This is a genomic window from Thermoanaerobacterium sp. CMT5567-10 (assembly GCF_030534315.2).
Lineage (GTDB): Bacteria > Bacillota > Thermoanaerobacteria > Thermoanaerobacterales > Thermoanaerobacteraceae > Thermoanaerobacterium.
The window spans coordinates 985,687-1,039,735 of the sequence record NZ_CP130558.2 but is presented as its reverse complement, the minus strand read 5'-3'; the positions used below and the strand labels follow the sequence as shown (position 1 = coordinate 1,039,735).

Annotated in this window: 77 protein-coding genes, 1 tRNA gene, 1 pseudogene and 1 riboswitch (2 of these 80 running past the window's edge); of the genes and pseudogenes, 63 read left to right on the top strand and 16 right to left on the bottom strand. The window is 34.9% G+C overall.

The window, feature by feature from the left end:
* From Q2T46_RS05420 to Q2T46_RS05380, 8 genes and pseudogenes are all read right to left on the bottom strand, one after another.
* A protein-coding gene (locus Q2T46_RS05420; protein ID WP_303263932.1) for an ABC transporter ATP-binding protein crosses the window boundary here: on the bottom strand, positions 1–782 show its 5' portion. 202 nt of this gene lie to the left of the window's left edge; the window shows 782 of its 984 coding nt (coding positions 1–782); the start codon lies at positions 780–782; the stop codon falls past the left edge of the window.
* 117 nt (positions 783–899) lie between these two features.
* The gene (locus Q2T46_RS05415; RefSeq protein WP_303263933.1) at positions 900–1,256 is read right to left on the bottom strand and encodes a hypothetical protein; all 357 of its coding nucleotides are present in this window, start codon (positions 1,254–1,256) and stop codon (positions 900–902) included.
* Positions 1,257–1,598: 342 nt separating this feature from the next.
* Positions 1,599–2,774 (bottom strand): annotated as a pseudogene (locus Q2T46_RS15530) (tyrosine-type recombinase/integrase).
* Positions 2,775–2,841: 67 nt separating this feature from the next.
* Positions 2,842–3,039 (bottom strand): DUF3006 domain-containing protein, encoded by a 198-nt coding sequence (locus Q2T46_RS05400; protein WP_303263935.1) that lies wholly within the window; start codon positions 3,037–3,039, stop codon positions 2,842–2,844.
* An 18-nt stretch (positions 3,040–3,057) separates the two neighbouring features.
* On the bottom strand, positions 3,058–4,572 hold the full coding sequence (locus Q2T46_RS15525) for a ComEC/Rec2 family competence protein (RefSeq protein ID WP_303263936.1): 1,515 nt from the start codon (positions 4,570–4,572) through the stop codon (positions 3,058–3,060).
* Positions 4,573–4,717: 145 nt separating this feature from the next.
* Positions 4,718–5,146, bottom strand: a complete 429-nt coding sequence (locus Q2T46_RS05390) for an ImmA/IrrE family metallo-endopeptidase (protein ID WP_303263937.1) — start codon at positions 5,144–5,146, stop codon at positions 4,718–4,720.
* A gap of 202 nt (positions 5,147–5,348) precedes the next feature.
* Entirely contained in the window at positions 5,349–5,555 is a 207-nt protein-coding gene (locus Q2T46_RS05385; protein ID WP_311062354.1) for a hypothetical protein, read from the bottom strand.
* Between the two features lie 74 nt (positions 5,556–5,629).
* Positions 5,630–6,064, bottom strand: coding sequence for a helix-turn-helix domain-containing protein (locus tag Q2T46_RS05380; protein WP_303263938.1), 435 nt, complete (start codon positions 6,062–6,064; stop codon positions 5,630–5,632).
* 154 nt (positions 6,065–6,218) lie between these two features.
* On the opposite strand from Q2T46_RS05380, the gene Q2T46_RS05375 reads away from it, so the two are divergent.
* Positions 6,219–6,467: a helix-turn-helix transcriptional regulator gene (locus tag Q2T46_RS05375; protein ID WP_303263939.1), complete on the top strand. Its 249-nt coding sequence runs from the start codon at positions 6,219–6,221 to the stop codon at positions 6,465–6,467.
* A 15-nt stretch (positions 6,468–6,482) separates the two neighbouring features.
* A complete protein-coding gene (locus Q2T46_RS05370; protein ID WP_303263940.1) occupies positions 6,483–6,668 on the top strand; it encodes a hypothetical protein in 186 nt (61 codons plus the stop codon).
* On the opposite strand, the gene Q2T46_RS05365 is transcribed toward Q2T46_RS05370, so the two are convergent.
* A complete protein-coding gene (locus Q2T46_RS05365; protein WP_303263941.1) occupies positions 6,644–6,853 on the bottom strand; it encodes a hypothetical protein in 210 nt (69 codons plus the stop codon). The genes Q2T46_RS05370 and Q2T46_RS05365 overlap by 25 nt on opposite strands.
* A gap of 66 nt (positions 6,854–6,919) precedes the next feature.
* Between Q2T46_RS05365 and Q2T46_RS05360 the strand changes: the two genes are divergently transcribed.
* The 53 genes from Q2T46_RS05360 (at position 6,920) to Q2T46_RS05100 (ending at position 39,428) form a co-directional block, all read left to right on the top strand.
* On the top strand, positions 6,920–7,711 hold the full coding sequence (locus Q2T46_RS05360) for a phage antirepressor (RefSeq protein ID WP_303263942.1): 792 nt from the start codon (positions 6,920–6,922) through the stop codon (positions 7,709–7,711).
* A gap of 12 nt (positions 7,712–7,723) precedes the next feature.
* A complete protein-coding gene (locus Q2T46_RS05355; RefSeq protein WP_303263943.1) occupies positions 7,724–7,990 on the top strand; it encodes an excisionase in 267 nt (88 codons plus the stop codon).
* Between the two features lie 17 nt (positions 7,991–8,007).
* Positions 8,008–8,175 (top strand): hypothetical protein, encoded by a 168-nt coding sequence (locus Q2T46_RS05350; RefSeq protein ID WP_303263944.1) that lies wholly within the window; start codon positions 8,008–8,010, stop codon positions 8,173–8,175.
* Positions 8,175–8,408 (top strand): hypothetical protein, encoded by a 234-nt coding sequence (locus tag Q2T46_RS05345; protein WP_303263945.1) that lies wholly within the window; start codon positions 8,175–8,177, stop codon positions 8,406–8,408. Before Q2T46_RS05350 ends, Q2T46_RS05345 begins: the two co-directional genes overlap by 1 nt.
* A gap of 64 nt (positions 8,409–8,472) precedes the next feature.
* Positions 8,473–8,907 (top strand): helix-turn-helix transcriptional regulator, encoded by a 435-nt coding sequence (locus Q2T46_RS05340; protein WP_303263946.1) that lies wholly within the window; start codon positions 8,473–8,475, stop codon positions 8,905–8,907.
* A 193-nt stretch (positions 8,908–9,100) separates the two neighbouring features.
* Positions 9,101–9,295, top strand: a complete 195-nt coding sequence (locus Q2T46_RS05335; protein ID WP_311062353.1) for a hypothetical protein — start codon at positions 9,101–9,103, stop codon at positions 9,293–9,295.
* Positions 9,288–9,479, top strand: coding sequence for a hypothetical protein (locus Q2T46_RS05330; RefSeq protein ID WP_303263948.1), 192 nt, complete (start codon positions 9,288–9,290; stop codon positions 9,477–9,479). The genes Q2T46_RS05335 and Q2T46_RS05330 overlap by 8 nt, the downstream gene beginning before the upstream one ends.
* Positions 9,476–10,369, top strand: a complete 894-nt coding sequence (locus tag Q2T46_RS05325; protein ID WP_303263949.1) for a recombinase RecT — start codon at positions 9,476–9,478, stop codon at positions 10,367–10,369. Before Q2T46_RS05330 ends, Q2T46_RS05325 begins: the two co-directional genes overlap by 4 nt.
* Positions 10,366–10,575 carry a hypothetical protein gene (locus Q2T46_RS05320; RefSeq protein WP_303263950.1) on the top strand — a complete coding sequence of 70 codons (210 nt, stop codon included), beginning with the start codon at positions 10,366–10,368 and terminating at the stop codon, positions 10,573–10,575. The genes Q2T46_RS05325 and Q2T46_RS05320 overlap by 4 nt, the downstream gene beginning before the upstream one ends.
* 69 nt (positions 10,576–10,644) lie before the next feature.
* Positions 10,645–11,160, top strand: coding sequence for an endonuclease domain-containing protein (locus Q2T46_RS05315; protein ID WP_303263951.1), 516 nt, complete (start codon positions 10,645–10,647; stop codon positions 11,158–11,160).
* A gap of 19 nt (positions 11,161–11,179) precedes the next feature.
* Positions 11,180–12,214 (top strand): hypothetical protein, encoded by a 1,035-nt coding sequence (locus Q2T46_RS05310; RefSeq protein ID WP_303263952.1) that lies wholly within the window; start codon positions 11,180–11,182, stop codon positions 12,212–12,214.
* A complete protein-coding gene (locus Q2T46_RS05305; RefSeq protein ID WP_303263953.1) occupies positions 12,208–12,738 on the top strand; it encodes a replicative helicase loader/inhibitor in 531 nt (176 codons plus the stop codon). The genes Q2T46_RS05310 and Q2T46_RS05305 overlap by 7 nt, the downstream gene beginning before the upstream one ends.
* Entirely contained in the window at positions 12,735–12,986 is a 252-nt protein-coding gene (locus tag Q2T46_RS05300) for an acyl carrier protein (protein ID WP_303263954.1), read from the top strand. The genes Q2T46_RS05305 and Q2T46_RS05300 overlap by 4 nt, the downstream gene beginning before the upstream one ends.
* Complete coding sequence (locus Q2T46_RS05295; RefSeq protein ID WP_303263955.1) at positions 12,983–13,186, top strand: hypothetical protein; 204 nt, start codon at positions 12,983–12,985, stop codon at positions 13,184–13,186. The genes Q2T46_RS05300 and Q2T46_RS05295 overlap by 4 nt, the downstream gene beginning before the upstream one ends.
* A 3-nt stretch (positions 13,187–13,189) precedes the next feature.
* Positions 13,190–14,149, top strand: coding sequence for a phage Gp37/Gp68 family protein (locus Q2T46_RS05290; protein WP_303263956.1), 960 nt, complete (start codon positions 13,190–13,192; stop codon positions 14,147–14,149).
* Between the two features lie 26 nt (positions 14,150–14,175).
* Positions 14,176–14,340 (top strand): hypothetical protein, encoded by a 165-nt coding sequence (locus Q2T46_RS05285; protein WP_303263957.1) that lies wholly within the window; start codon positions 14,176–14,178, stop codon positions 14,338–14,340.
* Between the two features lie 12 nt (positions 14,341–14,352).
* Positions 14,353–14,538: a hypothetical protein gene (locus Q2T46_RS05280; protein WP_303263958.1), complete on the top strand. Its 186-nt coding sequence runs from the start codon at positions 14,353–14,355 to the stop codon at positions 14,536–14,538.
* 1 nt (position 14,539) lies between these two features.
* Complete coding sequence (locus tag Q2T46_RS05275; protein WP_303263959.1) at positions 14,540–14,884, top strand: RusA family crossover junction endodeoxyribonuclease; 345 nt, start codon at positions 14,540–14,542, stop codon at positions 14,882–14,884.
* Positions 14,884–15,060: a hypothetical protein gene (locus Q2T46_RS05270; RefSeq protein WP_303263960.1), complete on the top strand. Its 177-nt coding sequence runs from the start codon at positions 14,884–14,886 to the stop codon at positions 15,058–15,060. The genes Q2T46_RS05275 and Q2T46_RS05270 overlap by 1 nt, the downstream gene beginning before the upstream one ends.
* Positions 15,061–15,097: 37 nt before the next feature.
* The gene (locus Q2T46_RS05265) at positions 15,098–15,226 is read left to right on the top strand and encodes a hypothetical protein (protein ID WP_303263961.1); all 129 of its coding nucleotides are present in this window, start codon (positions 15,098–15,100) and stop codon (positions 15,224–15,226) included.
* Entirely contained in the window at positions 15,226–15,705 is a 480-nt protein-coding gene (locus tag Q2T46_RS05260; RefSeq protein WP_311062352.1) for a hypothetical protein, read from the top strand. Before Q2T46_RS05265 ends, Q2T46_RS05260 begins: the two co-directional genes overlap by 1 nt.
* A 165-nt stretch (positions 15,706–15,870) precedes the next feature.
* Positions 15,871–16,134, top strand: a complete 264-nt coding sequence (locus Q2T46_RS05255; protein ID WP_303263963.1) for a hypothetical protein — start codon at positions 15,871–15,873, stop codon at positions 16,132–16,134.
* An 81-nt stretch (positions 16,135–16,215) separates the two neighbouring features.
* Positions 16,216–16,923, top strand: coding sequence for a phage terminase small subunit (gene terS, locus Q2T46_RS05250; protein WP_303263964.1), 708 nt, complete (start codon positions 16,216–16,218; stop codon positions 16,921–16,923).
* Entirely contained in the window at positions 16,898–18,136 is a 1,239-nt protein-coding gene (locus tag Q2T46_RS05245; protein ID WP_303263965.1) for a PBSX family phage terminase large subunit, read from the top strand. The genes terS and Q2T46_RS05245 overlap by 26 nt, the downstream gene beginning before the upstream one ends.
* Positions 18,133–19,569, top strand: coding sequence for a phage portal protein (locus Q2T46_RS05240; RefSeq protein ID WP_303263966.1), 1,437 nt, complete (start codon positions 18,133–18,135; stop codon positions 19,567–19,569). Before Q2T46_RS05245 ends, Q2T46_RS05240 begins: the two co-directional genes overlap by 4 nt.
* A 15-nt stretch (positions 19,570–19,584) precedes the next feature.
* Positions 19,585–20,562 (top strand): hypothetical protein, encoded by a 978-nt coding sequence (locus Q2T46_RS05235; RefSeq protein ID WP_303263967.1) that lies wholly within the window; start codon positions 19,585–19,587, stop codon positions 20,560–20,562.
* A gap of 4 nt (positions 20,563–20,566) precedes the next feature.
* The gene (locus tag Q2T46_RS05230) at positions 20,567–20,830 is read left to right on the top strand and encodes a hypothetical protein (RefSeq protein ID WP_303263968.1); all 264 of its coding nucleotides are present in this window, start codon (positions 20,567–20,569) and stop codon (positions 20,828–20,830) included.
* 115 nt (positions 20,831–20,945) lie between these two features.
* The gene (locus Q2T46_RS05225) at positions 20,946–21,509 is read left to right on the top strand and encodes a phage scaffolding protein (protein WP_303263969.1); all 564 of its coding nucleotides are present in this window, start codon (positions 20,946–20,948) and stop codon (positions 21,507–21,509) included.
* 19 nt (positions 21,510–21,528) lie between these two features.
* Positions 21,529–22,521: a major capsid protein gene (locus Q2T46_RS05220; RefSeq protein WP_303263970.1), complete on the top strand. Its 993-nt coding sequence runs from the start codon at positions 21,529–21,531 to the stop codon at positions 22,519–22,521.
* A gap of 10 nt (positions 22,522–22,531) precedes the next feature.
* Positions 22,532–22,702, top strand: a complete 171-nt coding sequence (locus tag Q2T46_RS05215; protein ID WP_303263971.1) for a hypothetical protein — start codon at positions 22,532–22,534, stop codon at positions 22,700–22,702.
* The gene (locus Q2T46_RS05210) at positions 22,674–22,934 is read left to right on the top strand and encodes a hypothetical protein (RefSeq protein ID WP_303263972.1); all 261 of its coding nucleotides are present in this window, start codon (positions 22,674–22,676) and stop codon (positions 22,932–22,934) included. The genes Q2T46_RS05215 and Q2T46_RS05210 overlap by 29 nt, the downstream gene beginning before the upstream one ends.
* Positions 22,931–23,302 (top strand): hypothetical protein, encoded by a 372-nt coding sequence (locus tag Q2T46_RS05205; protein ID WP_303263973.1) that lies wholly within the window; start codon positions 22,931–22,933, stop codon positions 23,300–23,302. Before Q2T46_RS05210 ends, Q2T46_RS05205 begins: the two co-directional genes overlap by 4 nt.
* Positions 23,303–23,737, top strand: a complete 435-nt coding sequence (locus Q2T46_RS05200) for a hypothetical protein (RefSeq protein WP_303263974.1) — start codon at positions 23,303–23,305, stop codon at positions 23,735–23,737. It abuts the gene before it with no gap.
* Positions 23,734–24,582: a hypothetical protein gene (locus tag Q2T46_RS05195; RefSeq protein ID WP_303263975.1), complete on the top strand. Its 849-nt coding sequence runs from the start codon at positions 23,734–23,736 to the stop codon at positions 24,580–24,582. Before Q2T46_RS05200 ends, Q2T46_RS05195 begins: the two co-directional genes overlap by 4 nt.
* Entirely contained in the window at positions 24,582–24,767 is a 186-nt protein-coding gene (locus tag Q2T46_RS05190; RefSeq protein ID WP_303263976.1) for a hypothetical protein, read from the top strand. The genes Q2T46_RS05195 and Q2T46_RS05190 overlap by 1 nt, the downstream gene beginning before the upstream one ends.
* Positions 24,767–26,227 carry a phage tail sheath family protein gene (locus Q2T46_RS05185; RefSeq protein WP_303263977.1) on the top strand — a complete coding sequence of 487 codons (1,461 nt, stop codon included), beginning with the start codon at positions 24,767–24,769 and terminating at the stop codon, positions 26,225–26,227. The genes Q2T46_RS05190 and Q2T46_RS05185 overlap by 1 nt, the downstream gene beginning before the upstream one ends.
* A gap of 15 nt (positions 26,228–26,242) precedes the next feature.
* Positions 26,243–26,668: a phage tail tube protein gene (locus Q2T46_RS05180; RefSeq protein WP_303263978.1), complete on the top strand. Its 426-nt coding sequence runs from the start codon at positions 26,243–26,245 to the stop codon at positions 26,666–26,668.
* A gap of 13 nt (positions 26,669–26,681) precedes the next feature.
* Entirely contained in the window at positions 26,682–27,095 is a 414-nt protein-coding gene (locus Q2T46_RS05175; protein ID WP_303263979.1) for a phage tail assembly chaperone, read from the top strand.
* Positions 27,096–27,257: 162 nt separating this feature from the next.
* Positions 27,258–29,153 carry a tape measure protein gene (locus Q2T46_RS05170; protein ID WP_303263980.1) on the top strand — a complete coding sequence of 632 codons (1,896 nt, stop codon included), beginning with the start codon at positions 27,258–27,260 and terminating at the stop codon, positions 29,151–29,153.
* Positions 29,154–29,204: 51 nt separating this feature from the next.
* Entirely contained in the window at positions 29,205–30,032 is an 828-nt protein-coding gene (locus tag Q2T46_RS05165; protein ID WP_303263981.1) for a tetratricopeptide repeat protein, read from the top strand.
* Positions 30,033–30,067: 35 nt separating this feature from the next.
* Entirely contained in the window at positions 30,068–30,703 is a 636-nt protein-coding gene (locus Q2T46_RS05160) for a LysM peptidoglycan-binding domain-containing protein (RefSeq protein WP_303263982.1), read from the top strand.
* Positions 30,700–31,683 carry a hypothetical protein gene (locus Q2T46_RS05155; RefSeq protein WP_303263983.1) on the top strand — a complete coding sequence of 328 codons (984 nt, stop codon included), beginning with the start codon at positions 30,700–30,702 and terminating at the stop codon, positions 31,681–31,683. The genes Q2T46_RS05160 and Q2T46_RS05155 overlap by 4 nt, the downstream gene beginning before the upstream one ends.
* Positions 31,667–32,293, top strand: a complete 627-nt coding sequence (locus tag Q2T46_RS05150) for a hypothetical protein (protein ID WP_303263984.1) — start codon at positions 31,667–31,669, stop codon at positions 32,291–32,293. Before Q2T46_RS05155 ends, Q2T46_RS05150 begins: the two co-directional genes overlap by 17 nt.
* 1 nt (position 32,294) lies before the next feature.
* A complete protein-coding gene (locus tag Q2T46_RS05145; protein ID WP_303263985.1) occupies positions 32,295–32,753 on the top strand; it encodes a DUF2634 domain-containing protein in 459 nt (152 codons plus the stop codon).
* Positions 32,746–34,290 (top strand): baseplate J/gp47 family protein, encoded by a 1,545-nt coding sequence (locus Q2T46_RS05140; RefSeq protein WP_303263986.1) that lies wholly within the window; start codon positions 32,746–32,748, stop codon positions 34,288–34,290. Before Q2T46_RS05145 ends, Q2T46_RS05140 begins: the two co-directional genes overlap by 8 nt.
* Positions 34,287–34,838: a YmfQ family protein gene (locus Q2T46_RS05135; protein WP_303263987.1), complete on the top strand. Its 552-nt coding sequence runs from the start codon at positions 34,287–34,289 to the stop codon at positions 34,836–34,838. Before Q2T46_RS05140 ends, Q2T46_RS05135 begins: the two co-directional genes overlap by 4 nt.
* Positions 34,838–36,037 carry a hypothetical protein gene (locus Q2T46_RS05130; protein WP_303263988.1) on the top strand — a complete coding sequence of 400 codons (1,200 nt, stop codon included), beginning with the start codon at positions 34,838–34,840 and terminating at the stop codon, positions 36,035–36,037. Before Q2T46_RS05135 ends, Q2T46_RS05130 begins: the two co-directional genes overlap by 1 nt.
* A gap of 38 nt (positions 36,038–36,075) precedes the next feature.
* Positions 36,076–36,309 carry a hypothetical protein gene (locus Q2T46_RS05125; protein ID WP_303263989.1) on the top strand — a complete coding sequence of 78 codons (234 nt, stop codon included), beginning with the start codon at positions 36,076–36,078 and terminating at the stop codon, positions 36,307–36,309.
* A gap of 6 nt (positions 36,310–36,315) precedes the next feature.
* Positions 36,316–36,642 (top strand): hypothetical protein, encoded by a 327-nt coding sequence (locus Q2T46_RS05120; RefSeq protein ID WP_303263990.1) that lies wholly within the window; start codon positions 36,316–36,318, stop codon positions 36,640–36,642.
* 16 nt (positions 36,643–36,658) lie between these two features.
* Complete coding sequence (locus Q2T46_RS05115) at positions 36,659–37,486, top strand: glycoside hydrolase domain-containing protein (RefSeq protein WP_303263991.1); 828 nt, start codon at positions 36,659–36,661, stop codon at positions 37,484–37,486.
* Positions 37,487–37,505: 19 nt separating this feature from the next.
* Positions 37,506–37,853: a phage holin gene (locus Q2T46_RS05110; protein WP_303265808.1), complete on the top strand. Its 348-nt coding sequence runs from the start codon at positions 37,506–37,508 to the stop codon at positions 37,851–37,853.
* Positions 37,854–38,091: 238 nt separating this feature from the next.
* A complete protein-coding gene (locus Q2T46_RS05105) occupies positions 38,092–38,820 on the top strand; it encodes a DUF3800 domain-containing protein (RefSeq protein ID WP_303263992.1) in 729 nt (242 codons plus the stop codon).
* Positions 38,811–39,428, top strand: coding sequence for a hypothetical protein (locus tag Q2T46_RS05100; protein ID WP_303263993.1), 618 nt, complete (start codon positions 38,811–38,813; stop codon positions 39,426–39,428). Before Q2T46_RS05105 ends, Q2T46_RS05100 begins: the two co-directional genes overlap by 10 nt.
* Positions 39,429–39,908: 480 nt before the next feature.
* Here the strand turns inward: Q2T46_RS05100 and Q2T46_RS05095 are convergent.
* Positions 39,909–39,981: transfer RNA gene (locus Q2T46_RS05095), tRNA-Arg, on the bottom strand.
* A 146-nt stretch (positions 39,982–40,127) separates the two neighbouring features.
* Here Q2T46_RS05095 and Q2T46_RS05090 point away from each other — a divergent pair.
* Positions 40,128–40,730, top strand: a complete 603-nt coding sequence (locus Q2T46_RS05090; RefSeq protein WP_303263994.1) for a 50S ribosomal protein L25/general stress protein Ctc — start codon at positions 40,128–40,130, stop codon at positions 40,728–40,730.
* 62 nt (positions 40,731–40,792) lie between these two features.
* Here the strand turns inward: Q2T46_RS05090 and lysA are convergent, their stop codons facing one another.
* A complete protein-coding gene (gene lysA / locus Q2T46_RS05085) occupies positions 40,793–42,130 on the bottom strand; it encodes a diaminopimelate decarboxylase (protein WP_303263995.1) in 1,338 nt (445 codons plus the stop codon).
* Between the two features lie 116 nt (positions 42,131–42,246).
* A riboswitch (Lysine riboswitch) is annotated at positions 42,247–42,440 on the bottom strand.
* Positions 42,441–42,562: 122 nt separating this feature from the next.
* On the opposite strand from lysA, the gene Q2T46_RS05080 reads away from it, so the two are divergent.
* Together Q2T46_RS05080 and Q2T46_RS05075 are read left to right on the top strand one after the other, a co-directional pair.
* A complete protein-coding gene (locus tag Q2T46_RS05080; RefSeq protein WP_209452970.1) occupies positions 42,563–43,015 on the top strand; it encodes a CBO0543 family protein in 453 nt (150 codons plus the stop codon).
* Between the two features lie 234 nt (positions 43,016–43,249).
* Complete coding sequence (locus tag Q2T46_RS05075) at positions 43,250–44,365, top strand: ABC transporter ATP-binding protein (RefSeq protein WP_209452971.1); 1,116 nt, start codon at positions 43,250–43,252, stop codon at positions 44,363–44,365.
* 49 nt (positions 44,366–44,414) lie between these two features.
* On the opposite strand, the gene Q2T46_RS05070 is transcribed toward Q2T46_RS05075, so the two are convergent.
* The 5 genes from Q2T46_RS05070 to Q2T46_RS05050 all read right to left on the bottom strand — a co-directional run bounded on the left by Q2T46_RS05070 (position 44,415) and on the right by Q2T46_RS05050 (position 49,557).
* A complete protein-coding gene (locus Q2T46_RS05070; RefSeq protein WP_303263996.1) occupies positions 44,415–45,143 on the bottom strand; it encodes a hypothetical protein in 729 nt (242 codons plus the stop codon).
* Positions 45,144–46,409 carry an NAD(P)/FAD-dependent oxidoreductase gene (locus tag Q2T46_RS05065; protein WP_303263997.1) on the bottom strand — a complete coding sequence of 422 codons (1,266 nt, stop codon included), beginning with the start codon at positions 46,407–46,409 and terminating at the stop codon, positions 45,144–45,146.
* Positions 46,410–46,853 carry a 4Fe-4S dicluster domain-containing protein gene (locus Q2T46_RS05060; RefSeq protein ID WP_209452974.1) on the bottom strand — a complete coding sequence of 148 codons (444 nt, stop codon included), beginning with the start codon at positions 46,851–46,853 and terminating at the stop codon, positions 46,410–46,412.
* 77 nt (positions 46,854–46,930) lie between these two features.
* Positions 46,931–48,436, bottom strand: coding sequence for a glutamate synthase-related protein (locus Q2T46_RS05055; protein ID WP_209452975.1), 1,506 nt, complete (start codon positions 48,434–48,436; stop codon positions 46,931–46,933).
* Complete coding sequence (locus tag Q2T46_RS05050; protein WP_303263998.1) at positions 48,433–49,557, bottom strand: glutamine amidotransferase family protein; 1,125 nt, start codon at positions 49,555–49,557, stop codon at positions 48,433–48,435. The genes Q2T46_RS05055 and Q2T46_RS05050 overlap by 4 nt, the downstream gene beginning before the upstream one ends.
* Positions 49,558–49,883: 326 nt before the next feature.
* On the opposite strand from Q2T46_RS05050, the gene Q2T46_RS05045 reads away from it, so the two are divergent.
* The 5 genes from Q2T46_RS05045 to Q2T46_RS05025 form a co-directional block, all read left to right on the top strand.
* A complete protein-coding gene (locus Q2T46_RS05045; RefSeq protein ID WP_303263999.1) occupies positions 49,884–50,933 on the top strand; it encodes a CdaR family transcriptional regulator in 1,050 nt (349 codons plus the stop codon).
* 39 nt (positions 50,934–50,972) lie between these two features.
* Positions 50,973–51,659: a cell division ATP-binding protein FtsE gene (ftsE, locus tag Q2T46_RS05040; protein ID WP_303264000.1), complete on the top strand. Its 687-nt coding sequence runs from the start codon at positions 50,973–50,975 to the stop codon at positions 51,657–51,659.
* On the top strand, positions 51,649–52,536 hold the full coding sequence (gene ftsX / locus Q2T46_RS05035) for a permease-like cell division protein FtsX (RefSeq protein ID WP_303264001.1): 888 nt from the start codon (positions 51,649–51,651) through the stop codon (positions 52,534–52,536). Before ftsE ends, ftsX begins: the two co-directional genes overlap by 11 nt.
* 12 nt (positions 52,537–52,548) lie before the next feature.
* Positions 52,549–53,688: a murein hydrolase activator EnvC gene (locus tag Q2T46_RS05030; RefSeq protein ID WP_303264002.1), complete on the top strand. Its 1,140-nt coding sequence runs from the start codon at positions 52,549–52,551 to the stop codon at positions 53,686–53,688.
* Positions 53,689–53,818: 130 nt separating this feature from the next.
* Positions 53,819–54,049, top strand: the beginning of a protein-coding gene (locus Q2T46_RS05025; RefSeq protein ID WP_303264003.1) for a S41 family peptidase. 969 nt of this gene lie beyond the right edge of the window; only the first 231 of its 1,200 coding nucleotides appear in the window; its start codon is at positions 53,819–53,821; its stop codon lies off the right edge, out of view.

Below are 54,049 nucleotides of genomic sequence, written 5' to 3'. Positions count from 1 at the left end.
TCTTTTGTGTTTGATTTCGATTTAAAATCTTTTATTCCATTTATTCCTTTTAATGTGGTTGATATTTTTTCAGTTGAACCTAAGACTTTAAGGAAATATCTTTTCGATCTTCCTATAGTATCAGTTAAGTTTTCAGTTGAGTCCATTGCGACAATTTTGCCTTTGTTTATGATTATAACTCTGTCGCATATCATGCTTACTTCAGGTAAAATGTGTGTACTCAGTATGATGGTATGCTTTTTTCCTAGTTCTTTTATAATGTCCCTTATTTCTTTGATTTGTTTGGGATCTAATCCAACTGTCGGTTCATCAAGAACCAGCACATCAGGATCTCCGATGATTGCTTGAGCCAGTCCAACTCTTTGTTTGTAACCTTTTGATAAGTTTTTAATAATTCTTTTTCTTACGTCAGACAATCCTACTTCACTTATGACTTTGTCAACTGTTGATTTTCTTTTGTCTTTTGGGACTTCTTTTAATTCACATACAAATGCTAAATAAGCTTCAACAGTCATATCCAAATACAGTGGTGGGACTTCTGGAAGATAACCAATATGCTTCTTCGCCTTTAATGAATCTTCTATTATATCGTACCCGGCAATTTTTATTGTGCCTGATGTTGGTGGCATAAAACCAGTTATCATTTTCATGGTTGAACTTTTTCCAGCACCATTAGGACCTAAGAATCCTACTATTTCTCCACTGTCTACAGAAAAGCTTATATTGTCTACAGCTTTGCGTTTTCCGTAAACTTTAGTCACATTGTTTACTTCAATCATCATACGCGGCCAAACCTCCTTTTCGTATATACTACTTAATTATAATCAAGTTTTATTAATAAATTGTTAACAAAATGTGAAGAGAATTTTAAAAATAAAAAACATAGAGCTTTAAAAGCTCTATGTTAAGCCGCCAAAAGATTTGATAACTTTTACTACATTGTTTGTTTTGTCATCAGTGACTTCCACATTTAATTGGATATTTGCATCGGCAGTTTCGTCATAATAACCCATTCCGCTTATCATTGGATCTGACATAAGCAAAAGGCTTTTTCTTATGTCAAAAGGATAGCCTGACTTTAAAACTAGTGATGCTAAAGTTGGTCCTGTATCGGTTCCAGCTATGTTTTGCTTATCGTTGTAAGTATCCGCATATTTATCGATAATATCCACATATGCCCTGAAGCCCATGCTTTTTAAATAATTAGCAGCTTTGTTGGCGCTTTCTAAGTTGTAAAAATATGCATTTAATTTCATAAAATCACCCAAATATATTTTGGGCGCAATTTAAACATATATACATGGAAAAAATTACGCTGTTATAAATATAAGCAAACTTTTTCTGATGCTTTTTAAAGGTAAATTAAAAAATAAATGACATAATATGTTAGCGAATAGTATTATATTTTAATGCGCCTGACAGGAATCGAACCTGCGACCTCTCGGTTCGATTTTATACATTCTACACTTTCCTACAATGCCCTAAATTGGCTTAAATACTGGATTTTTTAACTTTAATGTTCTATAAAAAACTACCTTTATCTAAAACTTTTGTGGGAAAAGTGTGGGAAAAAATAAATCCTCAAAATGCCTACTATTCTAGATAAACAGGTCATTCAATGTCTCTACTGCATTAGTTTTTACTTTGGGTATTACATGCGTATACGTGTCTGCTGTTATAGAAATATTACTGTGTCCTAACAATAATGATACTGTTTTAAGTGGGATCCCTCTTTCAAATAGTTTTGTTGCAAAAGTATGTCTAATGGCATGAAATTTTTTATACTTTATGCCTGCTTTGTATAAAAGCTTTTTATAAATTCGAGTTAAGTTTCGAGCATCTATAGTATTACCTAATTCTGTTGTAAATACATAGCCGGTTTCAATATCGTTGAGGTAAGCTGGCCCTGCTTTTAATTTTTCTTCTTTTTGTCTGTTTCTGTGTTCCTTTAATACTGGTATAAGCGATGAAGGAATGGGGACAGTTCTGATGCTGTTTTTAGTTTTAGGTATTTGCTCAATAGTTTTATATTCCCTGTTGCCATGTGCATCTATGAGAGTTACCTGTTTAATCGTCCTCTGGACCCTTAATTCTTTTTTCTCAAAATCAATATCGGGCCATTTTAAGCCGAGTAATTCTCCCTGTCTTAAACCTGTTCCAAAATCCAATAAAAATAATGCTTTTAAGCGATGCCCTTCTAACGCTTCAGTGAATCTTTTTATTTCCTCATCAGTGAAGGTTTCAATCTTTGTTTCGCTTTTTTCCTGTGCAGTTCCCGGAATAACTAATTTTTTGCCTATACAAGGATTGCGAACTAGATACCCTTAATCGACTGCATAGTTGAAGAAGGTCTTTAAAAATTTGTTTAAAGTTTTTATTGTCTTGCTGCTTTTGCCTTCCTGATAGAGTTTGTTATAATATCGTTGTATCTGTATTGATTTTATGAGACTAATTTTTAATCCATATAGTTCACTATCTTTTATATAGTTTCTATAAAGTCCTTCATATCTTGCAAAAGTAGAAGGCTTTCTTGATACTTTTACAACCTCAAATAGCCATGTGCGCATAAGTTCACCTAAAATTACATCTTTAAAATCGATATTGAGGCCATTTTTTATGCCATTCAAATATTCATCTCTTTTAGCTTCGGCTTCTTTTTTGCCTTTGCCATAGAATTCTTTTCGAATTAGCTTTCCTTCCGAATCTCTGCCGATAGTAGCTGTTACTCTATAATATTCATTGCCGTTTTTTGTGTAATTTGTTTTTTGAGCCATAGTATCATACTCCTTAAAAAACTTATGTTCGAAATAGATTTAGAAATAAATGCCATTCAGCATGGCATTAATCTTCCCATAAATCTTCCATCATTCTACTTATTTTATCTGACCTATTTTTAGTTTCTTTTTTATCTATACTTATATCTATTACATCACCTTCATGTGCATCGGGTACTAATACTTTTGGCAAGTTCACCATTTTACGGTTAGGCATTTCAACAACCGCAAAATCACCTTCAAATCTGTCAATAATAACTTTCATTTTATCACCTCTTTTATTTTATTGTGGTGGATCACATACACTACATGGTGTATAGCCTTCCGCTTTAGCCTGTGATAAACTTATGGGGATTTTACTTTTTGATAAATATCTGCACCCATCACGATGATACTTTTTACCTGTTGCTGTTATATAAACAGTTACATTATCATTGCCTATGCTTCCGCTAGGATTTTGGATGACTAATGTAGATGTTGATGGTTTTGTCGCTGGTATAATTACAGTTGATGCTGTACCTGAATTGTTATTGGATGATTTGACAGTGTTAGTTGTATTAGAATTTACTGTATTTGTTGGTGGAGCATGTGGCTTTACAGATGATGCTTTCTTATCAAAAGTTATTGTGTTACCATCGCTTGTTGCTATGATAGTACCAGCTTCATCAGTCCTAAATATTTGAACGTTTGTTGCAGCAAGTCTATCAAGTGTTTGTTGTGCAGGATGCCCATAACTATTTCCAGCACCAACAGATATAACTGCATATTTAGGAGAAACAGCTTTAAGGAAAGCTGGCGTTGTAGATGAACTGCTGCCATGATGTCCTACTTTAAGAACATCAGCTTTTAAGTCGTAACCCTGTGCCAACATTTCATTCTCTGAAATGTCTTCGGCATCTCCATCAAACAAAAAAGATGTATTCTTATATGTTAGTTTTATAACAGCACTATAATTATTCAGGTCTTCATAGTATGTGTTGTTTGGCGCATACATAACGATTTTTAACGAAGGATCCAAGTCGATAGTTACGCCTGCAGTTGCAGTATTTACTTTTAGACCCTTTGATTTAATTGCTGTCAATACATCTTCAAATGTTTTTGTATTGTTTGATACTTTAGGCATGTAGATTTTGCCTATATCAAAAGAATAAATAACATTGTCCATTCCACCGATATGATCTTCATGCGGGTGTGTACCGACAAGAACATCTATTTTATTTATTCCTTGGTTCCTTATGTATGAAACAACTGAAGGCCCATCAGCATTATTTCCGGCATCTATCAGCATGCATTTACTGCCAGGTGTTTGAATTAAAATGCTATCAGCTTGCCCAACATCAATATAATGGACTTTTAATATTCCTGATGATGTAGTTGTAGCGTGTTTATCATCTTGTGGCGTTGATGTAGCAGCTAGATTGCTGGTATTTGTAGGTTTAACTTCATTATCTTTAGTGACAGATTCATCATTATTTTTAACTATAGTTTTACTTTCTTGCGTTGTTGGAATATTACTTTGTTCGGCTGGTGGGGTTGCAGCAATGCCTGTTACCATAATTGCAAAAGAAATAATAAAAGGAATTAGAACATTTTTTATAGGTGTATTTTTCTTTTTATAAGAAAGAAGATCCGCGAAGTAAAACATCGTAAATGGAAGTGCAAGAGAAAATAAGCCAACACCAATTCCTGAAGCAAACATAATTAAAGACAGCAAATAGTATATACCTGCTATAATCATGTGCCATCTTATGCTGCTTCTAAATCCTGGAATAAATTTTAAAATATTTTTTAATTCCATAAAATGACCTCCCCTTTTTGTAATGCTTTTTTCAATCCCTTATAGGTAGGCTAAAAACTTCTTGGTTTAAAAGAGTCTTCATTTAGAAGCTTGTTATTTCAATCCCTGACAGGTAAGCTGAAAACTTGCAGACATTAAACCATAATTAATATATACCTAACTTATATTTTACTAATTCCTCAGGTACTCCAAGCCAGCAGCTCATCTCTGGAATGCTCCAATCATTCCGGATTTCATCGTCATCTATAAGCAATTCAGCAGCAAATTTATTGGCTTCAATTTCAAAACGGCCTATTGGAAAAAGGGTATATTCACGTATGAAATAAATATCTTGGTTGAAGTGCAATAAAGCATGTCCCAGTTCATGAGCTAAAACAATACGTCTACTATTTAAATCTAAAAGAGAATTAACAATAATGAATTTATTTCGTATCAAATTTATATAATATCCCTTAGTGAAATCATTATACTCCTTATATCTTATATGCATCTTTAAATTTCTAGCAATTTTTTCAGGATTTCTTGTGCCATATTTATATATTAAATGCTTGACACGGGCATGAATATTTACCATAAAACTCACCTATATACTTTATAGTCTTATGTTATAATATAATTGAAATTAGCAGGGTGTCGGGCTTTCGTGGATGGTTTATTGGCATCGCTCCTCACCATCTATGCGTTGCACCTTCCGGGATACGCCTAGGCGAATTCTCACGGCTTGGCTCATAGTTGCCCTCGACTTTATGTCAGGGTTTTCTATGAATTAACCCGATTTACATCAGCAGATTACTCTGAAGTGGGGCAATTACATTACCCATAGTATTGAATTGTTTTACGATGGAATCAACTCCTTTGCAGCTATTTTGCATTTGGGCGAATTTTTCAATTCTTTCAATTGCTGGCATTGGCTTTAACACTCCACTAAATTTACTGAAATGACTTGGATTAGTTAATTTATCCATTTGGATTGCTAAACTCAAAACTGTTACCGCATGGGCTTTTTATCCCATACTTCTGCATGTTTCCATGCAGTTCAGCATATTTCTTCACCCTGCTAATTTTCTTCTTTTTTCTTTTTCTTACCATATTTCTTTTTATTCATTTCTTTAGCTTCCCAGAAAAGCTCTGAGATATCACGAAAAAGCTTTTCTTTGTCTTCTTCTGCCACCTCATCATTCATAAAGAAAGCACCTGCATGTTGAATAAAGTCTTCATACTGCATGAGGTCCCGTTTGGTGACTTTATATTTTTTTACGTAGTCTTCTGGAATATTAATATTATCATTTAAATATCCAGCAATTTTCATCAACTCTTCATATGGTACATCTAATACTTCAGAAATTTTTTTCAGAATTTCTGGCGAAGGTTCACGCAAACCTCGTTCTATACGAGATATATGTGCAGCACTTACGTTTGAATATAGAGCGAGTTGATTTATGGAAAGTTTTCTATCTTCACGAATTTTCTTAATATATTCCCCGATACTCAAAGGATTTCACCACCTAAGTTTATTTTATATAATATATTGCCCAAAGGCAATATAAAGCAAAAATTTTTTATAAAAAGTATTGACAAATGGCAACAGCATATGATATATTATTACCAGAAGGCAATATTGCCAACTGGTAAAGGAGGTGCTAAAAGTGGCAGACAATATAATTAACCTTGATTACTTAAAAAAATATATGGAGAAAAAGAAAATATCTGAAGTTAAATTAGCAGAATTAATTGGCGTAGACTATACAACAGTATACAGAGTTTTTAAGGGAGATAGAAATCCTGGAGCTAAGTTTATTGCTGGTTTGATAAAAAGCGGATTAGATATAGATTTTGAGAAAATTTTTTTAAATAAATCATTGCCAGATGGTAATAGAAATGAACAAACCGCATAGGAGGAGGTGAGAAGGATGGAGGAAGTTTTAAAGCAGAGGATAAATGAATTAGAAAAGAGAGTAACTGCCCTGGAAGGGCGAATTCCAGAACAGCCAAAGGAAATTGAGCTAAAAATTGACGGTGAGATGATTGCCAAAATAGTTGCAGCAGCCATAAAAAAAGGAGTGGAAGAAGCTTATTGTGAAGATACCCATTCATGATAAGCTTCAAGAACCTTAAACAATGTGACAACCTGTATTTTACTTAAGACTCCAGCCAATGCTACTGATAAATTATTTTCAGCAGTGTTATCAAGTTCAGCTTTAGCAGTGTTGTAAGCAATTTGAGCGAGTTCTTCTGAGTACTGTTCAGCAAACAAAGTTTTAAATTCATTGAAGTCTTTCATAATCTCACCTCCTCTCAAGAATATTTTACCATTTTGGAGAGAGGAGAAACAAAAGGAGGAAAGAGCATGAATGATTTACAAATCTTCAGCAATAAAGAATTTGGGCAAGTAAGAGTAATTATTAAAGACAATGAACCCTGGTTTGTTGGAAAAGATGTAGCAGAAGTTTTAGGATATTCAAATACAAGAGATGCACTTGCAAAACATATTGATGAAGATGATAAATCTGACGTCGCAATTTACGACGGTAGCCAAAATAGAAATATGACAATCATAAATGAGTCTGGTCTCTATAGTTTAGTTTTGAGTTCAAAATTACCTACAGCAAAGAGATTCAAGAAATGGATCACTTCAGAAGTTATACCAAGTATTCGCAAACATGGAGCTTATCTTACACCAGAAAAAATTGAAGAAGTATTGCTTAATCCTGATACGATAATTCAGCTTGCAACGCAGCTCAAACAAGAGCGAGAAGAAAAACTTAAACTTGAAGAAAAAATCAAACAGGATAAACCAAAAGTATTATTTGCTGATAGTGTTGCTATATCAGATACAGCAATCCTCATTGGCGAATTAGCAAAACTGCTTAAACAAAATGGAATTGATATTGGTGAGAAAAGATTGTTTGAATGGATGCGCAGCAATGGTTACTTAATCAGCAGGAAGGGCACAGATTACAATATGCCGACACAAAAATCAATGGAGTTAGGGCTTTTTAGAATCAAAGAAACTTCAATAACTCACAGCGACGGTCATGTGACAATCTCAAAAACTGCTAAGGTAACTGGCAAAGGACAGATATACTTCATTAATAAATTTAAAAGTATGCAAGAAATCAACAAAGAAAATGTTCAATGAGGAGGATTTGATATGACTTCAAAAGCTATACAAGAAATTGAACAATTTCAAAATTTCATAAAAGAAGCAGTAAAAAATGTGAATGTAAATCAAAAACTTACATTGACTATAGAAGAAGCAGCAAAATGTTCTGGCATAGGAAGAGATAAATTGTTGGAACTAGTTCACAACCCAAATTCTGATTTTCCATTTTTTAAAGTTGGATCAAAATTTTTGATTAATCGTGAAATGCTAAAAGAATGGCTTAGAAAGGTTTCGGAGGAAAGAAGAGTGCTATAGAAAGAGGAGGTGAAAGAATGAATATGAGCTGGGGACATGAAGCAAAAAAGCTAACAAAAAGAGAGAAGGCTGAAATAATTTTAAAAAACTTAGAAGAATACATTCAAGTTGATTGGAACTTCAAAGAATTTTATTTAAAAGCAATTGAAAAAGGATTAACACGGATAGAAATGGAGGAGAAATAATGGCACAAGCTTTAACAAAAAGTGTCGTTAACGTTGATATTGATGAACTTGATAGAGAACTAACGACACTTGAAATGCAAAAAGAGTTCAGATTGCGAAGAATAAGAGAATTGCAGGAACTAAAAAGACAAGCAGCAAAGGCAGATGCATTAATTGAGAAATTCAGAGAAGAAATTGCAGAGCTTGATGAGGAATATCATGAGAAATTAAGACTTTACTACAGTCAGATGTGAGATCTCGAAAATGTCATAAGAAGTGTTTCTGAAATTATTATCGCATTAGAAAGGGGTGATGGCAATGAGGAATGAATGCAAAAACATATACAAGATTGCCAGAAAATCAGCAGGTTTATCGAGAGAAGAGGCAGCAGAGATGTTACATATAAGTGTGAGGTCTTTAGCTGATTATGAAGCTGGTACGACAATACCCAAAGATGATATTGTATGTGACATGGTTAATATATACATGGCTCCTTGGTTGGGATACCAGCATCTAAAACAGAATACAAAAGTTGGACAAAAATATCTTCCAGACTTAAATCTAACGATTTTACCTGAATCAGTATTAACTCTGCAGAGTGAAACAGATGACCTGGAAATTGTTAAAAAAGACATGATTAAGATAGCTGCTGATGGCGTAGTAGATGAAACAGAAAAAGATAGATGGCAGCGTGTTACAAAGGAAATAAGAGAAATGGCAGGCGCAGCACTTGCGGTTATTTTCGCAAGATGAAAGGGGGATTTAAAGATGTCAGTAAGACTTGCAATACTTTTATATAAATTATTTGGTATAACCTCAACGTTAGAAAACGGACAAGTCAGACACGGAATAGAATTTTGGAAATAAAAAAAGGCCTTAAAAAAGGCACATAAAAATTCTTCTAAGGAGAGTATACCACATTTCAGGTATACTCTCAAGATAAAAAATGAAAGGGGATAAAAAGATGGGAAACATGGCTATGATGAACAAAATTTGGAATATCACTAATTCACGCATACTTAAAACAGATGACAAAATTAAAATGCTTGAAGATTTAAAAAATAAAACAGATGATAAAGTACTTATAAAGATTATAGAGCTTGATATAGAAAATTTAAGGAGTGGAGTATGTAATGGATAATGAAATGAAGATAATACATCTCTACGATAAACAGCCAAAGGACATTTCAATAAAGCTTGAAAAGAATACAAAAGGATACAATTGGGAAATAAGCTATGCAGGCGAGGATATAGAAGCAGTTTTATCTAAGATACGTGAGGTTAATAAAAAATTGCAAGAAGAATATGGAGGGGAGAAACAATGAGCAATAGCAAGGCAATAGATAATTATCAAAGGATAAAATTTTTGCTTAGCAATGTAAATGTAAAGAAAAGATTTGAGGAAGTTCTTGGACATAGAGCAGCACAATTTATAACATCTGTATCAAACGTAGTAAATGGTAACCCTATGCTTCGCAACTGTGATGCAAACTCTATACTATCTGCCGCAATGGTAGCGGCCACTTTGGATCTTCCTGTGGATCCAAATCTAGGCTTCTCTTATATAATCCCTTATCACACGAAAGAGGGTTGGAAAGCTCAATTTCAAGTAGGATACAAAGGAATTATACAGTTAGCACTTAGAACAGGGCAATATAAGAACATAAATGTAATTGCAATATATGAAGGACAATTAAAAGGATTTAATCCTCTTACGGAAGAGATTGAGTTAAATTTTGATAACAAGATTTCCAACAAAGTAATAGGTTATGCGGCATACTTCAGGCTGATTAATGGGTTTGAAAAGACCGTATATTGGCCTATAGAGAAAGTAAGAGCGCATGCACAAAGATTTAGCAAAACTTTCAATAACGGTCCATGGCGTACGGATTTTGATGAAATGGCAAAGAAAACTGTCATGAAGAACACACTTAGTAAATGGGGAATACTCTCGGTAGATATGCAAACAGCTCTAAAATCCGACCAAGCCATAATACACGAAGGTAAACGTGGCGTTGATTATGAATATGTTGATAACCCAGAACCGGATACTGAAGGAAATAATAATGTAATTGATGTAGATACTGGAGAAATTATTGAAGATGATAAAAGTGACAATGATTATGCAATAGAAGAAGGTGAAAACCAACAGATGGAAATAGATGAAGAAGATTTACCAGAATTTTTACAAAATGTTGAGGAGGATCAAAAATGAGATATGAAAAAATGTGGTATGACCTTAAAAGAGAACTTTTAATAGATAGGTTTAAAGGATCTTATGATATAGATTTTGTTATCGAAAAGATGGATGAAATTGAATGTAGAGAATCAGAGTATAAGCATAAGCAGAGAGACTTCTTCGGAAAAATAATTGAAAACAATAAGCAAGCAGAAAATGAAACAATAGATGAGGCGGAATAAACCGCCTCTCTAAAAAACATTTTGAGCGGAAAAATATTCATTAAGTACCAAATTGGAGGGTGAAGGAAGATGAAAAAGATATATCAAGATGGTAGCAATGACTGGAATATTTCAGCTTTTGAAGTGGCTAAAAAGTTAGAACCTAGAGTAAAACAATATTTTGACAAAATAATGGAAAGTACTGCTTCAAATTATCTAATTGAAATTTCTGAATGTGAATCACCAATCGAACAGCTCTTAGGTCTAGCCCTACAACACAAACTTATCATATTTGAAGTCAAATCAGATTATGGCGTTTATACTATATATCCTCAATATGAGATAGATTGTTTTGGTAAAAAATACAGAGTAGATTTTTATATTAATGTAACTTATGAAGGTCAAGAAAGAAATATAGTTATTGAATGTGATGGGCATGATTTCCATGAAAAAACAAAGGAGCAGGCGGCGAGAGACAAGCAAAAAGATAGATATCTAGCAAGAGCAGGTTATAAAGTAATTAGATTTACTGGAAGTGAAATTTGGGCGGATCCTGATGAATGTGCAAGAGAAGTCCTTTCTGTAGTTTTTAGCCAAAGTTATTAATTTAAGGTGAGGGATTGAAATGGGGAGAAAGAGATTTATAACAAGTGATATGAGCATTGACGAAAAAATAGCACAAATAGCCGCAGAAGATCCTACAATAGCCTTAATGTGGCCATGGTTTATTACAGGATTTGATGATTGGGGAAGAATGGAGGCGGCACCTTTAAAAATTAAATTAAGTATTTTCCCTGCATTCCCATTTACGGTGAAAGATATTGAAAGGGCGATAGACAAGTATGCCGAAGTAGGACTCGTTTTTAAATATGTAACAGAAGGACATACATATATAGCAATAGAACCAGAAAAGTATTATAAATATCAAACTTACATTAGAGATAATAAGCGCGAATCAGATAAATCTAATTGTCCAGCGCCTGAAAATGCACCATGGAATAGTCAAAATAGTGCAGATAAAAACAAGTACGCGCAAGAAGATAATATGTCGCGCAATTGCGCGCAAGTTAGCGTAGATAACGACAAAAAACACCCTTCTCCTTCACCTTCTCCTTCTCCTTCACCTTCTCCTTCTCCTTCACCTTCTCCTTCTCCTTCACCTTCTCCTTCGGAGAATATATCTACGTCCGAGCGAAGCCCGGACATGCAGCAGAAACCTCAAAATGAGGACAAAAAAAGTGGAAAGCATATTATTCCAGTCTTTAGCGAGGATACAATTCAATTTCAACTTGCCATGTTTATGAGACAATGCATTTTAGAAAACTTACCAAAAGCCAGAGTACCTGAGCCAACAATAGCAGGATTGAAACGATGGGCCTATGATATCGACCTTATGATTCGCATTGATAAAAGAGATCCAGAAGAAATACGTAGTTTGATTGACTGGTCTCATAGAGACAATTTTTGGAGAGCTAATATACTAAGTCCGGGTAAATTACGTGAAAAGTGGGATACGCTAACAGCACATAAAATGCGGAACATGCAAAGCAAGGGACGAGCAGATCCAGGCGAAATGCCTAAAAATGTGGCTAAAGCGTTAGAACTTGTAAGAAAAGCCGAGGAAGAAGAGAAAACAGGAAAGGATGTTTCAATATGGTAAAGTCGGAAATTGCAAAACTGCTTGCAGTATTAGCGGCGTCATATCCAAAGTTTGAAGTTGACGAAATAAAACAGCAAGTGTGGTATGAAATGCTACAAGACATACCGTACCAAATAGCTCAAGTTGCAGTAAAAAAATTAATACTTGAGAGTCCATATCCTCCAGCCATAGCAGATATTCGCAAACAGGTAGCGGAGATAACTACACCCAAAGGAGAACAGCTGGATCCTGCCGAAGCATGGGGAGAAGTTGAAAAAGCAATACGCCACTATGGTTCATACAGGGAAGAAGAGGCATTAGCAAGCATGAGCCCGGCTGTAGCAAAGGTTGCAAAATATATGGGGTGGCGTGAGATATGCCTTAGTGAAGAGCCGGGAGTTGTGAGAGGGCAATTTCTCAAGATGTTTAGTCAGGTCCAGGAACGGGAGAAGAAAGAAGCATTGTTACCAGAGAAGCTTAAAAACGATATAGCAATGCTTGCAAATAAGCATGATTTTAAGCTTATAGAGGGAGGCAAGAAATGATGACAATATTGAGCAAAGTTAAAAGCATAATATCCGAGCAGACAGGGATCCCGAAGAGAGAAATAAAAATAGATTCGAACTTAATTGATGACCTTAATATAAATTCATTAACACTTATTGAGATAATATGCGATATTGAAGATACGTTTATTATATCAATATCCGATGAAGATGCTCTCAAGTGCAAGACTGTTAGAGACATAGTAGATTACATTAAAGCAATATGGGGAGGAAGAGATAAATTATGAAGGTTGAATTTGAGATGAATTTGAAAAATGGGGATGGTAAAGACAAGAAAAGAAAAAGAGAGATAATTCGAGGTAAGGGTGAACTTATAAAAGAATACGAACATTTTTACTTAGTGCAGAAAAAGGGATATAGGACATGCATAAATAAAGCGGATATTGCGTGCGGAAATGCTAAATTAAGGTTTTTAAAGGAGGCGTGAGGGATGAATAAAACAAAAATAGAGTGGACGGATACTGTATGGAATCCGGTTACCGGCTGCACACCTATCAGCGAAGGATGCCAAAACTGTTATGCAAACCGCATAGCAAATAGACTTAAAGGTAGATGTGGATATCCGGCAGATGAACCGTTCAAGGTAACGTTGCATCCAGAGCGACTGAATGAACCTTTACAATGGAGGAAACCTCAGCGAATATTTGTGTGCAGTATGGGGGATTTATTCCATGAGGATGTCCACCCATATGACATCATGCGAATATTTAATGTGATGGCAAAGGCTAAACATCACACCTTTTTGGTGCTTACTAAAAGGCCAGAACGAATGCTTGAAGTTTATAAGCGGTTGCGTCCGGGGAATACCATTCCTGGCCCATACTTTTCAATTACAGGAAAAGGGGAAGGGTGGGCAGGTTATCCGCCGACTTTACCGGACAACATATGGCTCGGGGTTACTGCCGAAAACCAGCAAAGAGCAGATGAACGTATACCAATTTTATTACAAATACCGGCAGCAGTACACTTTGTAAGTGTAGAGCCGATGCTAGGGCCAGTTAAGATTGATCATTACTTTCCCGAATATGACTACCGACCTACATATAAATATTGGCAAGCTGCTTTTCCTGAGCAGGGTAATAAGCCAATCTTGGTTTGCCCCGGTATTGATTGGGTAATATGCGGCGGAGAAAGCGGTCTGGGAGCGCGGCCAATGCACCCGGATTGGGCGCGAGACTTAAGAGATCAATGCCAGAAGGCGAGAATACCGTTTTTCTTTAAATCGTGGGGCGAATACAAACCTTTGCCTTTCCGCTCTACTGGGGATGGACTTCATACATTACAAGAATATCCTGAGTGTAAATATGATTTTGTTAAAGTTGGTAAAAAGACTGCTGGACGTGTCTTGGATGGTAAAACATGGAATGAGATTCCGAGTATTGATATATAAATTGCCAATGAGGAAGGGATATAAAAATGTGGGGCGGATATAAGATATCAAGAAAGATGAAAGAAGATTTAGCCGATGTTGTTAATCTACTAGATAAAGCAAAAGATTCATTGATTACTGATAATAACACTAAGCACGCTCAGATATACATCAAAAAAGCAATTGAGATATGCGAGAAATATATTAGTTAGGAGGAATAAGACATGCTTAAAGAAATGAAACCGGGACGCAAATACTTCATCATCAACATAGATGAGCCTTATGCAGCAGAGATTTTCGAGATATTAAAGCGCGGCCAAATGGCAAAAGGTGAATGGTCAGAAGGGGATATAAGCTTTGAAGAATGGCAGGAATTGACTTTTAGAGAGCTTAATGAGGGAGGAAACTGATATGTACAAAATAGTAATTCCCGGCCGACCAGTACCGAAAGGCAGACCAAGATTTTCAAAAACCGGACATGCTTATACACCAGAACGGACACGACAGTATGAAGAATTAGTCGGGTGGAAGGCAAGAGAGGCCGTTAAACAGCCACTTGAGGGCAATATAGCGTTGTATATCAGAGTATATGTTAAAAGGAATGTATATCCAGATATAGACAATATTGCAAAGTCATGTATGGATGGAATGAATGGCGTAGCATACAAAGATGACAAACAAGTATCATATTTGACAATACAACGATTAAAAGGTAATGAAGAAAAAGTAGAAATTGAGATAGAGGAGGTATCATGATGGGTAAAATTGAATTTTTAGCATCAATACCACCAATTCAATCAGGCCTTAAATTTGGTGGTGACGGTGCAAGGGTACAGTTTGATATTCCTGAAACATATTTATCAGAAGCAATAAAACTTGTAACATGTAAAAATAAAGTTTTAAAGATTACAGTGGAGATTAAAGAGGGGTAGCTAAAGCTATCCCTATACGCATTTAGGAGGGGAAAAGTTGACGAAGAAGAAAAAGAAGAAGAAAAAATACAAAGATATAACAAAAAAACTTTGGGATCAGAAATACCCAAAGGGATATGAGTTTTATAAGTGGCTGATGGAGAACAATAAAGGGGTTAAAATTTGATGGGTGGGATGATGATTTTGAAAACACCTAGAGAAATTCAAAAAGATGTTGAAAATGTCTTAAAAAAATACAATGTCATTAAAACAAAATTGGAATATTATAACATGAAATACAATGAAATATCTGAGCTACCTGCTATTAATGCAGGTATAAAATCTGGAAAAACATATAAATTTAACAGTATTACAGAAAATATAGCACTTGAAGATATAGAAATGAAAGATAAATCGCTTATACTAGTCTTTATCATTCTTACCATTGATAGTATATTGTCATCGTTATCTAATATAGAGAAAAATATTTTAACTATGAGATATATTGAAAAACATAAATGGCGATATATAAGCAAAAAGAACAACTATAGCATTAGAAATTGCCAAAGAATCGCATCTTATGCAATAGAGAAAATTGCAAATGAATATTCTAACGAGATTGAAGAAATTGTCGCATTTTTGTCGCATTTTTTGCGTACTTTATAAAAAAATCTATGCTATAATACATAATAGAACAATAGATAAATATTTGATAAACAAAAGACAAAGCTCAGGCGTCCCCTTCCTGAGCTTAAATTTTTGCAGAAAAAGAAGGATTTTAGAAAAATATGTAGAATATTATGGTAAAAATAAAGAAAGGGGAATTTATAAATGAAGATACAGATTATCTGTGAACATTGTGGAAAGATCGTGGAATTGCTACCGAATGAGGAAAATTACAGCTATGTAAGTGAAAAATTAGAGAAAGCAAAAATACATTGCGAACCGGATGTACAAATAGAAATCGAAAATGAAATGGAAGAAATAAAAAATATGCGCGATGTAAGTGATATTGATGTATATCATACAATAGAAGGCATCGAATTTACTTGTGAAGAATGTGGAAATAGCATAATATTAACTGAATTAAATTGATATTAAGTAATTTAAAGAGCTCTAATGGGCTCTTTTTTCATGCGATATACAAAACAACTCAATATTGGCGGTGAGGTGATAATGGATGAAATAAAAGATCAAGTAAAAAAAGATTATCTATTGGGAATGAAATATAATAAAATATGTGAAAAATACAATCTTAGCATAAATACGCTGAAATCATGGGTTAAGCGATATAATTGGTCCAAAGAGAAAAAAGAAGGTGCACACAAGGAGAAAAAACGGGGTGCACCCAAAGGCAATAAAAATGCATTAGGTAATGATGGTGGAGCACCATTTGGTAATAAGAACGCCGAAAAACATGGCCTGTTTTCTAAATATTTACCTCAGGATACTTTAGATATTATAGATGAAATACAAAAGAAAGATCCATTAGATTTACTATGGGACCAAATAGTTATTCAATATTCAGCCATTATCAGAGCACAAAAGATTATGTATGTTAAAGATCAGAATGATTTGTCAAAGGTTTTGAAGCGGACCATAGAATCTGAAAATATATCTGAAAAAGAATATGAGCTCCAATTTGCGTGGGATAAACAGGCTAACTTTTTACAAGCGCAATCGCGAGCCATGGCTGAATTGAGAAATTTAATATCAAAATATAGTGAATTATTAAATACTGACTTAGCCACAGAAGAACAGAAATTACGAATACAAAAAATAAAAGTTGATATTGAAAGATTAAAAGAGGATGATCCTAATAAGATAGTTAATATAAATGTTAAACTGGCAGGTGATAATGATGAAAATAAACCTGACAGTTAACAAAAATATTTTTAATGAAGCATATTTACCATATCTCGAAACAGAACAGCGATTTAATATATTTTATGGTGGTGCTGGATCTGGCAAATCTGTATTTGTGGTTCAAAAAATGATATTAAAATATTTAAAGATGCCTAAAAGAAAGTGCCTTGTCATTAGAAAAGTCGCAGCGACATTAAGAGATTCAATATTTGCAGAATTTATAAATCAGCTCGAAAACACATATAAAATACTTGAATATTGTACTGTGACTGAATCACGATTAGCAATAAAACTGCCAAATGGTAGTTTGTTTTTGTTTAAAGGGCTTGATAATCCTGAAAAAATAAAATCAATACAAGGCGTTGATGACATAATAATTGAAGAGGCATCAGAATTGACACTTGATGATTTTTCACAGCTGAATTTGAGATTAAGAAGTAAAGCGCCTAATCAACAAATACATTTGATGTTTAATCCAATTTCAAAAGGTAATTGGACATACCATAGATTTTTTGAAAATGGATTGCCAGATGATACTTTGATAGTCCATACCACGTGGAAAGATAATAGATTTTTGCCTGATGAATATATCAAAGAATTGCTCAAAATGAAAGAAATAAATCCAACTTATTATAAGATATATGCGCTAGGGTTATTTGCGACTCTGGATAAACTTATATACACAAATATAGAGATCAAAGATTTTGATTGGACCAAATTAAAATACATAAAGAAATTCGGGCTTGACTTTGGATACACAAATGATCCAACAGCTTTTAGCTGTAGCCTTATGAATTTACCAGAAAGATTGATATATATTTTTGATGAACATTACCAGACAGGAATGCTCAATAATCATATAGCAAATATGATAAAAGCTAAGGGATTTCAAAATGAGATCATTAGAGCTGACAGCGCTGAACCAAAATCTATAGCTGAAATAAGAAGTTATGGAATACCAAGGATTTTAAGCGCTAAAAAGGGGCCTGATAGTATACTAAATGGTATTCAGAAATTACAACAGTTTAAAATTATTGTACATCCCAATTGCAAAAAACATATCCTAGAATTTGAAAATTATACTTGGAAGAAAGATAAAAACACAAATGAATTTATCAATGAACCTATAGATGAATTTAATCATCTTATGGATGCATTAAGATATGCATATTCAGATGTTACAGAAGTGTTCGACAGAAAGAACTATTCAGGAAAGGGGGCAAGACAATGATAGATTATATGCAATTATTAAAAGTAGATTTACAAGGTTTGTATACAGACCAGCTTGAAAGAATTAACAAAATCATCAGATGGTATGAGATCTATGATGGAAAACAAGAGTGGTCTACAAATGAAGAACTTGATTATAAGCCAACAAAGAAGATATCGAACAAAATAAAGGAACTAATCGACAAAAAAGCCCGGTTTATGTTTGGGAAAGAGCCGTACTTCAATTTGAAGCCGATTATTGCAGATGAAAGAGGAAGCACTATAAATGCTGATAAAGCTCAGGCAAAAGAAGATCTATTATATAAAATATTAGACTCTAACAAATTTCACAGCAAACTATTGAAGGCTCGTAAAGATTGCAGCATAGGAGGTAAAATAGCAATTAAGTTGTGGGCACAAAGAGATATAGGCCTCAAAATTGTTTTCTCGCCAGCACAAGAGTTTATACCATTTTACGATGTTGATGATGTGGACAATTTGTACAAGATTATATTTGTATATATGGTCCAGGATGCATTAGAGCCAGCAGAGCAAATTATTAAAAAACAAACTTGGGAGATGATTAACGGCAAATGCATCTTGAATGAAGGTACTTATAATGGGACAGGTGCATTATTAGAAGCACCATTCCAGAATTATAATACAGGATTGGATTTTATCCCAGCAATTATAATTCAAAATGGTGGTTTAACTGGAGAGACAGAAGGCAGAAGTGATGTTGAGTTATTATGGAGTAATCAAGATATTTATAATAGACTTACAAGTGATGATATAGATGCACTTAAGTTTCAGATGTTTGGCCAAAATGTGTTCGTAGACGCGTCAGAAGACTCACTGAAAAATATAAAGATCGCACCTGGTGCAATGATAGACTTGCAATCAGATATATCAACAGAAGGTAAGCAAGCACAGGCAAATAGATTAGAAAGTAATTTTTCATATAACGATAAATTTCAAGACACAGTCAATAGAATAAAGAATGATATGTATGATGCTTTAAGTGTGCCTAATATTGGACTTGAGCAACTTAAAGGTTTAATGCAGTCTGGTAAAAGTATGAAAGCATTGTATTGGGATCTCATATCTGCATGTGAGGAAGATTGGACAGAATGGGGTCCGGCACTTGAACAGATGGTTGATTATATCTTTAAAATGGTAGATGTATATAATCTCTATAATGCAAGAGATATCGTTAGATTTGATACTACTATGACGATAGAGCATACATATCCAATACCAGAAGATGAAGCAGACCAGCAGAGACTGGATCTTGAAAAAGTGACTGCGCAGGTTATGAGTAGGAAAGCATTCATAAAGAAATGGCAGGATGTTGAGGATGTTGATGCTGAGATGGAACAAATAGCAACAGAACAGCAAATGTTAAAAGATGAATTTATTCAAGCAGCCAGTAACGAATTAAATAGTGGTGACTAGTGGTGACGGTATTCAATGAGTAAATATGAAGAGTTAATCAAGAAGGCCAGAAAAAATTTTTTAAAGCTGACAATAGATCAAAAGCAAGAAATTTTTCATATATATACAGCGGCAATAGATGAATTAAGTTCAGAAGCCAAAAAGTCCAAGGATGGTACGCTAACACAAAGATGGCTTATAGATTATACAAAGGCTCTTAAAAAAGCAAGAGATAATATGCAAAAAGAGTTAAGCAGCAATATAAATGAGTATATCGGAAAAGCCGCAGAAGAGGCAATAGTTCCAGATACAGAGTTATTTAAAGATATTTCAAAATTTGTTGACTTAGGTCCTCATTTTACGGAGATGTTTTCAAGGGTTCCTGAAGATGTTTTGTCGGTGATGATAAAAGGTAGATTATATAAGGACCATAAAAGCCTTAGTAAGCGAATATGGAAACTCACTAATGAGTTTGGCCAAAACATTGATTATGTTATTAAGCGAGCTATGGCAGAAAAGAAAACGGCCTATGAATTGGCAAAAGACCTTGAAGAATTCGTAAAGCCCGAATCAAGGCGGTCATGGAATTGGGGTAAGGTATATCCCAATATGAGAAATGTTCAAATAGATTATAACGCTCAAAGGTTAGCACGGACAGCTATAACACATGGATTTAGAGAAGCGCAATATCAAGCAGCTAAAAAAAATCCATTTGTAAAGGCGATTCATTGGGAATTATCACCGCAACATTACGAGAGACAAGTCAAAAAATGGGGCGAAGATATATGCGACGAATATGCCAGACATGATGAAGGATTAGGAAAAGGCAATTTTAAAATTGATGAAGTACCTATTGGTCATCCGGGATGTTTATGTCCAACATGGCCAGTTATAGTAAAATCCATTGACGATATAGTAGCGGAGCTAAAAGAATGGGTAAGAAATCCAGAAGGGAACAAAAAGCTTAATGATTGGTATGAGAATGTATATAAAAAAGAAATAGCAAGGAGGTGAAATCATGGGGAAATATCGAAAAAAGCCAGTTATTGTTGAAGCTATGCAATTTTTTGATAACGCTGAAACTTTAACTAAATTATCTGACTTCATAGGATACACAATAAAGGTTGATTATAAAGACCAAAAAAATCCGATATTGAAGATACCGACATTAGAAGGAGAACATATAGCGAGGGTAGGCGATTGGATTATAAAAGGCGTAAATGGAGAATTCTATCCATGTAAGCTGGACATCTTTCAGAAAACATATGAACCTGTAAATTAAGTCTTAGAAATAAGGCTTTTTATTTTGCTCTTTTTAGTATTGCAGAGCATAAATAACAAGACCGCAGGCTGGAGCCGACCAGTTTAAAAAGGTTAGTAGGAAAGGAGATATTAAGATGGATCTTAAAGAATTACTCGGAGAAGATTTATACAATCAATTAATGCAGAAATTAGGCGATAAAGCAAAAATTGCCATAGTGAGTGACGGCAATTGGATACCAAAGGAGAAATTTGATGAGGCAAATAATGAGAGGAAACAATACAAACAGCAGGTTGAAGACTTAAATAAGAAATTAGGAGAGCTTCAAAACGTCATAAAGGACAATGAGGAAGCGGCTAAAACTATTGATACACTCAAAAAACAAATAGCAGAAAAAGAAGATGAACTCAACAACACAAGAAAAATGAACGCTATCAAATTGGAGGTTTTAAAGGCTAATCCTAATGATGTGAATGACATAATTCCACATTTAAAACAAGATGCTATCAATATAGCAGATGACGGTACAGTTTTGGGACTTGAAGAACAAATAAAGGCTCTTAAAGAGAGCAAACCATATCTATTTAAAGAAGTTGACCTTAATGGCACAGGCGGCAGTGTAGGTAATGGACCAAAAGATAAAACACCGCCAGCAGTTAATAATTTGGCAGATGCTTTAAAGCAATATTATCAAAAATAATTTAGGAGGTTGATGTATAATGCCTATAACACTTGAGCAGGCCAAAGTAGGAATGGCCAACAAAGTAGACCAACAGGTTATCGATGAGTTTAGAAGAAACTCAATATTGTTAGATCGCTTGACATTTGATGATGCAGTATCACCAGGTACTGGCGGTTCAACACTGACATATGGTTATATAAGATTAAAGACACCGGCAAGAGCAGGATTCAGGGATATTAATACTGAATATACTGCACAGATAGCAGATAGAGAACCACATATTGCAACCCTAAAGATCTTTGGCGGATCTTTTGAGATTGATAGAGTTATAGCCGAGACATCAGGTGCAATTGATGAGGTCAATTTCCAGCTTCAGGAGAAAATAAAAGCCGCGTCAAACTTATTTCATTACACAGTAATTAATGGAGATAGCGCAGTTGATTCTAAAGCCTTTGATGGTTTAAATAAAGCATTAACAGGAAATTCTACAGAAATAGGAACTGACACTTATATAGATTTAAGTACATCAGCACAGCTTGATACGAATTATAAAATCTTTTTAGACGTGCTTGATGACTTCCTCTCAGAACTTGATGGTAGGCCTTCATTTTTAGCGGGCAATTCAAAGCTTATGACTAAAATTAAAGCAGTAGCAAGAAGAGCAGGTTATCTTACTCCAACAGAAGATGCATTCGGCAGAAAAGTTGACACTTACGATGGAATTCCATTGTTGGATCTTGGCTATTATGTTAATGATGCTGGCCAAGCGGTACCAACGGTACCTATCGTGGATACACGTAAACCTGACGGAACAAATGTTATTACTGGATTGACTGATTTATATGCTGTTAGGTTAGGCCTTGATGGCTTTCATGCAGCTACAGTAACTGGTAATAGAGTTATTAGAACTTACTTACCTGATTTTACACAACCTGGCGCAGTTAAAAAAGGCGAGGTTGAAATGATAGCCGCAGTAGTGCTAAAGTCGACACGCGCAGCGGGAGTATTAAGAAATATAAAAGTAAAATAAGGTGATATAAATGCCTAAGATATATGCACCTAATAAAGAATACACTGGCTATTCAGCTGGTGTATTCTTTATAAATGGTATTGGATACACAGATAATAAGTGGCTAATACAATGGTTTAAAGAACAAGGGTATGAGGTAGAGGTGGTTAAAAATGACAGACCTCGAAAGCTTAAAAAATAATCTTCTTGAAGATAAATTTCCGTATTTTTCAGATGAAGATCTTCAAAACCTTTTAACACAATATACAACTGTGCAGGAAGCAAGCTATCAAGGGTGTTTAATTAAGTCACAAGATGATAGCATTTCGCTTGGTGGATTAAAAACATCATCAAATAGTAGCTTTTGGCTGAAACGTGCTAAATTATTTAGAAATAATTTGACAGGCAATTTGAAAAGAGCTGATGAAGTATGACGAATTATGAGTTGAGGATTAAAAAAGCGATAGAACAAAATCCAATAATGATAGTTATTAATAGAACAGAAAAAAAAGATATGGGCGGCTATTTTGATGAAATTAAGAGCCAACATGGACCATATGTGGCATGCATATATCAGCAGTCAACAAGAATTTCGAAAGACGTGGCAACTTTAGCAGGCACAAAGCAGGTTGATAAAACATTTATTTTGATTGCAGATAAATACACAGATATTCGATCGGGCCCGAATGTAAAAGATGAATTTGATGTCGATTTTGGGCACTTTATGATTACAGCAGTATACCCAATAATGATAAAAGATCAATTGATAGGATATCAAGCAGATCTTGAGAAGGTGTCATAAATGAGTATGGCAGATGATATAAGAGATTTGCTGGAAAGAAAAAAGGCTGCAACATACGCATTACTAGAAAATTGGGCAGGCACGCTTGAAGGATACGCAAAGGAAAACGCATCGTGGACGGATAGAACAGGGCATGCAAGACAAGGATTGAATGGTGGCGTTGATGTAGACGGCAATAGATTTATATTGTACTTGTCACACAGTGTTAAGTATGGCCAATATCTGGAAGAAGGAACAGGGGAATATGGCCCTAAAGGAGAACCTATTGTAATTAAGCCTATTAACAAAAAGGCGCTATATTGGGAAGGAGCTCCGCATCCTGTTAAAATTGTCCATAATCCTGGTATGAAGGCAAGAGCAATTATAGGACCGACTTTTGATGCGAATATAAAGCGCATAGGAGATTCATTGGATGAACTTTGGAGTGATAAATGATGAGAGCAGCTATAAGGCAAAAGCTTATAAACGATATACCGGATATTCAAGGCAGGTGCTACGAGCCACAAGCAGCATCAAAAGATACACAAAAACCATATTTAGTATTATTACAAGGTGTAGATGCAGAGGATAGCTTATGGACTGGATTTAGGCGCATAATTGAGGTATGGCCATATGTTGCCAGAACAACGTTCCAGAAGGTAGATGATCTTGCCAATAAGGTTATAGCTTCCTTAGATAAACAACTTATAACCGATACAGTTACAGGCGAGGTCTTTTCATGCCAATATTTAGGGACAGTAGGACAGGATTACGTAGATGAGGATTGGGATGCCATCACGAGAGGATTGCGGTTTGCAGTGTTAGCATTGCAGCCAGTGAGCACGGAGGAAACGGTAGCAGACGATTCTTGGATTGAAGCTTTGGCGACGTGGACGTCTAATATATTATGTCAGGATTGGACAGTATATAAAAATGTTTGGCCATTAGGATATGAAAGGCCTGCTACAATGTGGAGAATTGCGGGGATTGAAACAAATATAATAGGGCAAGGGCTGTATGAGATTAGGAAAAGAATTATAGGACATGTTTTAGGAAGAACAGCTAACGAAGAGATTTTAAGCGTGCAAACTATAATTCAGGAGCTTAGTAATGCGATTAAGATACCGCTTGATGTAAACACAAGAAAATATATGACAGTAAACCAGGCATCAGTAGATTATCGAGCAAATGCAATCACAGCAGGACAAATAACATTAACATTAAGCAGATACACAGATGTTCTAACAGAGGAAGCTATAAAAATTGGAGAAGTATTAATTAATCAAGAGGTGAAGCAATAATGGCACAGGAGAAATATACCGAGCCAGTATATAATATTCAAGACATTTTAGAGAATTCAAAGGCTCTTTTTAAGTGCAATAGGGAAGTTGTGAAGGGAGCAATATATGGCATAGACAAAAAGGAGTTTACAGTAAAAGAAGTTCAAGACTTGATACAAAAATTTTTGAAAAGAGGTGTTAAGTAATGGCTGGAGGCACATGGGATCCATTAGAGAAAAAAGTTTTACCGGGCCTTTATCTTAATTTTCAGGCTGCAGGCTTGGCAACAATACAAGCAGGCGATAGAGGAACGATAATTATGCCGGTAAAAGCTAATTGGGGCCCTGTAAGGAAGTTTGTGACAATAGCAAGTGAGAAGGATATCTATGATACTTATACAAATGACGAGTCACACGGAGAGACAGCTTATACATGTCTGAGATTGGCATTATTAGGCGGTGCTCAAAAAATATTAGCATATCGGTTAGCAGATACAGCAGCAGCGAAAGAAACAATCAAGCTTTTAGATACATCCAATACACAAGTTTTACAACTTACTACAAAATATGAAACTGTAAGGCCATTTAAGGTTACAGTGAGAGATAATCTTATAGACAGCTCAAAATACGATTTAATTTTATATGATGATACGACACTTTTATATACATTCTCATTCAATAAAGACGGTGCGGTAAATAATGCAGTAAACGCTATAAACAATGATAGTAACAATCTGTGGATAACGGCAACAAAAATTGCAGATGGAGACGGAACATTAGCTGCGATTTCATCTCAGACCTTCGAGGGGGGTAATGAAGGATTAGCCAATATAACAGCTCAGGACTATATTAATTTCCTCAATGATGCCGAAACACAGCAATTCAACATACTAACATTAGATGGAATTAGCGATTCAGCTATTCAAACAAGCGTTGCAAGCTGGATTGAGAGAGTAAGGTCAGAGGGCAAAGGTGTTATGGCAGTAATGGGTGGATCCTTATCAGATGATACAGGCGCAGACGCATTTGAAAAGGCGAAAGAGAGAGCTTGGGGATTTAACCATGAAGGCATTATTTCAGTAGGAACAGGTGCTATTTTAGACGACGTCAAATATAGTTCCGCACAGGTAGCAGCATATGTTGCAGGTTTAATAGGCGGACAAAAAATGACGGAATCGACAACATACGCAAAAACGCCATTTGATGACGTGACGAGAAGATGGACTATTGAGGAACAAAAAGAAGCTATACAAAACGGTATATTTCTGTTAATCAATGACGGCAGACAGGTAAAAGTATTAGAAGGTATCAATAGCCTAATCACATTAAGGCAAGGTCAGAGTGACGCTTGGAAGAAGATAAGAGCTATAAGGACTATGGACGCAATAAATGATGATTTATTGCAGACAGCGGAAGATAACTATATAGGGAAGATAAACAATACAGAAGAAGGCAGATTAGCGTTAATAGGTGCAGCAAAGGAATATATGAGGACATTGGCACAAGGCGGGGTTATAGAAGCAACAGGCTGGGACGTTTATCTCGACCCAGACTATTATGGTCAAAATGCTACTCTTACACCAGAGGCGGACCAAGTTTTTATAAAATGGGAAGCCTATATCACAGACGTGATGGAAAAAATATTTGGAACATTTATTGTAAAATAATCGAGGTGATTGAAAATGGCAGGTACAGACGCAAAAAGAATAATAAATGGTACATTTGGCTCAATTTATTTAGATGGCAAATGGTTATCTAATTTTACTCACTGTCAGATAAAAGACGAATACAATTGGGGAGAAGTCAAGCTCCCAGATGACAGAAGAACTAAACACAAATTGTTAGGTGTATCGGGAAGCGGCACGATACAAGGATATAAAGTCACAAGCGAATTACAGAAAGCAGTAGCTGAAAATCCTACGAGGACGTTTGAGATAATTTCAAAATTGGAGGACCCTGAAGCATACGGAAAAGAAAGAATAAGAATACCACAGGTAAAGTTTACATCGAATCCACTTGTCGATTATACAACAGGCGAGATTGTTGAGGAACAGTGGGATTTTGTTTTTGACGGAGACCCAGAGTTTATTGATTCAATAGAAGTATAGGAGGGAATAGATTATGTATGAGAATATGACAGATGACCAAATACTTGAAAGGTTATTGAGTGATACAGAGGAAATACCACAAAAAACGGTATTTATAAAAAGATTAGGTATTCCAATTACATTGAAAGCTTTGACAGAAAAACAGATTGCAAGAATAAGGGAGAAAAATACCTATCCAGTTAAAAATAACGGTATAGAGATGCAGAAATTTGATGATGAAGGCTTTAAATTATCATTAATTGTAGCGTGCACAGTAAAGCCGGATCTTACATCTCAAAAACTATTGAACAAATATAAGGTTAGTACACCTGAAGAATTTGTAGCAAGGAAATTTTTGGCAGGTGAGATTGAACAATTAGTGACAATTATTTACGAATTAAATGGCTACGCAAATGAACTGGAGGAAATTGAAGAGCTAAAAAACTAATAAAAGAACGCCCTAAGCTCGCATTAATTCATCAAATATTTCAGCGTACAGGAAAAACACCAGATGAATTTTATGCAAAGCCTGAGGGCGTTCAAAAATTTATGCTTGCAAGTATGCTATTAGAGCTTGAAGTGGAGGACAAACTAAGGAAGGAGGCACAGAATGGCAGATGATGAATTATATCATAAGCAAATAGTCATCGAAGTAGTTGATAATGATGCAATTGCGAAGGTAAGCTCATTTGAGAAGAAATTCCAATCATCTATGGATAAGGTCAAAATAATGGCCGGTAATACAAAACCCAAAATTGGCATAAATGACAATGCAACGAATAGGATAAATAAAATTTCAGCAGCCATTAAAAAATTAGAAAATATAAAAGCAACACCGATAATAGCTATAAAAGATAAAGCTACAAGTGTATTAAGCAGTATAAACAGTAAAATAAAATCCATAGGGAGAGCTCTTGTCTCGCCACTTGGCCTCCTTGGTGTTGGTGTAAGTGCTGCCACAATATTTCATGGCGCTGTTATGAAACCTCTCGAATTAGCAAGTCAAATGGAACAAATGCAAATATCGTTTCAGACAATGTTAGGATCTGCTCAAAAAGCAAAGAGTTTTATAACTGATATACAGCGATTTGCCAATGTTACACCATTCGAGACATCTGATTTAACTAAGGCAGCTCAAGAGCTATTAGCATTTGGCATTGATGCAAAATCAATAATGCCAACTCTAAGAATGTTAGGTGATGTATCACAAGGAAATAAGGAAAAATTCGATGCCTTGACATTGGCATATGCACAAATTCAAGCAAACGGAAAATTAATGGGACAGGATTTATTGCAACTAGTTAATGCTGGATTCAATCCATTACAAGTTATGGCTCAAAAAACGGGTAAGTCTATGGCCCAACTTAGAGACGAAATGGGAAAGGGACAAATCTCGGCACAAATGGTCACTGAAGCTTTTAAGATGGCGACAAGCCAAGGAGGTAAATTTTATAAAGGTCTTGAAAATCAATCAAAGACATTAGAGGGATTATGGTCAACTATAAAGGATACATTCGATACAAATATTTTGATGAGATGGGGCCAAGGCATAGCAAAAGGTATTGAACCGAGATTATCTAAATTGACTGATTGGTTTAATAAAAATCAATCTACCATCAATAAATGGGGAGACAGATTAGAAGAGATTTCAAGCCAAGCAGCCGATTGGATGATGAAGAAAATGGAAGGCGCTATGCGATATATCGAAGGGAAATATATCAATAATCCAGAATTTCAAAAATTAAATTTTCAAGGTAAAATAAATTTTGTGATAGGAGATTTAAGTGCAAAGCTTGGTAGATGGTTTGATAACAAAGGTGTACCTTTGATAGCTCAATATGGCGCTAAAATAGGTTCAGCCATGGTGCAGACTATGGCTAAAAGTGCAATAGATACGATAATGAACAGTAAATTATTAGCACTTTTGCTTGGAACTTATATCGGGCTTAAAACAGGTAACCCTTACATTGGGCTGGTAGTTGGTATATCTTTAGCAGCGGTTCCTCCTATTTTAAATTGGTTATACAAGATGGGCAATAAAATAAGTGTGCATATATCTGGAACTAGCACAGCACCTGCATATCAAGCAAAGAAGCAGCAAAGTGCAATACAAAATGCAAAAAAATATGTTGAAAAGAATGGCCCAATTGGCACTTCAATTTCAAGGCCATCAACTGCGAAACCTTTCGGAAGCCTTTTAGGGCACGCAACAGGCGGGATATTCACAAAACCACATATAGCAATGATAGCCGAAGCAGGACCAGAATCCATAATACCACATAAACGGGATAGTAACTCTGTCCGTTTATGGCAAGAAACAGGAAAACGACTTGGACTGATGCCAGCCGTGAATACAGGAAGCGCAACAATAAATCTAAATTTTGATATGAATGGTTTGATAGGGCAAATTGTAATGAATAATAAAAATGAAATAAATTCATCAATAGATGATGTAGCACAAGTTATCGCATCTAAAATTAAAAATATTTTGCAAAACCTTCCATAAGTTTTATAATATTTTATAATAAATATAGATTATTTTATGGGAGGTTTTATAATGAAAAAAACAATTAGTTTATTTTTACTTTGGTGTACTTTGATTCTGGTTTTTTTACTAATTGCAGGATGTGGAGCTCCATCAGGAGATCCAAAAGAAGTGCTAAGCCAATATTATGAAGATATACAAAATAATAATATTGAAGATGCATATCACCTGTTGACCGAACAAAACAAAAAGAACATAAATAAAGAAGATTTTAAGTTGTTTCAGCAATTAAACAACGAGATTATGAAATTAAAGAGTTTTAAGATAGAAAAAGTTGCAGATTTTAAAAATAAAAAAATGGGGGATTTGCAATATAAATATGTTATAGAATTTAATGTAACTGAAATAGATACACTTTATTACGATAATAAAGATGAAACGAACAATTATAGAGAATATATAGTAGATGATAATGGTACATGGAAAATATATAAAGATATAGATATTAAAAAAGCAATAGCTTCAGATTATGTACGAATTGGTTCGATGTATGTAGATGGAAAAGGAGAGGACAGAGATTTTAACCAAGCATTAATTGATTTTAAGAATGCATTAAAATATGATAAAAATAATACAGATGTTTATTACGGTATGGGATTATCATACTATTATTTAGAAAGGTATAATGAGGCAATAGAACAATTAAATTTAGCTCTAAGTAAAATAAATGATAAAAAGTCTAGATCTGATATATATAATGTTCTAGGGCTATCTTATGAAGGTATAGAAAAATATTCAGATGCTTTAGATGCCTTTAATAAAGCTATTGAATCAAATTCTGAAAATGAATATGCAAAAAGTAATTTAACAGCACTTAAAAATTTTTTGGGTAGTGATTAATGTAGTTTACAATTAACAATAGCAGGTGATAAACCATGGACATATATTTAATAGATCCTAATGGACCAACGTTAAGGCTTCCAGTATTGCCGGAAGAAATACAAATTAAGCGTGAAAAGCAATATGAAACAGTTGAAATAATGAATATTGGAGAGGTTGATTTTCCACAAGGAGAGAGGGTAAAAGAGATTACCTTCTCTTCTTTTTTTCCGAAACAATATGACCCTGCATATTGCAAATATCCAGATATACCAGACCCTCAGGAAGCCATGAATCAATTAACAGCTTGGACCGATAGTAAAACACCTATACGATTGATTATAACCGAAACCATACACAATATTTTAGTGTGGATAGCGGCACATGATACGACTTATAAGGGTGGTGAGCCGGGAGATATATATTTTGACTTGACATGTAGGACATATACGGAAACTAAGGTCAGGACATCATCTAATACTGCTTCAAGCAGTCAGACAATAAACAGGCCAGACACAAAGCCTGTACCTAAAACATATATGGTTAAATCAGGCGATAATCTTTGGGATATAGCAAAGCTATTGCTTGGTGATGGTTCAAAGTGGAAAAATATATATAACTTAAATAAGTCTATAATAGGACCAGATCCGAATCTTATTAAACCAGGGCAAAGATTGGTGATGCCATCATGAACAGCTATGAAGTGGTACTGAAAAACAAGTATTATTTAAGGGAATTAATTGAAAGTATTACGCTTGAAGATTCTATTGATGAAATAGCATATAGAGCAACAGTGCAGCTAAAAGTCACAGATGAACTTGCACAAGTAGGAATTGCTCCGGGAGATGCAATCAGAGTATCAGGTATCCCATATGGCGGTAATAGTATGGTATATCTTCTACATCCAGGCGTTGTATGGGAGTGCGACAGTAAAGCAAGCAGCGGAACAAAGCATATTGAAGTGACTATTTACGACAAAACAATATATCTTGATAAGAGCGAGGATGAGTATTTGTTTGCATCGGGTACAACAGCGTCGCAGAGGATAAAGCAATACTGTAACGATTGGGGAATAACAATATCGAATATTCCAGATACAGGTATACAGTTGGCTAAGGCTGTGTATAGATCGCAATCAATATACAGCATGATTCAATCCGATACAAAAGAGACAGCTCAAAAAGGTGGAAAGCTCTATAAGCCAAGAATGACGCCGAATGGCTTTGAGCTGTATGAGATAGGTAGCAATGCAAACCCATATACTTTGGAATTAGCTGAGAATATCGAACAAAACAGGACGCTTGAAGGTGTAATAACACGGGTCAAAGTGCTTGGAAATGCAGAAGAAGATCAAAGAAGTCCAGTTTTAGCAGTCGTAAAAGGTGAAACAGACAAATATGGTACATTGCAAAAAGTCTTGCAAGACGAAAAAATAACGAATGCTTCGCAGGCGAACACAGCAGGACAAAAATTACTTTCAGGCGTACAAGAAAAGTTTTCCGTAACAGGGCCAGATGTAAACACAATAAGAGCAGGTGATAAAGTGATTTTGAATGATATGGAATTGATTGTTGTATCGGTCCAACATGAATTAGGTAATCCCGGTCATATGAATTTAGATCTTGCATCTATGGATTACGTGAGGAGGAATTATTATGCCGAATCCGTATAAAGAAATAGCTTCGATGTTTAAAAATCAAATAACAAAAAATATTGATAAAAAAATAAGTGGTATCCCGTGTGAACTGGGTACAATAACTGAAAATGGAAATTTAAAATTGGATAATTTCAAATTTGAAATATCTGATTATTTGGTGTCTTTCTGGTACGAGAAACTGGCTTTGAAACCAGGCGAAAGGGTATTAGTTGTACCTGTGAATAGCGGTCAAGATTATGTGGTGATTGCAAAAATTTCTGGGCAAAGGGTATCTACAGATTCAGGACTTATATGTGTTCTTTCTCAGATGTGGCATGAAGAAGAACAAAAAAGAATAGACGGAGTGGCAACGTTAAGTAGTGAAAACAAAAGCAAGTATAATGCAGCTGTGTTACTTATAAATGAATTGAAATCTAAAGTAAAAGAACTTGCGCAATTAACAAATGAAATCAAACAAAAATACAATGATGCGGTTATATTGATAAATAAGGTTAAAGAATTGCACCCAAACGAAACGGGAGATATTGCACCGGCTCAGCAAGTAATGTCTAACGATGTGTCTCAACCTGCAAATGCTGATGCTTCCACAGTAACAGCTTCAGATACACTAGTGGGAGGATGGTAATATGCCTAATTTATTTCCATTAGATGATAATGATACAAATGAGAATATAGAGCAAACAGAGCAAATAACAAAGTACGGTAAATCGGTCAAATTTGATTTCGAGAAAGGCGAATTTATAATTGATCCGACTGGTCGTTTAAGCGAGGTAGAAGGTGCTGAGGCTTGGCTTGAATGGTGTAAAAAAGCCTTGAATACAGAGAGATATAGATATGTTATATACAGTCACAACTTTGGAGAGGAATTTGATACATTAATAGAGCAACATTTAAACAAACAAGCTAATGAAAGCGAGATAAGGCGAATGGCGACAGAATGTCTTATGGCCAATCCTTTTACGAAGTCGGTAGATAATTTTACTTTTACATGGGAAAATGATACCTGTTATTTTACATGTGAAATAACAAATTCCACTGATGAAACGGTTACTTTAAGAGGAAGCGTGGTGATAAGAAATGGCTGATATGCCAGAGTATTTGAACGATCAGACGGAAGAAGAAATAAGGCAGAGAATGTTAAATTCTATCCCAGATAATATGGATAAGTCAGAAGGCAGTTATATTTGGGACGCAATAGAACCGGCAGCGATAGAATTAGCAAAAGCTGCAATATGGGCGCAAGAAGTATTAAGACGAGGTTTTGCAGAAACGACATTTGGAGAATATTTAGACATGCGTGGCAATGAACATGGAATATTCAGACGAGAAGCAACACGGGCAACGGGCAAAGTGAAATTCACAGGAGCAAAAGGAACCATAATACCGGAGGGAACAATCGTTACAACTGCGGCAACCGAAAATGTTAATTCAGTGTTTTTCGAAACGGTTAATGATGTGGTAATTGATGATACTCAAACTGCGACAGCAGATATTATTGCAGTTGAAGCAGGCTCAAATGGTAATGTTATGGCCAACACTATAAACATTATATCAAGCAATATTCAAGGCGTATATTCGGTCACTAATGAATCTCCAACAAGTGGAGGATATGATATTGAAGATGATGCATCATTCTTGGCAAGATATTTACAAAAGGTTAGAAATCCAGCATCAAGCGGGAATAAAGCTGATTATGTCAATTGGACCATGGAAGTCCCAGGTGTAGGTGGTGTATCTGTTGTACCATGTAAAGATGGTCCAGGAACAGTGGCTATTGCGATAATTGATACAAACAAAGTGCCAGCTTCACAAAGCCTTGTAGATGCGGTACAAGATTATATTGCTCCTCCATGGATCAATACGGTTGAAGCTGAAAATATGACTTTTGAAGGTGATGGTGTAAGTATTGACGGAAACAGCATAAAAATGTCATACGGTACATCAGAGGGATTATTAAGACATGAAAATTTACATGAGATCTTACAACAACCGGGGATATGGCAATTAAGGCTGAATATCAAAGTAGATGACATAACAAGGACAAACGATTTATTGCAAGTAGGGATATATGATTTGTCGGCTGATTCATGGGCTAAGGACAAAGTAACAAATGGAGAAGATGCAGTAGCAACATTTAAAGCATCAGATTTAACAAGCGAATTTAGCGAAAAAATCATTGAGTTTTATTGGGACGGATTTGATAATCTTGAATTGAGAGTAACGAGACTTACAAGCGATAATGCAACGTCTGTATGGATAGATAAGGCGACATATAGAAGCACATTCTCTAAAGATACTGGAGAAGGAAAGGCCCCGGTAGGAGCAAGGGTAACAGTGCAATCGGCAATAGTAGTTCTAATAAACATAAGTGTAAAATTGGTAATAGCAGAAGGATATAACCCTGACAGCGTTAAATCTGCGGTTATTGATAATATAAAAACATATATAAAAAATTTAGCTTTTACAAGTGACAATGATGTGCGTTATGTTAGAATTGGTCAGGCAATTCTCGACACAACAGGTATAGAGGATTATCAGAATCTCACAGTTAATGGTGGCAATATAAATATTGTAATAGATGAGCAAGAGGTTGCAATTTTAGGTGAGGTGAACTTCTTGTGATAAGCCAGAGAATGATGAATTATCTGCCGAGATATTACCTAACTTCAAAGGTTATAAACTCTATTATAGAGGCTGAGGGTGCTGAATTTGATAAACTCAAAGCAGCACTTGACGATATTTTAAATCAGTTTTTTGTGGATACGGCCACGTGGGGACTTGAAAAGTGGGAAGATGAGCTTGGAATAAAAACTCAACCTGACCAATCATATAACGATAGGAGAGCTAAGATAATATCAAAAATAAGGGGATCTGGAATATGTACAATAGGACTTGTTAAAAATGTTGCTGAAAGTTATGACTACGGCAAAGTTAACGTTATAGAGGATATTCCGAACTATACAGTAATAATAAGCTTTGTTGATGCAACAGGTATTCCTCCTGTATTGAACGATATTCAAAACGCCATAAGAGAAATTCTTCCTGCTCATCTTGATATTCAATATAAGTTCAATTACTTTGTTTGGGACGAATTAGATAAAAAACAATGGACTTGGGATCAGCTTGATGCACTGAATTTGACTTTTGATAAATTGGAGGTGTATAAATAATGCCTGAATTGACCACAAAACTTGGAATAAAAAAACCGCTTGGAAATGAAACAGTATCAAGAGCAGCTTTCAATGAGAATTGGGATATTATAGATGCAAATGCACAAAAGAATATAATCCAAAGCAATACAGCTCCCGCATCCCCGGTTTTAGGTGATTTGTGGATTGATACCAGCACGACACCTAACAGCCTAAAAAAATATAATGGAACAGATTGGGATATTGTTGGGGCAGTTACGCCTGAGCAGATTGGAGCAGTAAAAAATAACGGTAATGTTCCTTCCATTCAATCTGGCTTAGATGCCGAAAAGCCGACAGCAGGAGCCACAGGACAAATATATATTGCAACAGATACGCAGCTAATATATAGGGATACCGGCACAGCATGGCAGAAAGTGGGCGCTGTAAAATGGGGAGATATAGACGGAAAACCTTCCAACTTCACGCCTTCAGCGCATAAATCCACTCATGCAACTGGCGGTGCTGATGCACTTACTCCTGCGGATATTGGGGCAGTTAGTAAAGCAGGGGATACAATTAAGCCAAGCACGGATTCTACCACAGCATTTCAAGTACAAAAATCAGATGGAAGTATTGTATTAGATGTCGATACCACTAATAAAAGAGTAGGTATACAGACTAACTCGCCAGACCAACCATTAACTGTAGCTGGTAATATTAAAACGACAAACCAATTTATTTCAACGGTTGCGACTGGTACAGCACCACTACAAGTATCTTCTACAACATTAGTTCCTAACTTAAATGTCGATATGGTCGATGGGTATCATGCGAATCAATTAGGAGCAGGCTTAGGATGGGTAAAGCCAGGCGATACAGTGCTGTATAGCGATACAACGACACGTAACATTGGGTCCAATTTAAACTTGGCAATATATCTAAAACGTCCAGGGAAATATAGGATAAAATTTACCGCTAAATTATTTATGTCGGGTGATTCAGGAATATTGTATCTTCAGAGCGATAACACTATGAGTAATGAAGGGCACACAATGTCGTCATCGGTACAAGTTACTACCACCACACCAACAAATTTTACATTAGATATGACTGTTCCGTGTCCTGCGAGTGGTATTATTTACTTACATAACGCAGGTGCCACTGTAACTATTACGAGCATTTCAATATGCTATGCAGATGCAACTCCTTCAGATGTACCAGATGTGCAAATTTTCTAAAGCTGTTATTTTTATGCTTTTTGAAAGGAGAGGATACAATGCCGGGAGCAGAACTGGCACAATACGGCCTTGCAACATTTGCAGTTGCAGGGCTTTTGTATATCGTTAATCTTTTTTTGACAAAGAAAAAAGACAATGATGAGCTTATGGCAGTAATAGAAAACAATACAAAAGCAATTGACAATCTATCAAATGTGATGCAATCACTTCAAATGTCACTTGTAAGGCAGGAAGCTAAAATCGACGAGTTACTTGAGAGGGCGAGAAGGTGATAATGTGTGAAAAAATTCTTTAACAATCCGTGGGAGTTTAGCTTTAAAGATGTGATTGCAATAGTATTCACCGCCACTTTTTTGTTTGTTACCTATAAGGCTTTGACTTCTAAGGATGCACTTGAAGTAATGAAAACACTTATAGCACCAATAATGACAGTGCTTGGCGGATATTTTGGACAGGAAGTTGCCACAGCATATTTTCAATCCAAGTATCCAAATACGTACAACGGATATTACACAGGATATACAAACTATACACAACCAACTTATACACAAACAACACAGGAAGAAACTACACAGCAAAATTCTACTAACACACCATCAATTTGAGAGGAGGTGAAAAAACATGATTAAAAAAGCATCAAAGAATATGAAAGGCTTTGATACTTGTACTCCACTTTCATTAGAAAAAGCGAAAGAATTTAAAAATGCAGGATATGATTTTTGTATAAGATATGTCTCTCTTAGCAATAACAGGACAGGAGATATAACTACCAAAGAAGCTAATAATATCATAAATGCTGGGCTTGCTTTGGGAATAGTGCAGCATGTTAGATATCCCGGTTGGAAGCCTTCAGCTAGTTTGGGACAAAGCGACGCACAGATGGCTTTAAACCATTTAGCACAAGTAGGTATACCAAAAGGTATTACTGTTTATGTTGATTTAGAGGGAGTAGCAAGTGGCACATCAGCATCTGATATTATTGCGTATGCGAATACTTGGCATGATGTAATAGAACAAGCGGGATATATTCCTGGAATTTACGTTGGTGCAAATTCTTATCTGACTGGTAGCCAATTGTATAATTCTCTAAAATTCCAACATTATTGGAAATCTTTATCTATTGTACCTAATGTCGTAGTGCGTGGCTATGAAATGGTGCAGTTAAGACAAATTAACCAATTAGGAGTACTTATAGATGAAGATGTGGTATATGGGGACAATCTAGGTAATACACCTATATTTATATTTCCTAATATGCAGGAGGAGGTGATACCTGTGGTAGGACCGTTTCAGGACGTCCCAGAAAATCACTGGGCAGCTCAAGTAATACTAGATATGTATAATAGAGGTCTTTTATCTAAAAGCACAGCATTTAGACCAGACCAGCCTATTACACGAGCAGAAGCAGTAGCTCTCATTGATAGGGTATTAAAATATTTAGGTAAATAATCGAAAGGAGATTGATATGATGAAAGATTTAATAATGACAATTTTAACAGCAGGAGTACAGCTTGTAATTTTAGTAGGTTTAGGTTATGCTATTGATTTCCTAAAAACAAAAACATCTACAGAAAATTTACAGAAATACTACAATCTTATAAAAACTTTTGTACAAGCAGCAGAACAACAATTAGGCGCTGGAACAGGTCCGCAAAAGAAAGCAGCGGTCGTTGCCATGGTACAAAAAGTTATAGGCAACAAATTGACGTCTGATGAGATAGATAAATTAATAGAATCGGCTGTATTTGAGATAAATACGGTATTGAAAAATGAAAAGATAGTTAAGGCAGACACACAAACAACTACCCAGCAATAATTCAAGGCCCTTCGGGGCCTGTTTTTTTATGTTTTTAAGGTTATCTGATTCATAATATAAATTCTATAACAGTAAATTTTTATATTTTTTATAAGAAATTATAAGGTAAAAAAGAGCTTCAATCCACGTTAATAATGTTAACGCAAGTTTTAAATTATGAATTACAATATATGCAATTAAGAACTTTAAATTTACAAATATAGAGTATATAATAAATAATGAAAGGAAGTGAGAATATATGGATGAACAAACAATTAATATATATTGTGATGAAAGTTGTCATTTAGAACATGATGGTAACGATATAATGGTATTAGGAGCTATAACATCTCCTGAATGTGAGAAAGAAAATATCTTTAAAATTATACGCGAAATTAAAATGAAACATGGTTTAAATTCATGGATTGAAGTAAAATGGACAAAAATATCAGATAGCAAAGTAGATCTTTATATAGAATTAATAGATTATTTCTTTAATAACCCTAATTTGTCGTTTAGAAGTATTATTGCTACTAATAAATCAAAATTGGACCATATACGATATAATAAGGGTAGTTATGATTTATGGTATTATAAAATGTACTTTTACTTGCTAGATCCTTTAATTGATCCATCTAATAAGTATAGAATATTTATTGATATTAAAGATACTAAAGGTGGACCAAGAATAAAAAAGTTACATGAAGTATTATGTAATAATATATATGATTTTAATCAAGATGTTATAAAAGATATCAAACAAATTAGTTCTAAAGAGTCGGAAATTTTGCAACTTGCAGATATATTAATAGGTGCTCTTTCTTATTATCAAAGAAATTTATACGAAACAAGTAAAAATAAGGGTAAGAAGTCAGTTATTGAAAGGATAATAACTTATAATATTAATATGTCTCAAACTACTAGCAGGAGTGAAAAAAAATTTAATATCTTCATTTGGGAACCAAGGGGGATAACAAATTGGAGATGAGTAAACTTTCACAGCCAGTTAATTTTAAAGATTTGGACTTAGAAGATATGATTGATTATAGCTTTATAAACTTTAATGATATCTTTATTAATAAAAAGAATAGACCATTATATAAAGGAAGATTTATTTTTTTTGATGTTAATTGTAAGTTTAAAAATTTTACGCTTAGTAAACCAGAAAGATTTTTGCACATTATATCAATTGAAAATAGAAATGAATATAAAATATATCCTTGTAATAATGATATGTCTTATGCAATGTGTCCAAGCAAATGTAGTATTAATAAAGCTTTACTGGAGTTTAAAATAATAAATAGAGTTGAATGTATTTATAGGCTATCAAGAATACATTGGATTCCTGAGATAATTATGTTAGCCAATGATAATGATGCTAATATTATGCAATGGTTACAATCAACAAGAAATGAAAAAGGAAATATTATATATAAACAATTTATAAGATATGAATGCGGCATCGATGATTATATTATTATATTGGAAGATGATAAGAAAAAAGGTATTTATAGATTTATTACAGCTTTCCCCATATTTCTAAAAAGGCATAAAACTCAGTATGCAAAAGCATACATGAAATATAAAAAAACATAGAAGAATTAAAAGGCCGGTTATCGCAATGCGAAATCCGGCAGTCTCTTTCTACCTATTGGTAGATGAGCGTTATATTTAACTCTTGACTCAAGTATAACTTAAATAACTTAATAAGTCAAGAATAATTTTACCTAGGTAATATTATTATATGCCTTAAAATTATTTCTGATACATTAATCCATTATTCATTAATATATTTCGATAAAAATTTTAAAAATCCTTCAAGAAATAAATATTATTTATGGTAAAAATTACTTTCAAAAGTTTAATAGATTTTTTATTTTTCTATGTGCAAAATTAAAACCGTTTCTGAATTTGTTGATAGCTTTTTGAGACTGTTGGCACATATTTAAAAAATAAAAATTTAAATAGGCTATAAAGCCTTTCAAAATTTTTATTTTTAGTGTGGGAAAAATGTGGGAATAAAAGAAAAATGAAAATCATATATTGCTTAAAACTCAGTATTTTCAAGCATTCTAGTGCGCCTGACAGGAATCGAACCTGCGACCTCCCGGTTCGGAGCCGAACGCTCTATCCACTGAGCTACAGGCGCATAAAGCTTCATAATACATTATATCCACATTAGAAGATATAAGTCAACTGTAAATTTTATTTAGATGCATTAGTTTGATATTTCCATGCTGTAGTGTTATAATTAAGAAAAAATCAAATAATAATAAGCATGAAGGAGGAGAGACAATGCAAAATGTCGAACTTGAAGCAGTATTGAGAGTACCGGGTAAGAATGCGGCCCGCAAATTAAAGGAAAAAGGCTACATTCCCGCCATATTATACGGAAAAGGCATGGAGAGCATTCCACTGGCTGTTGAGACCGGTAAGCTTCGCACAATAGTACAAAAACACGGCAGGAATGTCCTCCTCAATTTAGTAGTAAATGGTGCTACACATCAAGCAATATTAAAAGATGAACAGAGAGATGAGTTGACAGGAAAGCTGATACATATTGACTTTCAGCGTGTTTCTATGAATGAGAAAATTGAGGCAGCAGTACCATTAAAAATAGAAGGTATTGGTATCATTGAGAGCAAAGGCCTACTTGTTCAGCACCAAAAATGGGAGCTCAATGTAGAGTCACTACCTACATCTCTTCCAGATGAAATTGTGGTAGATGTATCGAATCTGAAAATTGGCGATACATTGTTTGTAAAAGATGTAAATGTTCCTGAAGGAGTTGAAAAGGTAGACGATCCTGATGAGGTTATTTTGACAATAGTTGCTCCGAAGAATGCGGACGTGCCTGAAACAGATGAGGGTGCTGAAACTTCATCAGAAAATGGCTAAGGTTTGAAAATAAGATAAGTTTAGTATTTAAAAACAGACAAAAGGAGCAATATCTGCTCCTTTTAATAATTTATAATCTTTTTATTTTCATTTAATAATCTTTGTGGTATCACGTCATTTCTTATCAAGTCTTCGTAAGTTTCCCTTGCTACTATCAAATCTGCTTCACCATTGTTTACAAGTACTGCAGCAGGACGGGGAAGACGGTTGTAATTGCTTGCCATCGAGTAATTGTAGGCACCTGTGCAAGTGACAGCTATAATATCTCCACTTTCAAGTTGTGGAAGTTCTATATCCCATATTAGCATATCACCAGATTCACAGCACTTACCAGCAATAGATACCTTTTCAAGGTTGATTTTTCTAGCTTTGTTTGCAACAATTGCATTGTATTTTGCACCGTATAGTGCTGTGCGTATATTATCTGCCATTCCGCCATCAACTGAAACGTATTTTCTTACACCCGGTATATTTTTGATTGCGCCAACTGTATACAATGTAGTACCAGCATTTCCTATTATTGAACGGCCGGGTTCTACGATGATATGGGGCATTTTTATATTTAAGTTTTTTGAATATTCTTCAACAGATTTCATTATTTCGCTTGCTATTAATTCTATTGGTTGTGGATCATCTTCCTCCACATATGCAATGCCGAATCCACCTCCTAAATCAAGTTCACCAACTTCCCAACCAGTGTGATCTTTAACTTTTTTTAGGAAATTCATCATAATGTCAATTTCTGCCTTATATGAATCGTAGCTAAATATTTGCGAACCAATGTGGCAATGAAGACCAGTTAAATTGACATTATCCAATGTTAGTGCATACTTTATAGCATCAAGCGCATCTCCATTAAAAAGCGGAAATCCAAACTTTGAATCAATTTGACCAGTTTTGATGTATTCATGTGTATGTGCTTCAACACCTGGAGATACCCTTAAGTAGATATTAGGCTTTTTACCCATTTTAAATGCTAACTCATTTAACATATTTAATTCAAACCAGTTATCGACTATAATGCAGCCAATGTTGTATTCCAATGCCATAGTAAGCTCATCTGCTGATTTATTGTTACCATGGAAATAAATATTTTTGACAGGGAAATCAGCTTTTAAAGCTGTGTATAGTTCACCACCTGAAACTACATCAAGGCCTAAATTTTCTTCTTCAATGATTTTACAAATAGCAGTAGTCATAAACGCCTTACTGGCATAAATCACTTCATTTCCGGGGTAGTTCTTTTTAAATCCATTGTAAAATGAACGACAATTTTCTCTAAGCTGTTCTTCATCTATAACATATAACGGAGTTCCGTATTGTTTTGCTATTTTAACTGTATCGCACCCAGCTATTTCTAAATGTCCTTTTGAATTTATGCGCATGTTTCCTTGGAACACAAAATCATCTCCATTGCTTTAATAATTTAAATTATAAAAACCACCATATAAATAAAAACAGCTAAGGTATTTTCTTTAGCTGCGCTTTAATATACATAAAAATACCTCCTTTCCCCAAGCGAGATAGCTCATCACAAATAGCCTGGGTAAAGCTATCTGTGACAGTCCTATACATATTATGTATAGGCCCAGCTGTGCAGATATTAAGGTATCTACACGCTTCGGCGGATTTATCCCTTTCGCATACAATCATCGGTTCCTTAAAACCTAATGTATACTACTCTTGATTCTCCGCTCCTCTACCTCACCTTCAAGGAAGATGAGGTACGTATTTATTTTTTACTATGATACCATTAAAAACTTCCTGTGTCAACATATTAATAAAATGTTGGGGGAATAATTAATAATAGCACTTTCAAAGGGAGTGATATTATGCAATGGCTGATAGTTTCAATAGTTTCATGGTTAATTTTTATATTGCTTATAGACTTAAAGCAGATAAAGTATACAATATGGGCAGGAATTCTAGCTGTCATATGCCAGTTAATAATTGACAACATGGCATTTCACTTGAAACTATATGACTTTAAAAACGATATTATAGAGATTTTTAATTCTTCACTTTTCTTTACTTTTGGAGCGCCATTTACAATAGGAACTATATTTGCTCAAACTTATCCTAAGAATAGAATGCTTAGATTTATCAATATTTTTGTTTCAACGGCACTGTTTTTTGGGATTGAATATGCATTAAAGCTTTCAGGCGTTCTTTATTACATACACTGGCATTATTTTTACAGTATAGTGATAGATATTTTAGCTTTAATGTCATTAGGAAATTTCATTACGATATTCAAGTTAGCACCGTGGATGAGAAGTAAATAAGAAGATAAGGAAGGTGAATTATGATTCAGTTCATTATAATTGTTGCCATAGATTCAATACTTGTATATTTGTGGTTTAGATATTTGGACAATATTAGGAAAAAAGACCAAGGATAATGAATAATATACAAAAAATGAGTGTAAATATCATAAGTATTGTATATTTGAAATGTTTGAAAATAATATTATAATATAAGTATCAAACGTTTACCAATATTAAGGGGGATATCTAAAGATGGCTGATGTTGTTCTTAAACATGTATACAAAACATATCAAGGTGGAGTAACGGCTGTTAAAGATTTTAACTTAGAAATAAAGGACAAAGAATTTATAGTTTTAGTAGGCCCATCTGGATGTGGAAAATCTACGACATTGAGGATGGTTGCAGGTCTTGAGGAGATAAGTCAAGGAGAATTATATATCGATGGAAAGCTAGTAAATGATGTACCACCAAAGGACAGAGATATAGCTATGGTGTTCCAGAATTATGCATTGTATCCACACATGACAGTTTATGACAACATGGCTTTCGGCTTGAAGCTGAGAAAAGTACCGAGAGCGGAGATAGACCAAAAAGTAAAAGAAGCAGCTAGAATACTCGGAATAGAAGAGTATTTAAAGAGAAAACCAAAAGCGCTGTCAGGTGGACAGAGGCAGAGGGTTGCATTGGGTCGTGCTATTGTACGTAATCCGAAGGTATTCCTTATGGATGAACCTCTTTCAAACCTTGATGCTAAATTAAGAGTACAAATGAGGACAGAAATTGCTAAGCTCCACGATAGACTTCAGACTACATTTATATATGTAACACACGACCAGACAGAAGCTATGACGATGGGTTCAAGGATAGTTGTTATGAAGGATGGTGTCATACAGCAAGTTGACAAGCCACAGGTTATATACGAACATCCAGACAATTTGTTTGTTGCAGGTTTTATTGGAAGTCCACAGATGAACTTCATTGATGCAAGACTTGAAAGTTCAGACGGAAAAGTATATGCATCATTCAAAGGTTTTAAAATTGTAGTTCCTGATGGAATTGTGAAAAGATTAAAAGATGAAAGCTATATAGGTAAAGAAGTTGTATTAGGCATAAGACCTGAAGACCTCCATGATGAGGAAGTATTCCTTGAAGCATATCCAGAAAGTGTAATAGAGACAAAAGTTGATGTTACAGAGCTGATGGGTTCAGAAACTTACCTTTATCTCGATCTGCAGGGACAACCGTTAACAGCAAGAGTTGATCCAAGGTCAACAGCAAAAGCAGGCGATGTTATTAAGATAGGCATAGATACAAATAAACTCCACTTATTTGATAAGCAAACTGAAGTTACAATATTAAACAGATAAAAAACAAACCCCATAGGATAAATAAAATTTTCCTATGGGGATATTTATTTTATGCATATAATTTTTCATATGGTCTGCTTCCAGCGGGGTGCAGCTTGATAAATTTATGGTTCATAATCTTATCAAAGTCATAGTCAAAGTAGGATGAGAAGTTTTTGACATATTTGCTTATTACTTTCAAGTCATCATCTGTTGCATCTTCTTTTATGACTTCCTTTCCGAGTTTGTAGTCTTCCACATCTCCTCTTAGATATATTACACCTCCGTGCATCCCTGTTCCACAATATTCGCCAACTATATCTTTTTTGTTTTTAAGATTCAATACTATCATGCATCCACCTGCCATGTACTCGCCAAAGAAATCGCCAGGAGTTCCTCCAATTATAATGGCAGGGATTTTATCTTTGTATTGTTTCATGTGAATGCCCACTCTGTAACCTGCATCATTTTCTATATACATTGTTCCGCCTCTCATGCCGTATCCTACTACATCACCAACATGCCCATGTATTATAATACTACCATCATTCATAGTGTTTCCAATAGCATCTTGACCATTGCCATATACTTCAATTGTCAAGCCATCCATAAATGCTGCCAAGTCATTGCCTGGAGTTCCTTCAATGTTGATTTTTGTTTTGCCATTTAAATTATCTCCTATATATCTTTGACCATTTACGTTTTTCAGATTGATTACATCTTCGCCGGCTCTAACTAATTCTTTGATGATTTCATTTAGATCTTTGTAGTGCATGTCTTGCGCATCTATCGTCTTCATTTATTGCACCTCCTGGCCTAACATTTTAGATTTTCTTAAGTCCTTAGGGAAATTGACGTATCCAAAATCATCTTTTAAAAGATGATTTCTAAATGGTGTAACGTCAATTTTTTCTCTTATTAAGCCTGTATATATTCCTGCTCTATCGACATCATTTATCAATATGAATCCAACGATGTTATTTTCTTTAAGGACGATCTTTTTGTAAGTATTTTTATCTAGATCTGCTTTTACCATCACATCATATGATTCATCAGGAGGATTTATAATTCCCGCTGTTATGATGTAAGTATCCTTATATCCTATTGAATTCATGGGGAATATACCGTTTGTTGTATTTTCAATGCCGATCATATTTAAACCAGCAGTTTCTCCTTGTATATACGCATTAGGCCATATCGGTACAACTCTATTTGAATTTAAAAGCATATCAAATCCTTCTGCAACATCTCCTGCAGCGTATACATCGTCAACGTTTGTCTTCATATTTCTATCTACCAATATGCCACGATTGATTTTTATAGATGTTCCCTTCACAACGTCTGTATTTGGAGTTACACCTATGGCAAATATCAGTATATCTGTTGGCAAAACTTCACCATTTTTCAAATGCACTTCTTTTACATAATCTTCACCGACAATTTTATCAATTGTAGTGCCAACTTTTATTTTGATGCCGTCTTTTAGTAATCTTTTTGTAACAATTGATGCGGATTCATTGTCTAGTATTGTACTTAATATTCTATCTGCCAGTTCTACTATTGTCACATCTGCACCAAGTGCATGAAGTCCTTCTGCAGCTTTGAATCCTATCAATCCACCTCCGACTATTACTGCTTTTGAATTAGGTTTAATGGATGATTTTAATTTTTTTGCTTCATCAAGTTTGATAAAGGTCTGGATATTTTTCTTATCAAGTCCGTCAATAGGTGGGATAAATGGCTTTCCGCCTGTGGCTATTAATAATTTATCATATTTTACTAAATCGCCATTTTCTAGTATGACTGTCTTTTTGTTCTCATCTACAGATACTGCTTTTGTGCCAAGTATCGTTTTAACATTATTTTTTTGATAAAAGTCTTTACTTCTATATGCCATTTTTTCTTCTGTAACAGTATCTGCAAGGTAGTATGATATTAACGGTCTAGAATAAATATGATATTTTTCATCGGAAATAACTGTTATGTTTGATGTCTTGTCGTGCTTTCTAATTGCTTCCACTGCCCCAACCATTGCAGCGGAGTTTCCGATTATTACTATATCCATCTAAATACCTCCTTCTGTGAATACAAGAGCTTCGTTAGGACAGTTTTTTACGCAGGCGGGTTCGCCAGTTTCCGCACAAAGATCGCATTTTGAAGCAATTTTGTTATTTAAATCCCTTACTATTGCACCAAAGCTGCAAACAAGAACGCATGTCCAACATCCCACACATTTATCTGTATCGCAAGTCACAACTCCTGTTTCAGGATCTTTTTGCATAGCTCCTGTTATGCAGGCTTTGACACAAGGAGCATCGTCACAGTGTCTGCACTGTAATGAAAAAGATATAGGACGTTCTTCTTCAATTATGATTCTTGGTGCTGGACGTGTGCTGTCCAATTTGTACGCTTTTAGCACATCTTTGTATTTTGAATGAGACGTTATGCAGTATACTTCGCAAAGTTTGCATCCGACGCAAACTTCTTCCTTTGCATATACCTTCTTCATATATATTTCAATCCTTTCATTCAGTATAATATGGATATATATGATTAAATGATAGATAAAAAAATAATTATTAAAGCTTATTCACCGGCGGCTAGTATGCCTAATATATCTAACTCTTTCTGGGTCATGCCTATTCCTCTCAGCATCAGCCTGTTGCCTTTTAAGCTTTCAATATCATTTATTCCCATACCGCCAAGCATTTCTTGTATCTCATGTCCCCATGCTGTAATAAGGTTTATAAGCCTCTTGTATCCAATTTCAGGATTTAATCTTTTTACTAAGTTTGGATCTTGAGTTGCGATGCCCCAGTTGCACTTTCCAGTATTACATTGTTGACACATATGGCATCCAATGGCGATTAAAGCTGCAGAACCTATATACACTGCATCGGCTCCAAGGGCAATTGCTTTTATTATGTCTGCACTGTTTCTAATGCTTCCTGCAGCGACGAGGGAAATGGTGTGCCTTATGCCTTCAGAGCGAAGTCTTGAGTCGACAGATGCTATTGCAAATTCAATAGGAATGCCTACGTTATCTCTTATGCGCTTTGGAGCTGCACCTGTACCGCCTCTAAACCCATCTATAGCAATGTAATCTGCACCGGCCCTTGCAATGCCTGATGCTATTGCTGCAACATTGTTTACAGCGGCTATCTTCACACCGACAGGTTTTTTATAGTCTGTGGCTTCTTTTAATGAGTAAATCAATTGGCTCAAATCTTCGATAGAATATATGTCGTGATGGGGTGCAGGTGAGATAGCATCGCTACCGACAGGTATCATTCTTGTTTCAGATATGTCTTCACTGACTTTTTCACCAGGCAAATGTCCGCCGATTCCTGGCTTTGCACCTTGACCTATCTTTATTTCTACTGCTGCTGCCGTTTTTAAATATTCTCTATCAACTCCAAATCTGCCAGATGCAACTTGAACGATGGTGTTTTCGCCGTATTTTCTAAAATCCTTGTGAAGACCACCTTCACCAGTATTGTAATATATTCCTAATTCTTTTGCTGCCCTTGCCAGTGAAGCATGAGCATTGTAACTTATGGAACCATAAGACATAGCAGAAAACATGATAGGAAAATTTAATTTAAGTTGTGGAGGCATCTTTGTTTTTACATTTAAATTTTCATCCAGTTCTATCTTGTCAGGTTTTCTTCCTATAAATATTTTAAGTTCCATTGGCTCTCTCAATGGGTCAATTGAGGGATTTGTAACCTGGCTTGCGTTGATTACCATCTTATCCCAATAGATTGGATATGGTCTGTCATTTCCCATCGCAGACAGAAGTACACCTCCAGTTTCTGCCTGCCTGTATATATCTCTTATTGCGTCGTATGTCCAGTTTGCATTTTCGCGAAACACCTGAGGGTGTTTTATGATTGTCAAAGCATGTGTGGGACACATTACAACGCATCTTTGACAGTTTACACATTTGTAATCATCTGCTATCATTTTGTCTAAATCTTCATCATAGCTGTGGACTTCATTGGCGCATTGTCTCATACAGACTTTGCAATTTATACATCTATCATAATCTCTTAATACCTTGAATTCTGGAGTGAGGTAATTAAGGCTCATGCAGTAACCTCCTTTTTATCATAAATTTCTGAGATGTTTTGTTGCTCAATTTCGGCTATGACAGGTTCTCCACCTTTAGGTATCCAAACCTTGTCAGGATTTTTGCAAACTCTTCTTATTGCGGATTCTTCACTTGCAACATATATCATGTCCCCTTGACTTGCAGCAGTTAAGGGTCTCAGTTTTATTCTGTCATTGATGGCAATAAACCCATTATCGTAAGTTACTATTATGGAAAATGGACCGTTTAACAAAGCTTTGCTGTAGATTATTTTAAGGTTGTAGTACAATTCTCTTTCCTTTGGAGATAAGCGCTCAACTTGATTCCAAAGAGGAGATGCTATTACTTTTGCAGCCAATGTGACTGGAAGTTTATGTTTTCTTAAAAGCAGATCAAAAATATATGCAGCTACTTCTGTATCGGTCATAAGTGTACATGAATATCCAAACTCTTCTAAATATTTGCGGTTTGTATCATATGATGAAAGCTCTCCATTGTGTACAACTGAAATATCTAGAAGATTGAATGGGTGTGCACCACCCCACCAGCCAGGAGTATTTGTAGGAAATCTACCGTGTGCTGTCCACATGTATCCATTGTACGTCTCTAATTTATAAAACTCGGCTACATCTTCTGGATATCCGACAGCTTTAAAAACACCCATATTTTTCCCGCTGGAGAAGATATAAGCGCCATCTATATTTTTATTTACATTGAAGATAAATTTTACTATAAAATCTTCGTCATTCATTTCACTGGCATTCAATACTTCCAGTTTTGGCAATACAAAATATCTGTAGATTAAAGGAGCATTTTTAATGCTTTGCGTTTTTCGTGTTGGTATTTTTTCTTCATAAGCAATAACAAAATTTGCTTTTAGCAAGTCTTCAGTATCCTGCTTTGCTTTTGCGTCGTCATAGAACATATGAAACGCATAATGTTCTTTAAAATCTGGATAAATGCCGTAGGCAGCAAAGCCCCCACCAAGACCATTTGATCTATCATGCATCGTTGCAATGGAATCAGCAATTATTTGACCAGAAAAAACTGCTCCCGATTTGTCTATTATGCCGCTAATAGCGCAACCAGAAGGTATCCTGATATTTCCTTCTTTCAACATTTTATAACCCCCTTAAAAAATTTTATGTGAAAGATTTTTTTTGCAAACTGCAATTTTTAAAAATGCATACTGTATAAAATTTTACAGCAAACTGTATGGAGCTAACCTTTTAACGAGTTAAGAGTGTTATCAATATTATATTACATTTTTTGAAAATTGCAATATAAAAAAATTGAAATTCATTGTAATAATATTTTTTTATTGTTTTTTGTAAAAATAGGCATTTGACATTTTACAGCAAAATAATGATAAATTCTACAATACCTATTTTTTCTACTACAAAATATTGTATAATTATAATATACTTTATATTAAGGTGGTATTGTATGAATATTTACGATAATATAAGAAAAGTTGTTAAGGATTATCAGAAATATGTGACAGAACCTATTTTTCTTATTGATAAAGAAGGTAAATTAATTTATTCAGGTGATGAAAGTTTATCAAAAAAAGAAGGAATTTTTGCTGTAAATAGAGAATTTATGGAGAGAAAAGATGTATACGAATGGCAAGGTATGACATTTAACAACATATTTGTAAATGGGTGGCGTTTTTTGACTGTTGGTATAAAAGGTACTGGCGACAATGCAAAAAACATGGTTATGCTTTTGTCAACGAGCTTTGAACATTTAAGAAATCAGGTGTCAAAAGAGGATTTCCTACTAAAATTGCTTATTGGTGATTTGGGTAGAGATGAGATTGAGTATTACATAGAAAAGTATAAACTTGAAGAAAAAGATTTATACAGGGTTATTATAATAGAATCCTACGATGCGATTGACGATGCTTTTAAAGTTGTGGGCCATATATTTGAAAAGAATAGTTATCAAACGGTAATTTTAAGTAGCAACAAGTTTGCGGTATTGCTTTTAGAGTCTGTGTCTGTTGACATAGATAAAGCCACAAGGACTTTAAAAGATACAATAGAATCCGAAGTATATATAAAGATAAACATTGGTGTTTCTAATAAAGCGTACAATTTTATAGATATCAGCAAGGGATATAGAGAAGCAAGTATTGCTTTAAAATTTGGTAAAAAGATTGACAACAATGAAAGAGGTATCTATTTTTACAGAAGTTATGCATTAGAAGAATTGCTTTTAGAGATTCCACAAGACGTGATAAAGAGATTTTTGGAAACTTTGACAAATGGTGAATTAGATTATTTTAATGATGATGAGCTCGTTTCTACATTAAACGCATTTTTTAGGAATAGCCTCAATCTAAGCGAGACATCCAGAGATTTGTACATTCATAGAAATACTCTTGTTTATAGATTAGATAAAATACATAAACTGACAGGCTTTGATCCAAAGCAGTTTAACGATGCAGTGATGTTGAAAGTAATAATGACATTTGTGAAGCTATTGACGTAGGTTGTAGCAAGAACAATTTTGAAAGGGATGTAAAAGGGCATGATAAAATTTGTTGGGGTTTCAAAGAAGTATAAAAATGACATTATTGCCGTTTCAAATATTAATTTTACAATTGACAATGGTGAATTTGTTTTTTTAGTTGGACCCAGCGGTGCTGGCAAATCAACGATATTGAAACTATTGCTAAGAGAAGAAATTCCTACGACAGGAAGCATATTTGTAGACAAGAAAGATATAACCAAATTAAAAAGAAGAGACGTGCCTTATTTAAGAAGAAATATAGGAGTAGTATTTCAAGATTTTAAACTTTTGCCGAATAAAACAGTGTATGAAAATATTGCTTTTGCACTACAGATAGTGGAAGCTGAGCCAAAGTATATAAGGAGAAGGGTTCCAATGGTTTTGTCGCTTGTTGGGTTAAGTGATAGAGCGAATTCATACCCACAGCAATTGTCTGGTGGTGAACAGCAAAGGGTGTCAATTGCAAGAGCTATTGTAAATGAGCCTTCAATTCTTGTAGCTGATGAACCTACAGGCAACCTCGATCCTGATACGTCGTGGGAGATAGTAAAGCTATTATCTGAAATCAACAAAAGAGGAACTACTGTAATTATGTCTACACATGCTAAGGACATTGTAGATTCAATGAAAAAAAGGGTTATTGCTCTTGAAAGAGGAAATATTGTAAGAGATGAGATGAGAGGTGCTTACGGATATGAAGCTTAATACGGCTTTTTACTATATAAGAGAAGGCTTTACAAATGTTAAAAGAAACAGGGCTATGACTGTTGCATCTATTACGTCTGTGACAGCAGCACTGTTAATACTTGGACTGTTTTTGATAATTATACTTAACGTTGATTCAATGGCAAATCAAGTTGAATCACAATTGGAGCTTAAGGCATTTATAAATGATAGCTATGATATGTCAAAAGTAACAAAGGTTGGTGATGAGATAAAGGCAATTGATGGTGTCAAATCCATAACTTTTGAGTCTAAAAAGGATGCATTAAATAATTTCAAAAAGCAGTTAGGGGACAAAAGCTATTTAGTAAATGGACTGGAAAATGACAATCCAATGCCACAATCGTTTATTGTAAAAGTTACTGATGCAAATATGATGAAGCAAGTGGCAGAAGAGATAAAAAAGATTGATGGAGTAACACAGGTAAGCTATGGTCAAGACGTTGTAGATAAACTGCTTGGAATTATAAAGATAATAAGGATAGTTGGCCTTTGCGTGATACTTATTCTCTTTATAATTTCAGTTGTCATAATATCAAACACGATAAAGCTTGGTGTTTTTGCAAGGAGGAGAGAGATTAACATCATGAAGTACATCGGCGCAACAGATTGGTTCATAAGATGGCCGTTTCTCGTAGAAGGAATTGTACTAGGGCTAGTTGGATCAATATTGGCTATTGTGATTTTAGGTTTAATATACGGCTATGCTGCAGACTTAGTAAACAACAAATTGGTAATTTTTGCACTTTTACCTGTAGGAAATGTGTTGAGGCAATCGTTTATGTACTTTTTAGCCATAGGGTCTTTAATAGGTGCTCTTGGCAGTGGAATATCAATAAAGAGATTTTTAAATGTTTGAGGAGGTATATTATTGAAGGAAGGAAGATGTAAAAAGATAGTTTTTGTGTTTTTGGTATCAGTATCGCTTTTGACAACTTCATTTCCTAAAGCAGATCAACTGCAAGATGCAAAAAACAAACTTAATAATATTCAAAATGCCATAAGTCAAAATAAGAATAAGCAAAATCAGATTGCAAATCAAAAAGAAGATATACAAAAAGAAATTCAAGATTTAGACATGAAATTGAATGACACTACAAAGCAATTAAATGACGCACAGGCAAAATTAAATGATGCAATTGCAAAATTAAATAAGGCACAGCAGGAACTTGATGCGGCAAAAAAAGAAGAGGCTAAGCAAAAAGACGTCTTAAAGGAAAGAGTTAGGGCCATGTACATAAGCGGAGGAGAGACGGGCTATCTTGATGTGCTTTTAAGCTCGAAAAGTTTCGCAGATTTTGTTACGAGGCTTGATATGATAAAAAAACTGGTTGGCTTTGATGTTAATCTTCTCAATTCTTATCAAGAGCAAAGAAAAATCGTTGAGGATAAAACGAAACAGTTGGCCTTAGCAAAGCAAGATGCAGAAAATTATAAAAATCAGGTAGAAGCAAGAAAAAGAGATATACAGGTTGCTTTGTCCTCAAGAGAGGGCTTTATGAGGGACTTAGAGAGGCAGCAAGCACTTTACGAGGAACAAGAAAAAGCTTTATTAGAGCAGTCAAAGCAGCTTGAGAGTACCATAGCTAAACTGCAGTCTTCTAATACGGTTTATTCAGGAGGAAAATTGGGCTGGCCTGTTCCAAGCAGTTCAACAATAACATCGCCATTTGGGACAAGATATCATCCTATTTTGCATGAATACATAACACACACAGGCATTGATATAGCAGCATCGTATGGCGCTGCTATTGTAGCTGCTGCTGACGGAAAAGTTATATATGCTGGATACTACGGAGGATATGGAAATGCTGTTATAATTGATCATGGCGGTGGCATAACTACATTATATGGACACAATTCACAACTTCTGGTAACTGTAGGCGAAACAGTAAAGAGAGGCCAGCAGATTGCAAAGGCCGGAAGTACAGGGTTATCAACAGGTCCCCACTGTCATTTTGAAGTGCGCAAAAATGGCGTGCCTGTTAATCCAATGGACTGGTTAAAATAACCGGTCTATTTTTTTTATCAGTATATTATTGTATAATAAGATGTAACATCATATAATTTAAAGAACTGTTTTTATTAAGTTGACAGTTTAATATTTGACTTAACATAGTAGAAAGGAATGAAAATAATACATGAAAAGAAAAAAGATAATTGCTGGTGCGGTTTTATTGGTGTTTATTAGCAGCATGTTGACATTTTATCTAACAAGGCTTATACCGCTTGCTTATGGCGGAGCTGTCATTATACCAAGAGAAGAATATGAGCTAATGCAGCAGTACAGCAAGCTTTTTCAAGTTAAGAACATATTGACAAATGATTATGTCGATAAAATAGATCAATCAAAACTTGTTGATGGTTCTATA

What these genes read in the sequence shown, in the direction of transcription:
- Q2T46_RS05415 (WP_303263933.1), bottom strand. Translation starts at nt 1,256, where the DNA reads ATGAAATTAAATGCATATTTTTACAACTTAGAAAGCGCCAACAAAGCT.
- Q2T46_RS05400 (WP_303263935.1), bottom strand. Translation starts at nt 3,039, where the DNA reads ATGAAAGTTATTATTGACAGATTTGAAGGTGATTTTGCGGTTGTTGAA.
- Q2T46_RS15525 (WP_303263936.1), bottom strand. Translation starts at nt 4,572, where the DNA reads ATGGAATTAAAAAATATTTTAAAATTTATTCCAGGATTTAGAAGCAGC.
- Q2T46_RS05390 (WP_303263937.1), bottom strand. Translation starts at nt 5,146, where the DNA reads ATGGTAAATATTCATGCCCGTGTCAAGCATTTAATATATAAATATGGC.
- Q2T46_RS05370 (WP_303263940.1), top strand. Translation starts at nt 6,483, where the DNA reads ATGGAGGAAGTTTTAAAGCAGAGGATAAATGAATTAGAAAAGAGAGTA.
- Q2T46_RS05365 (WP_303263941.1), bottom strand. Translation starts at nt 6,853, where the DNA reads ATGAAAGACTTCAATGAATTTAAAACTTTGTTTGCTGAACAGTACTCA.
- Q2T46_RS05360 (WP_303263942.1), top strand. Translation starts at nt 6,920, where the DNA reads ATGAATGATTTACAAATCTTCAGCAATAAAGAATTTGGGCAAGTAAGA.
- Q2T46_RS05355 (WP_303263943.1), top strand. Translation starts at nt 7,724, where the DNA reads ATGACTTCAAAAGCTATACAAGAAATTGAACAATTTCAAAATTTCATA.
- Q2T46_RS05350 (WP_303263944.1), top strand. Translation starts at nt 8,008, where the DNA reads ATGAATATGAGCTGGGGACATGAAGCAAAAAAGCTAACAAAAAGAGAG.
- Q2T46_RS05345 (WP_303263945.1), top strand. Translation starts at nt 8,175, where the DNA reads ATGGCACAAGCTTTAACAAAAAGTGTCGTTAACGTTGATATTGATGAA.
- Q2T46_RS05340 (WP_303263946.1), top strand. Translation starts at nt 8,473, where the DNA reads ATGAGGAATGAATGCAAAAACATATACAAGATTGCCAGAAAATCAGCA.
- Q2T46_RS05335 (WP_311062353.1), top strand. Translation starts at nt 9,101, where the DNA reads ATGAAAGGGGATAAAAAGATGGGAAACATGGCTATGATGAACAAAATT.
- Q2T46_RS05330 (WP_303263948.1), top strand. Translation starts at nt 9,288, where the DNA reads ATGGATAATGAAATGAAGATAATACATCTCTACGATAAACAGCCAAAG.
- Q2T46_RS05325 (WP_303263949.1), top strand. Translation starts at nt 9,476, where the DNA reads ATGAGCAATAGCAAGGCAATAGATAATTATCAAAGGATAAAATTTTTG.
- Q2T46_RS05320 (WP_303263950.1), top strand. Translation starts at nt 10,366, where the DNA reads ATGAGATATGAAAAAATGTGGTATGACCTTAAAAGAGAACTTTTAATA.
- Q2T46_RS05315 (WP_303263951.1), top strand. Translation starts at nt 10,645, where the DNA reads ATGAAAAAGATATATCAAGATGGTAGCAATGACTGGAATATTTCAGCT.
- Q2T46_RS05310 (WP_303263952.1), top strand. Translation starts at nt 11,180, where the DNA reads ATGGGGAGAAAGAGATTTATAACAAGTGATATGAGCATTGACGAAAAA.
- Q2T46_RS05305 (WP_303263953.1), top strand. Translation starts at nt 12,208, where the DNA reads ATGGTAAAGTCGGAAATTGCAAAACTGCTTGCAGTATTAGCGGCGTCA.
- Q2T46_RS05300 (WP_303263954.1), top strand. Translation starts at nt 12,735, where the DNA reads ATGATGACAATATTGAGCAAAGTTAAAAGCATAATATCCGAGCAGACA.
- Q2T46_RS05295 (WP_303263955.1), top strand. Translation starts at nt 12,983, where the DNA reads ATGAAGGTTGAATTTGAGATGAATTTGAAAAATGGGGATGGTAAAGAC.
- Q2T46_RS05290 (WP_303263956.1), top strand. Translation starts at nt 13,190, where the DNA reads ATGAATAAAACAAAAATAGAGTGGACGGATACTGTATGGAATCCGGTT.
- Q2T46_RS05285 (WP_303263957.1), top strand. Translation starts at nt 14,176, where the DNA reads ATGTGGGGCGGATATAAGATATCAAGAAAGATGAAAGAAGATTTAGCC.
- Q2T46_RS05280 (WP_303263958.1), top strand. Translation starts at nt 14,353, where the DNA reads ATGCTTAAAGAAATGAAACCGGGACGCAAATACTTCATCATCAACATA.
- Q2T46_RS05275 (WP_303263959.1), top strand. Translation starts at nt 14,540, where the DNA reads ATGTACAAAATAGTAATTCCCGGCCGACCAGTACCGAAAGGCAGACCA.
- Q2T46_RS05270 (WP_303263960.1), top strand. Translation starts at nt 14,884, where the DNA reads ATGGGTAAAATTGAATTTTTAGCATCAATACCACCAATTCAATCAGGC.
- Q2T46_RS05260 (WP_311062352.1), top strand. Translation starts at nt 15,226, where the DNA reads ATGGGTGGGATGATGATTTTGAAAACACCTAGAGAAATTCAAAAAGAT.
- Q2T46_RS05255 (WP_303263963.1), top strand. Translation starts at nt 15,871, where the DNA reads ATGAAGATACAGATTATCTGTGAACATTGTGGAAAGATCGTGGAATTG.
- terS (WP_303263964.1), top strand. Translation starts at nt 16,216, where the DNA reads ATGGATGAAATAAAAGATCAAGTAAAAAAAGATTATCTATTGGGAATG.
- Q2T46_RS05245 (WP_303263965.1), top strand. Translation starts at nt 16,898, where the DNA reads ATGATGAAAATAAACCTGACAGTTAACAAAAATATTTTTAATGAAGCA.
- Q2T46_RS05240 (WP_303263966.1), top strand. Translation starts at nt 18,133, where the DNA reads ATGATAGATTATATGCAATTATTAAAAGTAGATTTACAAGGTTTGTAT.
- Q2T46_RS05235 (WP_303263967.1), top strand. Translation starts at nt 19,585, where the DNA reads ATGAGTAAATATGAAGAGTTAATCAAGAAGGCCAGAAAAAATTTTTTA.
- Q2T46_RS05230 (WP_303263968.1), top strand. Translation starts at nt 20,567, where the DNA reads ATGGGGAAATATCGAAAAAAGCCAGTTATTGTTGAAGCTATGCAATTT.
- Q2T46_RS05225 (WP_303263969.1), top strand. Translation starts at nt 20,946, where the DNA reads ATGGATCTTAAAGAATTACTCGGAGAAGATTTATACAATCAATTAATG.
- Q2T46_RS05220 (WP_303263970.1), top strand. Translation starts at nt 21,529, where the DNA reads ATGCCTATAACACTTGAGCAGGCCAAAGTAGGAATGGCCAACAAAGTA.
- Q2T46_RS05215 (WP_303263971.1), top strand. Translation starts at nt 22,532, where the DNA reads ATGCCTAAGATATATGCACCTAATAAAGAATACACTGGCTATTCAGCT.
- Q2T46_RS05210 (WP_303263972.1), top strand. Translation starts at nt 22,674, where the DNA reads ATGACAGACCTCGAAAGCTTAAAAAATAATCTTCTTGAAGATAAATTT.
- Q2T46_RS05205 (WP_303263973.1), top strand. Translation starts at nt 22,931, where the DNA reads ATGACGAATTATGAGTTGAGGATTAAAAAAGCGATAGAACAAAATCCA.
- Q2T46_RS05200 (WP_303263974.1), top strand. Translation starts at nt 23,303, where the DNA reads ATGAGTATGGCAGATGATATAAGAGATTTGCTGGAAAGAAAAAAGGCT.
- Q2T46_RS05195 (WP_303263975.1), top strand. Translation starts at nt 23,734, where the DNA reads ATGATGAGAGCAGCTATAAGGCAAAAGCTTATAAACGATATACCGGAT.
- Q2T46_RS05190 (WP_303263976.1), top strand. Translation starts at nt 24,582, where the DNA reads ATGGCACAGGAGAAATATACCGAGCCAGTATATAATATTCAAGACATT.
- Q2T46_RS05185 (WP_303263977.1), top strand. Translation starts at nt 24,767, where the DNA reads ATGGCTGGAGGCACATGGGATCCATTAGAGAAAAAAGTTTTACCGGGC.
- Q2T46_RS05180 (WP_303263978.1), top strand. Translation starts at nt 26,243, where the DNA reads ATGGCAGGTACAGACGCAAAAAGAATAATAAATGGTACATTTGGCTCA.
- Q2T46_RS05175 (WP_303263979.1), top strand. Translation starts at nt 26,682, where the DNA reads ATGTATGAGAATATGACAGATGACCAAATACTTGAAAGGTTATTGAGT.
- Q2T46_RS05170 (WP_303263980.1), top strand. Translation starts at nt 27,258, where the DNA reads ATGGCAGATGATGAATTATATCATAAGCAAATAGTCATCGAAGTAGTT.
- Q2T46_RS05165 (WP_303263981.1), top strand. Translation starts at nt 29,205, where the DNA reads ATGAAAAAAACAATTAGTTTATTTTTACTTTGGTGTACTTTGATTCTG.
- Q2T46_RS05160 (WP_303263982.1), top strand. Translation starts at nt 30,068, where the DNA reads ATGGACATATATTTAATAGATCCTAATGGACCAACGTTAAGGCTTCCA.
- Q2T46_RS05155 (WP_303263983.1), top strand. Translation starts at nt 30,700, where the DNA reads ATGAACAGCTATGAAGTGGTACTGAAAAACAAGTATTATTTAAGGGAA.
- Q2T46_RS05150 (WP_303263984.1), top strand. Translation starts at nt 31,667, where the DNA reads ATGCCGAATCCGTATAAAGAAATAGCTTCGATGTTTAAAAATCAAATA.
- Q2T46_RS05145 (WP_303263985.1), top strand. Translation starts at nt 32,295, where the DNA reads ATGCCTAATTTATTTCCATTAGATGATAATGATACAAATGAGAATATA.
- Q2T46_RS05140 (WP_303263986.1), top strand. Translation starts at nt 32,746, where the DNA reads ATGGCTGATATGCCAGAGTATTTGAACGATCAGACGGAAGAAGAAATA.
- Q2T46_RS05130 (WP_303263988.1), top strand. Translation starts at nt 34,838, where the DNA reads ATGCCTGAATTGACCACAAAACTTGGAATAAAAAAACCGCTTGGAAAT.
- Q2T46_RS05125 (WP_303263989.1), top strand. Translation starts at nt 36,076, where the DNA reads ATGCCGGGAGCAGAACTGGCACAATACGGCCTTGCAACATTTGCAGTT.
- Q2T46_RS05115 (WP_303263991.1), top strand. Translation starts at nt 36,659, where the DNA reads ATGATTAAAAAAGCATCAAAGAATATGAAAGGCTTTGATACTTGTACT.
- Q2T46_RS05110 (WP_303265808.1), top strand. Translation starts at nt 37,506, where the DNA reads ATGAAAGATTTAATAATGACAATTTTAACAGCAGGAGTACAGCTTGTA.
- Q2T46_RS05105 (WP_303263992.1), top strand. Translation starts at nt 38,092, where the DNA reads ATGGATGAACAAACAATTAATATATATTGTGATGAAAGTTGTCATTTA.
- Q2T46_RS05090 (WP_303263994.1), top strand. Translation starts at nt 40,128, where the DNA reads ATGCAAAATGTCGAACTTGAAGCAGTATTGAGAGTACCGGGTAAGAAT.
- Q2T46_RS05080 (WP_209452970.1), top strand. Translation starts at nt 42,563, where the DNA reads ATGCAATGGCTGATAGTTTCAATAGTTTCATGGTTAATTTTTATATTG.
- Q2T46_RS05075 (WP_209452971.1), top strand. Translation starts at nt 43,250, where the DNA reads ATGGCTGATGTTGTTCTTAAACATGTATACAAAACATATCAAGGTGGA.
- Q2T46_RS05070 (WP_303263996.1), bottom strand. Translation starts at nt 45,143, where the DNA reads ATGAAGACGATAGATGCGCAAGACATGCACTACAAAGATCTAAATGAA.
- Q2T46_RS05065 (WP_303263997.1), bottom strand. Translation starts at nt 46,409, where the DNA reads ATGGATATAGTAATAATCGGAAACTCCGCTGCAATGGTTGGGGCAGTG.
- Q2T46_RS05060 (WP_209452974.1), bottom strand. Translation starts at nt 46,853, where the DNA reads ATGAAGAAGGTATATGCAAAGGAAGAAGTTTGCGTCGGATGCAAACTT.
- Q2T46_RS05055 (WP_209452975.1), bottom strand. Translation starts at nt 48,436, where the DNA reads ATGAGCCTTAATTACCTCACTCCAGAATTCAAGGTATTAAGAGATTAT.
- Q2T46_RS05050 (WP_303263998.1), bottom strand. Translation starts at nt 49,557, where the DNA reads ATGTTGAAAGAAGGAAATATCAGGATACCTTCTGGTTGCGCTATTAGC.
- Q2T46_RS05045 (WP_303263999.1), top strand. Translation starts at nt 49,884, where the DNA reads ATGAATATTTACGATAATATAAGAAAAGTTGTTAAGGATTATCAGAAA.
- ftsE (WP_303264000.1), top strand. Translation starts at nt 50,973, where the DNA reads ATGATAAAATTTGTTGGGGTTTCAAAGAAGTATAAAAATGACATTATT.
- ftsX (WP_303264001.1), top strand. Translation starts at nt 51,649, where the DNA reads ATGAAGCTTAATACGGCTTTTTACTATATAAGAGAAGGCTTTACAAAT.